Below are 56,434 nucleotides of genomic sequence, written 5' to 3' on the forward strand. Positions count from 1 at the left end.
AATCCGCCGACCCGTCGATCCACTATCACGCCGACCCGTCGTGCCGCCACCGCACAGCGCCCTCCGATCAGATCGCTTCCCGCAGCCGGCTGATTTCCAAAGCGAAATCCCGGAAGAGGCGCGCGGACGGGGACAAGTAGCGCTTCTCTTTCCATTCGATCCCCACTTCGCACACGCAGCCGGGCGTCGAGATTTTGAGCCAACGCGTGCCGTCTAGCATCAGGCCGCGCGATTTGGGCAGCAGCGAGACCCCCAGTCCGGCCGCGACGAAGCCGGCCACGGTCGGCAAATCTTCCGCCGTATACTTGACGCGCGGAACGAACAGGGAAGCGCGGCTGATGGCGTCGATCGTGCCTCTCAAGCCGCAATCCCGGTGGATGCCGATAAACGGTTCGTCCGCCAGTTCCTTCAGGCCGATCGCGGCCTTCTCCGCCAGGCGGTGCGATGCCGGCACGGCGGCGTACAGCTCGGCGACGAACAGCGTCTCCCACGTCAAGCCGTCCGCGCCGCTTCTCGGCGACGTAATGTTCAGGTCGCAGCGGCCTTCCTCGACCAGCTGCTGCGTATACGAGCACGTGCCTTGGAACAGCTCGAAGCGGATATTCGGGTACTTCTCCTGGAACCGGTGAATGAGCTCCGGGATGTAGTGAGTCCCCAGAATGTTGCCGAACGCGAGCGACACGACCCCCGATTCCGGGTTCGTCAGCTCCTCGATCTCTTCTTTGCCTCTGCGAATTTCTCCAAGAGCGCTCGACACTCTCGCGGCGAAGATTTGGCCGTAGCGGTTCAGCTGCACGTTCCGGCCGCTGCGTTCGAACAGCTGCACCCCCAGCTCCTCCTCCAGTTTGGCCAGAGAATGGCTCAGCGCCGGCTGCGTGATCGACAGCGCCTCGGCCGCCCGGGTCACATGCTGAGTCTGGGCCACGGTCAAAAAGTACTCCAACTGATTCCACTCCATCCCGCTCGTCTCCTCTCCGGATGCTTTTCCCCAATATATGCGCGAAATTCATGATTTGTATGAAAATAATAAATTAGACGAAATAAGATGTCAAATTTTACAATGGAGCTGCCGGACGGAACGTTCGCCGGCAATTCGAAGGGGAAGGTTGGATGACGATGGAACAAGGAGCTTCCGGAACCGCTCGCGGACGCGGCTGGTTTATGGCACTCATTTGCTTGGGGGTATTCGTGGTGTATATGGACGCGACGATCGTGAACGTCGCGCTTCCGGAGATGCAGATGAAGCTGGCGGTCGGCCTGAACAGCCTGCAATGGGTCGTCGACGGCTATACGCTGACGTTCGCGTGCCTGCTGCTCATGGCGGGGACCGTCGGGGACATTATCGGGCACAAGCGGGTGTTCGCGATCGGCATGATCGGCTTTACCGCCTTTTCGGCTTGCTGCGCGCTGGCGAACTCGATTGACGAACTCGTCACGTTCCGCTTCCTGCAAGGAGCGTTCGGCGCGCTCATGATTCCCGCTTCGCTGGCGATGATTCGCAACCTGTACGAAGATCCGGCCGCCCGCGCGAAAGCGATCGGCATTTGGGCCGGGCTTGGCGGGCTTGCTTTGGCGGTGGGGCCGCTGGCCGGAGGCTGGCTGGTGGAAGGGGCCGGCTGGAAGAGCATCTTCTGGATCAACGTTCCGATCGGCATCGTCGTCTTCGCGATTCTTCTGGCGGTCAAACGGGAGACCGTTCGGAACCGGGACCGCAGCCTGGACGTTCCGGGGCAGGCGCTGTTCATTCTGGCGGTCGGCGCGCTGACGTACGCCTTGATCGAAGGACATTCGCTCGGCTGGGGATCCGCGCGCATCATGGGCAGCTTTATCGCCGCCGGGGTGCTGTTGGCCGCCTTCCTGCTGCGGGAATCGCTGGCCAGGGAACCGCTGCTGCCGCTCGGCTTGTTCCGCAATCCCGTGTTTACCGCCGCCTGCTTCGTCAACTTTTTCGGCTTCTTCGGCTTGTATGCCATCGTCTTCCTGATGACGCTGTACTTCCAGAACGTCGAGGGGTGGTCTCCGACCGGGGCGGGCGTCCGCTTCCTATCCTTGAACGTGAGCATCATGATCGCCTCCTTCGCGTGGAGCTCGATCGCCGCCCGCGTCTCGCCGACCGTTCTGATTCCCGCCGGTATGCTCGCGATGGGGGGCAGCCTGATGGCGCTCACCGCCGTGGAGCCGGGAAGCGCCTATGCGGATTACGCGTGGGCGCTGGCCGGCATCGGGATCGGCGTCTCGTTCGCCGGCTCGTCCGCGACCGTCGCGCTCATGGCGTCCGTACCGCTGCATAGAGCCGGTACGGCTTCCGGCGTGGCCAACACGTTCCGTCAGCTGAGCGCCGTGTTCGGCGTCGCCCTGTCGGGAACGCTCGTCTCCGCCCGCCTTCCCGACTCGTCCTCCGCATCGCTGCTGTCGATCGGCGGAGGCGATGCCGCGACGCGGTTCGCGGACGGCATGCACGACGCGTTTCTCCTCTCCGCGGCGGGCTGCTTCTTCGCCGCCGTCGCGGCCGTCGGCCTTCTCGCGGCGGTCGCTCGCCGAAGAACGGTCGCGCCGAACGGATAAATCGGGTTTTCGCCGGCCGCTGCGGCTCATATCCTTTTCCTAGGGACGTAATAAGCCGAAAGAGGGGAACGCGCATGCCTGGATGGCTTCAGTGGAAAATGATCAGCGTCGCGATCGAACGGCGGCCGGAGGAAGTGTACGATTATGCGGCGAACCCGGAGCACTTTCCCGAATGGGCCACGTCGTTCTGCCGGTCGGTCCGGCGCAGCGGGGACGAATGGGAGATCGAGACGGCGCAGGGGACGATGAGCCTGCGGTTTGCCGAACGGAACCCGTACGGCATTCTGGATCATTACGTGAGAGGCGAGTCGGGGCCGGAACTGCTGAATCCCGCGCGCGTCGTCGCCGACGGTCCGGGCAGCCGCGTCATCTTCACGGTCATCCAGCCGAGCGACCGGCCGGATGCGGCCTACGCGATGGACTTCCGGGACGCGGAGCAGGATCTGCAGACGCTCAAGCGCGTGCTGGAACGGCTCTAAGCCGTCCTATCGGACGATTCGGTTGCGGATCGCGAAGTCCCGCTCCGGATCAATCTTCCTTTCGCCGGGGTCGATCCGCGGATGGATTTCCGGATCCTATCCGTACGAGTCAGGCCTGCCCGCTGCGCCAAGCGCCCGGGGTCATGCCGGTCTTTTTCCGGAACGCCTTGGAAAAATGGTGGATATCGCTAAACCCGCAAAAATCGGCGATATCCTCCTGCGTGAAGCTCGTCCTCCTCAGCAGCTCCTGCGCGTGGCGAATCCGCATCTCCAGCAAATAACGATGCGGCGACGCGCCGTACCTTCGCTTGAATTCGCTGCTGAACCAGGAGGGCGACAGATGCGCCCGTTCCGCCAGCATCCCGACGGATAACGGTTCCCGCAGGTGCAAGGAGAAGTAGGAAGGAACCCACTCCAGGTCTCTCTGTTCTTCCCGGCCGTGCAGCTGATAATGGTCCGTCAGGATGGACACGATGAGCTCGGTTCCGAGCTGCTGCGTCATCCATTGAGACGAGGGATCCTTCAACGGCCATTGATCGACGAGCTTCAGGAAAATCTCGAGAAACCGCGCCGGTTTTCCGGGCTTCAGAAGGACGGGAACGTGAATGCCGGCGTAGTCGTTGATTCTCGGCTGCAGGTAAGCCAGATACGGCGTCAGGTCGATCTGTCCCGGCCGGGTAGGGAAGCTGAGCTCCCTCCCGGGTTGATAGAACATGTCGAAGTGGAGAAACGGCGTCGCCGTATCCGTCAATCCTTCGAGATCCACGAGACTTCCCGGCTGGACGAGGCAGAAATCGCCCGCCTTGGGCAGGTACGCTTGCTCGTCGACCGTAAAGCGGCATTTGCCCTTCTCGACGTAGATCAGGCAGTAATCGAGAAGCCTCCGTTCGGGGGATCTCCACGGCTTGCGAACCGCCCGGTCGCCTTGGCGGAAATAGGGGACGATCGGCTTGGCGGCGGTCAGCTCCGTAATCGAAGGCGGGATCATCGGCCTCGCTCCTTTCCGGCTCTTCCGAGAAAAATCGTTTTTGACAAACGATCAAGCGATTTCAAACAAAGACTAATGCAATCATACCAAATATGATGAAGGAGAAACAGAGTCGGCGATTCGATGAACCGTAATCGCCGGAGAAGAGGATTGAACAATATTTTATTCGGAAAGAGGAGAGACGGAATGGCCGATGCGCAAACGCTGCCTTCGCTGGACGACGAACGGGAGCTGACCTCGGAACAAGTAGACCATTATCGCAGGAAAGGACATGTGCTCCTTCGGAACGTGGCGTCTTCGCTGGAGATCGAAGCGTTCGAGCCGCTCATCAGCGAAGAAGTGAGAAGGCGCAACAACCAAGACAAGCCGCTGGAAGAGCGGGACACGTACGGGAAAGCGTTCATTCAGATCGGGAATTTGTGGCAGAGCAGCCCGCAGGTCGCCCGGTTTACGCTGGCCAGAAGATTCGCCAAGATAGCGGCCGATCTGATGGGCGTGGACGGCGTGCGGATTTATCACGACCAGGCTTTGTACAAGGAGCCGGGCGGCGGCCATACGCCTTGGCATCAGGATCAGATCTACTGGCCGCTGGATACCGATAAGACGATCACGATGTGGATGCCGCTCGTGCCCGTCTCGGAAGAGATCGGTTCCATGACGTTCGCCTCCGAATCCCATCTCCTGGGGTATATCAGCAAGATGGTCATCTCGGACGAATCGCATCGGACGCTGGGCGAATTCGTCAAGGGGAGAGGGATGGAAGAAGTCAATTACGGCGCTCTGGCCGCCGGCGATGCGACCTTCCATGCGGGCTGGACGCTGCACAGCGCGCCCGGCAATCCGACGGATCGGATGCGGAAGGTGATGACGGTCATCTATATCGCGGACGGTCTTCGGATCGCCGAGCCCGACAGCAACGCGCGCCGCAACGATCTGAAGGGGTGGTTTCCCGGTCTGAACCCCGGGGACCTCGCCGCCAGCCCGCTCAATCCGCTCGTTTACTCTTCGAAATGACAGAGAGGCCCGAACCCCTTCGCCGACCGGCGGTCGGCGAGAGGAGAGGTCGGCGAGTCTAGCGAAATGCCAGCGCTTCGCGCAGGAACCGCCCGGTATGGGAGCGATAGGAGGCGGCGACCGCTTCCGGCGTGCCCGCGGCGACGACCTCGCCGCCCTCGCTGCCGCCCTCGGGGCCGATGTCGACGACCCAGTCGCAGGCGCGGATGACGTCAAGGTTGTGCTCCACGACAATGACGGAATGGCCGGCGTCGACGAGCCGGTTCAGCAGGACGAGCAGCTGCCGGGTATCCCGCGGATGGAGCCCGGTCGTCGGCTCGTCCAGCAAGTAGAGCGTGCGGCTTCTCGCCTTGCCGCTCAGCTCCTTGGCCAGCCGGAGCCGCTGGCCTTCCCCGCCCGACAGCGTCCGGACCGATTGGCCCCATTGAAGGTAGCCGAGTCCCACCTCGGCGAGCAGGGCGATCGGGTCGGCGATTTTGGCATGTCCTCGCAGTAGGGGCAAACTTTCCTGCACGGTCAGATCCAGCAAGTCGGAGATCGACAGTCCGTTGTAGGCGACGCGCAGCACCTCGTCCTTGAACCGCCTGCCCCGGCAAACCGGACAGCGGGCTTCCAGGCCGGGGAGGAAGAACATGTCCACCGGCACGGTGCCGAGGCCCTGGCAATGCTCGCATCGCCCGCCCGGCGTGTTGAACGAGAAGTCCTTCGCGGTCAGCCCGGTACGCTTCGCTTCCGGCAATCGGGCGTACAGGTTGCGTACGGCGGTGAAGACGTCGGTATAGGTGGCGACGTTGGAACGGCTCATCCGTCCGATCGGCGATTGATCGACCGTGACGATCTCGCCGACGGCGTCGAAGCCGGCAATGCCGAGGCAGCCGTTGCGAAGCTGATCGTCCCGGCCCCCCGCGGCGACGAGATCGAACAGCAGCGTCGATTTGCCGGAGCCGGACACGCCGGTGACGGCGGCCAGACAGCCGAGCGGGAACGACACGTCGATATGCTTCAAGTTCCGTTCATAAGCGCCGCGAACGGTCAGTTCCCGGCCATTGCCGGACCTCCGCTTCCACGGTCCGGCTCGTTCGCTTTCTTCGCGCAGGAACGTTCCCGTCACCGAATCCGGGTTGTCCATCAGCTCCCTGAGCGTTCCTTCGCCGACGACTCGGCCGCCGAGGCTGCCGGCGCCGGGGCCCATATCGACGACGTGATCGGCCGCGCGCATCATCTCCACGTCATGCTCGATGACGAGCACCGTATTGCCCAAGTCGCGAAGCTGCTTCAGCACCCGGATGAGACCCGCCGTATCGCGCGGGTGAAGACCGGCCGTCGGCTCGTCGAGAATGTACAGCACTCCGGTCAGGCCGGAGCCGAGAACGGAAGCGAGCCGGAGCCGCTGCGCTTCCCCTCCGGAAAGCGAGACTGTCTGCCGGTTCAGCGTCAGGTAGCCCAAGCCGACGTCGACGATTCGCCGCGTCCGGGCCGTCAGATCGTGCAGCAGCGACTCGATCTGCTCCTTGTCCTCCGGCCGCAGACGCGCCATCAGCCGTTCCAGCCAAGTGACCGCCTCCTGCAGCGACCACCCGGAGACGGCGGCGATGGAGGCGCCTCCGACCGTCACGGCGCGAATCTCTTCCTTCAGCCTTTCGCCCCGGCAGGAGGAGCAGGTCTCCTCCAGGAACAGCGCCGCTTCGCCGGACTCTCCGCCTTTCTCCTTATAGCGTCGCCAAATGCCGGTCACGACGCCCTCGTACCTGCCCGAGCTCACCGATTTGGGCGGCTTGACGCCGGGAACGTGCCGGGCGAACGCTTCGCTCTCCACGCCGTAATACAGCAGGTCCCGCAGGGCGTCGCCATAAAGCTTGATCGGCTGACCGGGATCGAACGGGAGGCCGTAATGGCGGGCCGCAGCCGTCAGGATGGAAAGGTGGTACTGGGCGATCGCGCCGTACCAGATCGTAACGCCGCCGTCCCGCAAGCTTCGCTCCGGGTCGAACACCGCATCCGCGTTCAGCCGGACCGTATGGCCAAGCCCGTCGCACGTCCCGCAGGCGCCCTCCGGCGTATTGAACGAGAAGTGCCGGCGCGTCCATCGCTCCGCCGCTTCGCCGCAATGCGGGCACCGCACCGCGGACGACGGCCCTGCTTCCTCCGGGTCGCCGAAGTCCGCTCCGGCGTCCGGCGCAGGCACGAAGCGCGTTCCGCAGCGCGGACACGGCCGTTCGCCCAGCTTCTCGTAAATGACGCGCAAATACGTGTAAATATCCGTGACCGTGCCGACGGTCGAACGCGGGTTGCGGTTCGTCACGTGCTGGCCGACGCTGATCGAAGGGGACAGGCCGACGATCGCGTCGACCTTCGGCTTGGCGACGGTGTCCGCGGTCATTCCCATCGACTCCATGTACTGGCGCTGGCATTCCCGCTGCAGCGTGTCGAGGGCCAGCGTCGACTTGCCGGAACCGGAAGGGCCGGTCAGGACGACCAGCTTGCTTTTGGGAATGCGCAGCGTGACGTTCCGAAGGTTGTTTTCCCGAGCGCCCCGGATTTCGATCGCATCGTTCATCGGCTTTCCTCCGTTTCCATGCGTATTCTCGCCATGCCGTACAGGTCGGGATATATCAGTCTGAACCCGTGCTTCTGATAAAAAGGAATCGAGACAACGTCCGCCAGAACCGTCAGCTCCGCATCCGGGGGAACGGTCCGGCCGAGGAAGGAGAGAAGTTCCTTCAACACCGTCTCCTCCAAGCCTTCGCCTCGCTGTGAAGGCAGCGCCCCCACATCGACGATCCGGTTGTACAAACTTCCATCGCCGACGATACGCCCCATTCCGATCAGCCGTCCGTCTTCGTCCCTCGCCGTGACCGCGAATAGGGAGCGGGCCAGGGCCTCGCCCGCCGCCGCCTCGCTTGTCGTCCCGAGGCCCGCGGCGGTTCTCCACTCCGCGAATTCCCGTGCGCCGGGCATCTCGTGCTTCATTTCCATTCGTTCCATCTCCTCCTTCCGATGCTGGAAAGCGATCGTACATCCCTTATCCTACAACACGGATGCAAGTGATAAGGCGGACGGAATTTCGGACGGTGGGATCAGGCCTTCGATCGGATAAACCTTAGCACGTGCACTTCAATCTTTTTCTCGAGTGTTTGCAACGGAAGAGAACGTCTGTTATCGTAAGAGCGGATCTCGGGGTCAAAAGGAGGGCGGAAGCATGCGTTACTACAAGCCGATCGAGATCGCACGGGAGCTCGGCGTCAGTACGAGCGCGCTGCGGCATTATGAAGCCTGGGGCGTCGTTCCGGCGCCGGAGCGTTCCGCGAGCGGGTACCGCCAGTACACGCACGTGCACTTCGCTTATTTCCGCTGCCTGCGCTCGCTGTTCGCCGGCTTCGGCGTCTCGGTCGCCTGCCAGGCTCTCCGCCACATGAGCGGCGGAGATCCGGACGCCGCGTTCTGGCTGATCGGCCGGGAGCAGGCTCAACTGCAGCAGGAGAGGGCTGCCGCCGATCAGACGGTCGCGCTGCTCAGCGACCCGCAGCTTCCGCTCGCGCCCAGCCGCAAGCTGAAAGCCCGCATGACGATCGGCGAGGCTGCCGAGCTGACCAACGTCCGCACGTCGGCGATCCGGCACTGGGAACGGGAAGGGCTGCTCATTCCGGAGCGGGATCCCGAGAACGGGTACCGGCTGTTCACGCCGACGCATATCCGGCAAATCCTGCTCATCCGTACCCTTCGCAGAACGGTGTATTTTCTGGATCATATAAAGGATCTTGTCCGGTCGCTGGAGCATCAGAACGTGGAGCAGGCGAGGAAAGTGGCGAAAGACGCCCTGCGGAGAATCAACGAGCGCAACCGCATGCAGTTCGAAGGCGTCTATGAGCTGGTTGCGCTGAGCCATGTGCTGGAGCGCCCGTAGGCGTCGTCCGGCGTTCGCGGAACGGACCGAAGTAGGACTGCGGAGCGGACGCCGGACGCAAAAAAAGCCGCGCCGGCGCGGCTTTCTTTGCGGCAGGGGAATCCTCATTGCAGGGGGGTTCGATTCGGCAGCCCGACGACGCGGTCCGGCACCGGGACGGAGGTCAGCTTGTCGGGATTGCGGATCGCGTCGATGGCGGCAATTCGACCGCCGTCCACGGTGAAGGAGATTACGGTCAGCACGTCGTCGGGATCGTTCAGCACGAGGCCCGGCGCGCCGTTGACGATCGCGATGCGGCCGCCGCGGAACGCCCTTTGCGAGAATCCGAGCAGCGCGCGGGCGACCGTCTCCGAGCCTTGAAGCGTCCGGGCCAGCGCCGGTACCTTGCCGCCGCCGTCGCCGCGCCAGACGACTTCGGGGTCGAGCAGCGAGACGAGCTTCTCCAGATCGCCTTCCTGACAGGCGGCCGCAAAGGCCGTCACCAGCTCGCGCTGCTCGGCATGCGTCGGCGCAAACCGCGGCCTTCCTTCCTCCACATGGGTACGGGCTCTGGAAGCCAGCTTGCGGACGGCGGCGGGCGAGCGGTTGACGACGCTTGCGACCTCGTCGAAAGACAGGCCGAACACGTCATGCAGCAGGAACGCGGTCCGCTCCGCCGCGGAGAGCCGCTCCAGCACGACCAGGAGCGCCATGCTCACCGATTCGTCGAGCGCGATCCGCTCGGCCGGATCGCCGGCGTCCCATTCTTCCACGAGCGGCTCGGGCAGCCACGTTCCGACGTACTGCTCCCGCCGGACGCGGGCGCTGCCCAGGGCGTCCAGCGCCAGGCGGCCGACCGTCGTCGTCAGGAACGCCGCCAGATCGCGGATCTCAGCGGGATCTTTCACCCGCTGCAGCCGCAGCCACGCTTCCTGCACGCAATCCTCCGCTTCGGCGTGAGAGCCGACGATCGCATATGCCACCCTTTGCAGGCGCGGCCGCTGTTCCTCGAACAGGCGAAGCAAGTCGCCTTCCTTCATTAATGGCTTCCCGCGCTCCGCCGAATCGAATTCGCTTCCCATGTTATCTTCCCTCCGCTTTGAGCCAGGCTTCGAACCGGGTCGATCCCGTGATATGAGGCTGCCGCTGCGTCGCGGCGCCCGATCGCAGCGCCTGGCCGAGCTTGCCGGGCAGGGGCACGGGAAGCAGCAGCGCGCGCCGGCCGGTCACCCGGCGCCAGATGCGGGCGAGCTCTCCGGCGCCGATGATCTCGGGTCCGGCGATTTCGAGGCGTCCCGCGAGCGGTCCGCCTTCCACGACATCCGCAACCGCCCGGGCGACTTCGGCGACTGCGACCGTCTGCAGCGGCGCGTCCAGCTTCGGCACCACTTTCCAGCGTCCGGCCTGCTCGAAGAGCGCCCGTACATATTCATGGAACTGGGTAGCGCGCACGATGCTCCACGGAACCGGACCCCCCTCCACCTCGCGCTCTTGATCCGCCTTGGCCTTGAAGTAGCCGAACGGCACCCGCTCGCAGCCGACGATCGATACGCAGACGTGATGACCGATTCCCGCCGACCGCTCCGCCGCGAGCAGATGGCGCGTCCCTTCCACCAGCACGGTCGCGGCTTTCGACGTCGCGTTGTTGCTGGCGTCCACGACGGCGTCGCAGCCGCCGAGCGCGGCTTCCAGCCCTTCGCCCGTCGTCAGATCGACCGGATATTCCTCAGAGCTGCGGCTAAGCGCCCGCGCCTCGTGCCCCCGCGCTCGCAGCTCCCGGCTCACGTGGCGCCCGAGCATCCCGGTACCTCCGACAATCGCCACTTTCATCCGTCATTCCTCCTCATGAGCTTATCACTTGAAGGACGGCGCTGCAGGCGAAAGTGTGACATGGGATGTATATGGCAGCGATCGGGGTCATAAAAGCGGACATCAGAGAGAAGTCACTTCCCGATAGATATGAGATATTCGAGATCCGACTTTCGATATGGAAAATTTCCGTTTTACTGTTGCAGCGCCGAATTTTCCGAGCACTCGGGCTTGAGCCGGATGATGTAATATTCTTTTGAGATCCGTTGAAAGTCTTCTGACCGAGATTGGGACAAAAGCTCCGTGATCGCCGAAGTGACATTGAATGCTTCTCGTGATATTTCGAGGACGCATGATTCCGCAATATCCCGCAATACCCGCAGCGACAACCGGCCGGCCGCATCCCATCGCTTCGAGTGCGACCCGGCCTGTTCCCACTATAACATCCGCTGCGTAATAAGCATGCTGGATATTGGTCAGTGGCGGACGGATCCATACAACATGTCTGCCAAGGCGACGGTTAACTTGAGCCGCCAGTCGAAGAAGCCTCGGCTGTCGGGATCTGGGTCCATACAGTACCACGATAAAGTTCGGGGAACTCGCGGCAACATGCTTCGCCGCTAATATCACTTTTTTTGCGATCGAGTATTTGTCGGGAGAAAATCTGCCGGCATAAACAACAATTTGAGCATGTCGCGGCAGATGCAGCGCTTTTCTGTATTTGTATTTGTATTTGTTTGATGCAGGGTGGAAAATTTTCGTGTCAATGCCGTTTGGAATCATTCGGATTTTCTTTGCCGGAATACGAAGCTTGACGAGCCAGTTTTTCAGCCTGGGTGAAACCGCGATTAATCGATTCGAAGTTCTCGCCACCTTAAGCAATGTGGAACGTTTATGATAGATACCATGAACACTTGCAATCAATGGAACTTTGGTATGGCTGGATAAGGTGGCTGCTTGAAGAAACGATGACGAATCATGCGCATGTACGGCATTGTACTTCCCTTTGGCAATGATCGACGATAGGGTCGATACTCGATTCATCAATGTTTTTTTCCTCGAGGAAAGATAATGAACGGTAATTCCCGCTCTTTTAAACGAGCTTGCGAGAGGACCTCTCTTGGCTGCAACGCCAACCGGAATTCCTTTTGATATTATATTTCGGGATAGGGTAAGGATGTATTTTTCGGTACCCCCTATACTCAGTCGTCTCACCAACATGAGGATTCTCATACTTACCTCCGGGCTCTTCCTAGGCTGTTGAGCTATTCCTTTTGGCGTAGTTGTTCATTTTCTTCAAAAAAGGACCGATTCTTCTTTCGGATTTAAGCGCCCATTGCAACCAACTTTTTGTTAAGGGGAATCTTTTGAAAGGGGATAATACTAAATAGGTTGTGAGCGGGAAGCGCAACCAGACCTCAATAAGTCTGTAATCGCTCCTTTTCAGTCTCGAAACCTGACGATAACCGTCCAGAATCGCCTTCGCGATCGAAAAATCCCATTGATAATCTTTGCATGAATTATAAATGACCCTGTACAAATCGTATGCCCGCAAATCGACATGCAAAGTCTCGAAATCGATCAGGTACGTGCCTTTTTTATTTAGAATGAAATTGCTGGGACCGCCATCCCCATGACATAATACCGCTGTTTTACGCGGATTTCGGCGGTAGGATTGATATCCGCTGGTTCCTAGCAAACTTTTCGCCATGCTTGCATAGCGTAAAATTTCCGGTCCGTTTTGCTGGAGAAACCGGCTAATCGGCAAACGAAATCCGTTTCTTTTGGCTTTTACAATCTTCTTTTTAATGAATCGTTCTCGGGTTCGTAAGGTTGAGGGCCAAGTTCCAATCGCACTATAAGCAAATTTCCCTTTTAGACCTGCACGGCCAGCCTTATGAAAGCGCGCTAACGCGATGCCGCATGCTCGCATATCGATCAAAGAACGGGGGGATGGCTTTCTCCCTGAGATCCAAGGCGTTAAGACGAAGAGCTCTCCCTTGGGCGAAACGGCGTATGGTTTTCGTCCCTCTGGTGTTTGTGGATCACGCCAGGCCACAAGTAAACCTTTTTGCCGAACTTTCAACAAGACTCGGTCTATCCACCGTAATCGAGTAACTCGCTTGGGCATTCGCTTTAAACTATATGTTTTACCATTCGCGGCTGCAATTCGATAAATTCCTTTGCGGATTTTTTTTTGCTTGCTTGCGTTCATCCCGAATCGCTTTACAATAGCGGGCACATTCATTGTACGGTCTCCTTTTTAAGATGCCTAAACAATGATTGATATCGGGCGGCAATAGCAGGCCACTTATACTGAGCGGCAGTAGATCGGGCGTTGATAACACGCTTTCTTGTTTGGGAAGGATTGTTCCAAAATTGTTTGATCGCTTGGGCGATTCCTTTACTGCTGACGGTACGAATGATTTGCGCATTTCTTATGCTTACGAATTCCTGTAACCCTCCTGATCTTGTAGAAACAAGCGGCACGCCGTTTGCCATTGCTTCCAAGGCGACTAAGCAGAACGATTCTGTTTTGCTTGGTACAATAACGGCCCCGTAAGAAGCATACATCCGTTGTATCTTGTTATGCGGTCTGCTTTTGATCCAACGAATTCGCTTTGCAATGCCAAGTTGACTTGCAAGGGTTCGCAGTTTTTTTTGATAGCTTTTTTTACCGCTACCCATAATCGTTAAACGAACGCGATCCTGATTTCGAGATAAGAGCGCAATCGCTTTAAGCAAAGACTCGACCCCTTTTGAGGGGATTAATCTACCCACATAAAGTAAATTTGTCCGAGCGCCGTGCGACTTCTTCGATACTGATTTTACGCCGTGAGGAATGACAGCTATTTTTGCTTTGGCGAGTTTAGGGTAACGTTTCTTAGTCGCCTTTGCCAGCCAGTTGCTAGGCACCACGATTCGTCTTGAGATCCGAAACAATTTGGTTTGATTTTTCCCCCATGGAGAATAGATGCCCTGAGATACCATGGAGTGGCATGTATAGACAATTGGAATGCGGAATTGATCTCCGGCTAGTTTCGCGGTGTCGGCAAATTCCGTGCTATGCACATGAATGACATTCGGTTTCATGCAGCCCATTCTAGATGCCAATCGCAGGATGGATGAAGCTTTAAAGCTTTGTTTGGTTCGACTAAAGTATCGTGAATTTTTGGGAAGCCTTAGAATGCTTAAATTGCTATTCGGATTCGTTTTCGTTAATTGATTGGAACTCCCGGCGCATAGCACCGTGACTTTCCCGCCTGCTTTACTCAGCGCTTTCGTTAAGCGAGTGGCAACGATCCCTAATCCGCCGATTATTCTGGGTTGATACTCATAAGACAGGACCCATGCTTTTAGTTGTCTTTTTTCTTCCATGGATTCCCTCCTCGATCTCCTCCGAGAAATCAATTTCTGAATACTGTTATCATCTTGGCTCAATATCTCCGAAATCGAGCGGGTCGATCTTTTGCAACCCGTGAAACCTGGATTTATGTTCGACTCATGTAAAATTATTCAATCTGTCCATCCTTGCAACGGCAAATGACCATTAAAAATCAGGCATTTTCTCCGTGAAAATAAGCAAAAAAATGGACAGTAAAAACAATGTCACCACATCCGTAGGGGGTGAACAGTTTAGCTCGCGGGGTCTAAACGTCCGATCCCCGGAGCTTGCTTGGGCCCCGAACGGATCGGCGGGGAGGTCACGAAACCCAATTAGCCGCGCAATAGAAAAGAGCCGGCTTCCAGAGCCGACTCCAGGCGGTGCGCGTTCATCCGCCGGCCGATCCGGATACGGCGAGCGCATTCGTATACTCTTCCAGGGTGACATCCTTGTCGTGCATTTCCTTGGCCGCGTCCAGTCCGACGTAGCGGAGGTGCCACGGCTCGTATTTGTAGCCGGTAATGTCTTCCTTGCCCTCCGGATAGCGAATGATAAATCCGTATTCGTAAGAGTGCTCGGCGAGCCATTTCGCTTCCTTCGTGCCGGCGAAGCAGTCGGTGGCGGCGCATTTCCCGTCGGAGCCGGAGACGTCGATCGCAAGGCCGGTCTCATGCTCGCTCGTTCCGGGGTATGCGCTGTAGGTGCGGGCTTTCTCCAGGCCGTCTTTTTTGACGTATGCTTCAAAAAGCGACTTCTGCCGGGCGAACGAACGGTACGCGGAGACGCCGGCAAGCGGAACGTCGTCCTTGTCGGCGGCTGCGAACAGCTTCTCCAGCGCGTCGGCGGCTACCTTGCGCATCTCGCGCTTCTCGATCTTCTCCGTGAACGTGAAGCGGACGTCGGGGTAGACGAGGTCGCTCGGATCGTAGTCATCGGGCAGCTTGTTTTGCTTATTGACCAGCACGGTGACGGACTCCGGCTCGGCGACGGTGGCGATATCGGCGGGATCGTCGCCGGACGAATCGGAGCTCTTGCCCGGGACGTCGGTCTTCGTGCCGGAGCTGCCGCTGCTTGCGGACGGTGCCGAAGCCGAAGGCTCGTCCGAAGCGGGCGGACTTGCGTCCGACGCAGGCGGGCTGGCCTCTTCGGAACCGGAAGGGCTGGCTGCGCCGGACGAAGACGGGCTTGCCGCCGCGCTTTCGCTCGGCGCTCCGGACGATGCCGCGCCTCCGTTATCGTTCGCGCCGCATGCCGTCAAGGCGACGACGGACGCTGCCAGCATGAGGGACAACAGCTTGTTTCGCATAACGTTCTCCTTTTCGATAAATCCGTTTCTACCTTAGACGGAATAAGTTCAATGGAGGTTGCGAGTCATTTTGCCTCCGGCTCCATTGTAACCCGGATCGATTCGATAAGGAACCAAACTCTTCGTTCCCTCCGTCCGGACCGCGCGTATCCAAGCTCAGCGGGCTTTCAGCGGAACAGAGGAAGCGCCGCGGGCGGCGGTCCGGCGGGCCTTCGCGATCGTGAGCTGGACGGCCGTCATCAGCAGCGTGATCGCGATTAGTCCGGCGACGAGCGCGGACGAGCCTCCTCCGGCGGCATCGTGCAGCCACCCGAGCGCGATCGGGCCGATCGCGCCGATGACGTAGCCGACGGATTGCGTCATCGCCGACCAGGCCGCGGCTTGGTCGGCGTCGGCCGCCTCGTCGAGAGGGAGCAGCAGATTGAGCGGGAACAGGATGCCCGGTCCGATGCCGATCAGTACGGCGGCAAGCCAGGGAACGGCGGCGAACGCGGTCATCAGAAAGCCGGCGAGCAGGAACGCGGAGCCGAGGAGCAGCCACGGCAGGCGCGACGGGAATCGCTTCAGCAGGAAAGGGAGCGCGAGACCGACCGGAATTTGCGTCACCGAGAAGATCGTCAGCGTGCCGGCGGCGTAAGCTTTGCCGTAGCCCATATCTTGAACGAGCGGCGGCAGCCAGGCGGTGACCGAATAGAACAGCATGCCGAGCAGGCCGAACGACAGCGTCAGCTTCCACGCTTTGCGGCTCCGCCAGGGAAGACCCGACCGGCGAGGGGAACCCGTCTTCGCGGCTGTGTTCGGGACGGCCGCGGCAGAGGCGGTTTTGCGCGAGACGGCCAGCCGCCAGATGGGCAGCGCCAGCGCCGCCAGGACGGCCCAGACGGCAAGGGAGATTTGCCAGGAGTGGAAGCGCGACTGCAGCGGCACGGACAAACCGGACGCCAGCGTCGCTCCGACCGCCAGCGCGATCGTATACAGCGAGATCATCATCGGAACGCGAGCGGGAAAACGCTGCTTGATAAATCCGGAAAGCAGCGGCCCGATGGCCGCGATGCCGACGCCGGCGAGCAGCGCGGTCAGCAGCAGGAACAGGGAGGAATGGGCGAACACCCTCAGCGCGTTGCCCAGGGCGATGACGCCGAGCGACCAGCCGATAACGCGCTCGATGCCCCGTTTCCGGCCGACGGCGACGGCAAGCGGCGAGAAGACGCCCATGCACAGCACGGGAATCGACGTGAGCAGGCTGGCCATGGAGGCGCTCATGCCGAGATCGCCCCGGATGGCTTGCAGCACGGGCGAAACGGCGTTGATGGCGGGACGGAGATTAAGCGAAGCTAGAAATAGGGCCAGACCCATCCAGAATGCGGTTTTTTTGCTCATGATTATCCTCTCCTTCGTGGATGCCGATCTCAATGAACTCATCATAAAGGGAGAGGGTTTATTGATCAATTCAATGAAATAAATTATGATCATTTAAAAAACAAATAAGAGAGGCGTTCCCGATGCGGTTGGAAATCAGACAGCTGGAATACTTCTCGGCGGTATGCGAGGAGCTCCATTTCTCCCGGGCCGCCGAGAAGCTCGGCATTTCCCAGCCCAATCTAAGCTTGCAGATCAAGGCGCTCGAACAGGAGATCGGCGCGCCTCTGTTCGACCGGCTCGGGAAGCGGATCGCGCTCACATCCGCGGGGGAGCTGCTGCGCAAGCACTGCTGCAACTTATTTACCGATTTGGACAATGCTTATGAGGAGATCCGGGACCTGTGCGAGCACCAGACGGGAAATCTGGCGATCGGCATGATCCCTTCGGAGCTGGATTACCGGCTGACGCCGATTCTGATCGACTTCCACCACCGGCATCCGAACACCCGCTTGCGGATTTACTCCTCGGTCGACGTTGCCAAGCTGGTGCTGGAGACGGAGGTCGACATCGGCATCTCGCTCATCCCCGATCCGGACGAGCGCCTCACGGTCGTCCCGTTGGGGCGGCAGGAATACGGCCTGGTCGTGTCCGCGGCCCATGAGCTGGCCGATCGGGAGTCGATTCTGCTGGAGGAACTGAAGGGATATCCGATCATTATGTATCCCAAAGGGTTCTGGGGCAGGGAGCTGGTGGAGAAGGAGTGCGCGAAGATCGGCTTTCGCTTGAACACCGTCGTCGAGACGACGTCCAATCCTTCGTTGTTCCGGTTCGTGGCGGAGAACGTCGGAGCGACGGTCCAGACCGCGACGCTGACGAAGGCGGTCGGGGACCCGAAGCTGCGCTTCATTCCGATCCGGGACCGCCCTCCGGCGAGGGAGACGTGCATCCTGCATCGCTCGGACAAATATTTGAATCGGGCTGCCCGCGCGTTTATCGAGACGATGGAGGAGCAATTGAAGGAGCGGAGCCAGAGATGAGGCTTCAGGAAGACACCTCATCCGTTACCGCGCCTGACGGCCGCAGCTTGCGAAGCCGTTCGGCCGCTCGGGCGACCGCAAGCGGCAGCTTCAGCTCCCGCCCCAGCTTCAATGCCTGCTCGTAATCGTCGATCGCCTGCCGCGTTTCCCCCCGGGCGGCGCGCAAATCCCCGAGGAGGAGCAGGGAGGAAGAAGCCGCCCGCTTGATCCCCAGCCGCTCGGCAAGCTCGTAAGCTTCGTTCGCGTGATTCCAGGCTTCCTCCGTTCGATCCAGCCGCATGAAGATTTCGCTTGCCAGCAGGTGGTCGAGCGGCAGGTGCGGCCGGAAACCGGACTCTTCTCGCAGGGCCAAAGCCTTCAGGGCGAACGGGAGCGCCCGCTCGAGATCCCCTTCGATCAGGCAATGAAAGGCCATGTGCCGGGTCGGCTCGGCTTTCTCCCGGATGAAAGCTCCCCGGTCGGCGATCCGGTAAGCCTCTTCGTAGCGTTCCATGGCTTCGTCGTGCCGCTGCCGGCGTTCGTATACCGTGCCGATCAGAAACTGCGATTCGCTCGTTCCTCTGGCGTCCCCGAGTTCCTCGCGCAGACTCAGCGCCCGCTGCTGCAGATCGAGCGACTCCGCGAAGGAATCGTCGGCGAATTGAATGGACTCGGCCGCGTTCAATTCCGCGAAATAATGGGCTTGCCCGAGGAGGCTCAGCGCATCGGCCAGGCTCGCCCGGTCCCCGAGCCGCTCGGCCAGCTGCCGGGCTTCGCCAAGCAAAGCCAGCAGCGGGGCGGGATCGGCGTTGCGGTTGACCGTGTCGAGGGTGCGGATGCGGCCTTCCGCGAGCAGCAGAGCGAGAAGCGGGGCACCGTCTTCGGCGCGTGGCCGGGCTTCGTGCAGCAGGTCCAGCGCTTCGCGGGTTCGGCCCAGGGCATGCAAAGCTTCGGCGTCGCGGCAGATCAAGTCGATTTTCATAAAGGGTCCCCTTTCGAAACCGGGTGAATTGGACTACGATAGGAGAGTAAACCGGAACGGGCGGCTCGGACAATCGTCAATCGCGCCGCCGTGTTCAAAAAACGACAGTCGCAAGAAATTGTCGCGTTAAGCTGGAGGAGGAGAACCGGATGGCCGAAGATCGGACGCGGGAGGACCGGCGCGTTCGCCGGACGCGCCAACTGCTGCGGGACGGATTCGTCGATGCGATGCGGGAGAAAGGGTTCGCCGCGGTCAGCGTGCAGGATATCGCCGATCGGGCGAACGTCCATCGGGGAACGTTCTATATTCATTACGCGGACAAGTACATGCTGCTGGACGAGGTCGTCCGCGAGAACTTCAGGCGGCATTTGGCCGCTTCCTTGCCGCCGGACGCAGGCTGGAGCCGGGAAGCGGTACGCCGGCTCGCGCTGGCGGTTCTCGCCGGTCTCGAGAGCAAGTACCGGCACCGCGGACCTCCTTCGCGCTTGCCGGTGGCGGAGCTGGAACTGGCGATGCGGGAGGAGCTGTTCGCTTTTTTGCGCGAATGGATGGAGCGGGAACCGGCGTGCGGGAATGCCGGCGTCCCCGTCGGGGATGCGGCGAACGTCGCCGGCTGGGCGATCTTCGGGGCGGCGCTGCAGTGGAGCCGCGAGCCTCGGCGGACGCCCGCGGAACAAGCGGCGGAAGCGATCGCGGCCGTGGTGACGGAAGGAATCGGACAAGCCCGATGATTCGACGAAAGCCGTCCGGCATGGTATACTGTGTATGTAATAAACAATTTTAAGCGAAAACGATGTCGGATTATCGGCGGGAACGCAGGCGGGAGGACGATCGCGATGCCGGATAACGGTCATTTGGATGACGAGGTTTTGAAAAGCCTGCCGAACGGCGTGGCGCTCAGCTGGGGGCTGGGCAAGAAGTCGACGAGAGGACCGAAAGGCGAGCTCAGCATTCCGAAGATCGTCGACGCGGCGATCCGGATCGCCGACGAGGAAGGGCTGGCCGCGGTGTCCATGAACCGGGTGGCGTCTTCGCTCGGCTTCACGACGATGTCGCTTTATCGATACGTCAACAGCAAGGACGACCTGATTCTGCTCATGCAGAACGCCGTTTGTTACGCCCCGATTCCCCCGGAGCAGCCGGACTGGCGCGAAGAGATGCGGTCGTACGTGCGGGTGTGCATTCAGGTGTTCCGCGACCACCCTTGGTTCGGGGACGTCCCGATTACGAGCGTTCCGCTGACGCCCGGCAACCTGAGAATCGTCGACTGGGGGCTGCGCTCGATGCGCGATTTTCCTCTGACCGATTACGAGAAAATGTCGATCGTGCTGCTGCTGAGCGGCTATTCGCGATCGTGCGGGATGATCATGAGGGATATGGACAAGGCGATTCAGGCGGGGGCCCGTCCCGAGACGATTAAAGGCATGGATTACAGCGCGGCGCTGAAGCGGCTTGTGAAGCGGGACGAATACCCGCACTTTTATCCCGTCTTGATATCGGGAGCTTATACCGAAGATAACCCGGAGGACAATGGGGTCATCGACGATTTCGACTTCGGCTTGGAGCGAATCCTCGACGGAATCCAAGTCTATCTGGACCGCAAGGGCGTCAAAGCCTGAACGAAGTAAAAACCAACCCGCGGACGCGTCCGCGGGTTGGTTTAATAATCAGCGTCTTCCCGCTTTGCGGCCGAACGTCCAGACGGACCAGACGAGCGCGACCGCAAGAAGAAGGAGGCACCAGCCGACGGCCAGCCAGCCTTGATGGTGAAGGGGCGCATCGGTAAGCAGGCCGCGAATCGTCTCGATGATCGGGGTGAACGGCTGGTTGTCCGCGACCCCTTGCAGCCACTTCGGCATCGTATCGGTCTCGACGAAGGCGCTGGAGAGATAAGGAAGGAACAGGAGGATGAAGCCGTAGCTGCCTGCGGCGGTCGGGCTGCCGGCCACCAGACCGATCGCGGCGAACAGCCAGGTGATCGTGAAGATGAACAGCGCGATCAGGCCGATCGCCTCGAGCCATTGGAGAGGCCCTGCGCTCGGATGGAAGCCGACGAGCATCGCGACGCCGAACACGATTCCTGTCGTGATCAGATTGCGGAGCAAGCTGGCGACGACGTGGCCGGTGACGACGCTCATGCTGCGGATCGGCATCGTGCGGAACCGGTCGATGATGCCGCCCGTCATGTCGAGGGCTACGTCCGCGGCGGTGGAGGACGATCCGAAGCCTGCGCACAGCAGGATAATGCCGGGCACGACGTAGTCCACGTAGTTCCCGCTCGGGTCGAGGGCGCCGCCGAACACGTACGTGAACAACAGCATGAGCATGACCGGCAGCGCGATGGCCATGATCATGGCATCCGCGTTGCGAAGGCTGAGGCGGACGCTTCGTCCGATAAAGACGGCGTTCGTCGCGCCGAATGATGCGGTTCGGTCTTGGGATGCGAGGGATGAGGACGATGCGGTCGTGATCATAAGGTTGCCTCCTCCTTAGGATTGGCGGTAAGAGCCAGGAAAACGTCATCCAGGCTCGGCTTACGAATGCCGATCTTGGTATCCTGCGGAACCGTCAAGGCGACCTCGCCCAGAAGGTGACGAATATCCTGAATGCCGCCCGAGGTCGGCAGCGTGCGGATCACTTCGTCCGCGGCGTTTCGCAGCTCGATCACCTCGCCGCCGATGCGCGCCTTCAGCTCCTGGGCCGTGCCGAGCGCCACGATGCGTCCGCCGCCCATCACCGCGATCGTGTCGGCGAGCTGGTCGGCTTCCTCCAGATACTGCGTGGTAAGGAAGATGGTCATCCCTTGCTCGCGAAGCTTCAAGATCATTTCCCACAACGCGCGCCTGCTGATCGTATCCAGTCCGGTCGTCGGTTCGTCCAGGAAGAGCACCGGCTTCGGAACGACCAGGCTGATGGCCAGATCCAGCCGGCGGCGCATGCCTCCCGAGAACGTCTTGACTTTCTTGCGGGCGGATTCGACCAGATCGAACTGCCGGAGCAGCTCCCGAGCCCTTGCGGACGCTTCCGCGGCCGTCAGGCCGGACAATCTCCCCATCATGCGAAGGTTTTCTTCCGGGGTCAGCATCTCGTCAACGGCCGCGAACTGTCCGGTGAGGCTGATGGACTTTTTCACGCCGTTTTTGTCCGATACGATATCGCGGCCCGCTACTTTCGCGACTCCTTCGTCCGGCGCCGTCAGCGTGGAGAGGATGTTGATCAGCGTTGTTTTGCCCGCACCGTTCGGGCCCAGCAGCGCGAAGATGGTGCCTGCCGGCACTTTCAGGTTGACGCCTTTCAGGACGGCTTGACTGCCGAATCGCTTCTGCAAGCCCGTCACTTCGATAGCCGGTTGGGACATGTCGTCAGCTCCTTGTTTTTTCGAACTGTTGATGATGTAAACAGTATATTGTGTATACAATAAAATTGCAACCCTCTTTTTGCGTGCCTCTCTCCGCCGCGGTCCTTGACGAACGGAAACGCGGTTCTTTAAGATGGGAGTAAGCGAAAGCGGCCGCCATCCGCCGGATCGCGCCATTATCGGAAAGGGGAGGCGTCATGGAAGTCAGCGAACCGAGAGATCACCCGACATCGCTAAGCGAGCATATTTATCTATCCCTCAAAAGGAAGATTATGAAGGGAGAGCTTCCGCCGGGCCACCGGCTCCTCGTGCTGGACATCGCCAAGACGTTCGAGGTCAGCCAGGCGCCCGTTCGGGAAGCGCTGGAGCGCCTGAAGCAGGAGGGGCTGATCGTCGGCCGGATGAACAAGGGATCGGCCGTATCCGAGATCACGACGGGCGAGATCCGCGATATTTACGAGCTTCGGCTGATGATCGAGGGGCAGGCGCTGCGGGCGATGATGCTCTCGCAGACGCCGGAGGACATCGCGTATTTGGAGCAAATTCTCGAGCGGATGAAGCAGGCGATCGACGAGAACGATTCGTACCGGCTGGTCGACCTGGACATGCAGTTTCACGGCTATTTTTACCGGCGATCCGGCAACGCGCTTCTGCTGGACATCTGGAACGGGATCAAGTCGAAGATCATGCGGTTCATCACCGTGACGAACCGGGACCATCCGGGGTACAGCATTCCGAATTCGCACGCCGAATTGCTGGCCATCATTCGCTCGGGCGACATCGACCGCGCGGTGGATAAGCTGCTGAGGGGCTTCAAGTTTTATAAAAATTATACGTGACTTCGCATTTCGGCATATTCAAAACGAGCCGGAACCCGTATAATAAAAATGAAAATTATCGATAATCGATAATCTGCCGGTATCGATCCGAGAGACGGCTCTCCTCGGGACGGAAGGAGCGCCGCGTTTCCTGCGAAGGGGGAATGAGCGTGCATGTAAGCGAAAGGCTGTACCCGGACGAGGTGTTGCTTGAGCTGGCGCGAGACCGTTTGTTCCGGGAGTTGCTGACGAGCGAGGAGCCGGGCTGGCCGGAGCGGCTGTTCGGGATGAAGCTGTGGAAATCGTTCGCTTTTCCGACTTTGGCGGTAATGGAACCCGCGGGGGTTGCGGGGGAGGAGGGCGAGCGTAGACGATACGCCGCGAAGATCGGCGAGGAGCTTCGGAAGTACGCGGAGGAGAGCGGCGCGGTCTTCCTGGACGAGGAAGGGCGGGTCGGCCTGCTGTTCTCGTGGGTATCCAAGGAGGCGCTGGAGGAGCTGCACGGCCGGATGAGCTGCCGGTTCGCGCATCCGATCAACCTTGGCGTCGGCCTTCCGTGCAACAGGCTGTCGGAGCTGCACCACTCTTACCGCCAGGCGGTTCGCGCGCTCGACGATATTTTTTACCGCGGCGCGGGCCGGGTCGTTTATTTTAACGAATTGGGCAGCTATCGGCGGATCGGCGAATATCCTTATGCGCAAGAGCGGGAGCTGTTCGAGCGGGCGAGGGCGGAGGAAGGGGACGCGGAAAAGGCGGTGGACGATTTTTACGCGTCCCTGCTGGAAGCGGGGCCGCTCGACCGATCGAACGTCGACGAGCTGACTATTCGTCTGCTGGTCGGATTGGAGCAGCGGGCGCATGCCGAAGCCGAAGGAGAAGGCGTGCTTCGCAGCCTACCGAGCTGCGACCTGCTGTCGATCGCGCGAATGGAAACGCTTCAGGACATCAAAAAGTACGTAACCGGGCTGCTTCGGACCTGGCTGGAGGGATCGTCCTTCGGCCCTCGCGACCGCCAGAGCGTCGTGATCAAGCAGACGATCGAATATATGAAGCGGGATTTTGAAGGGGCTACGCTTCATAACACGGCGGAGAAGGTTCATATGACGCCGACTTACTTAAGCGCGTTGTTCAAGAGCAGCACCGGCAAGACGTTCATCGAGCAGCTGACCGACATTCGGATCGAGAAGGCGAAGCAGATGCTGAAGGGGACCTGCCTGAAAAACTACGAAGTCGCGGAAAAAGTCGGCTATAAGGATCCGCGTTACTTCAGTCAGATTTTCAAAAAGAAAGTCGGATTGTCGCCAAGCGAATACCGCGAATCGGCGGCGATCTGACGGAAGACGCGCCAGAATCGGAACGGAGGGGCTGTCCGGAATCTTATGCGGACAGACCTCTTTTTTTTCGGTTGACAGGAAGCCCGCCATCCTTTATTCTTTTCGTGTAATCGATTACGTAAACGTTTACATAATCTTTTCGATAATCGCGCCGATAATTCCGGCAGTTACGAAATTCACTTGATATGCAATCGATTGCAGAAAAATACGTTGAGGAGTTGACGTCTTGAACCAGCTGCCGCTTTCTTTTTCCCCGGCCGAACGGTTTATCCGAAAGATTGCCGCCAATTCGCTGGGAGCTTGCCCGCCGACGGCGGAAGTTCACGCCGTGGACGACCATACGGTCCGATATACGATCGCCTTTTCGCTGTCCGAAGAGGTCAGGCAGGACGATTGGCAACTGCGGATCGAGCCATCGTTCGAGCCGAGCTTCCATTGGGCCCCGCACCTGACGCCGACGGACCGCCACGTGATCGATCAGCACGTTTTCCGCTCGCCCGCCTTGATCGTTCACGACGGACGGCGAATGCTGGCGCTGGTTCCGGATTTGGACCTGCTGACGGCCGGCTCGCCGGTTCGCTGGTACTTGGATCTGGACGCCGAGCGCAACCGGCTGACGCTGGGCATGAGCCGCAGCGAAGTGACGGAGCACGTGCTGTTCGAGCGGGCTCCGGGGGCGGTTTACCCGGCCGGAACGGTCCGGATCGGCTTCTACCTGATGGCGTTCGAGGACGAGCGGGCGCTTCGCGATCCGTGGCGTCCGGTTCTGGCGTTCTTGTGGTCCAGCTGGGGAACGAAGCGGTTCCGCCAAGGGGCGCCCGAGATCGGGCCGATGAGCCGATACGTTCGGCATACGTACGATTGGGCGTTTAAGCACTGGGAGGATATCGTCTGGCAGGAGTTCGAGCTGAACGGCCGAAAGGTGGGAGCGCCGGCATTTATCGTCGACGTGAGCCAAAGTCCCAACTACCCCGGCATCGCGAGCGAGCGGGAAAGCCGTTCGATCTGGAACCAGGCGTGGTTCAGCTCGCTTCGATCGGCAATCGGATTGTACCGTTTCGGCCGGTCGACAGGCGACGAGGACCTGGTCCGGAGGGCGCTGCTGACGAAAGAGCTGGCTCTTGCCGCTCCGATGGACGGAGGTTTTTTCCCGACGGTGATCGCGACGGAGATGGAGGAGGCAACCGTGGACGGCCAATCCATCAACCGCTCCAAAGGATGGAAAACCGCGTTTTGGGGCAACTCGAACCGCAATCCCGTGCTCCCGTGGGGGTCCATCGGGCAAGCCCCCTATCATGTGCTCGATATGAGCTGGACTTGTCTTCTCATGCTCCGCTGGTACGAGGAGTTGGAGCCGGATCCTCGGCTTTTGGCTTATGCGGAGCATTACGCGGAAGCGCTGATGTCCCTGCAGGACGAAGACGGCTTTTTCCCCGCTTGGCTGGAGCGGGAGGGGATGCAGCCGATCGAAGTTTTGGCGCAGTCGCCGGAGACGTCGCTGTCGGTCACTTTTCTGCTCAAGCTGCACGAGCTGCATCCGGACGGAGATTATTTGACGCCGGCCCTGAAGGCGATGGATGCCGTGCTGGAGCACATCGTGCCGGTCGGCCGCTGGGAGGATTTCGAGACGTACTGGTCCTGTTGCGGTTACGGCCGGCCGGATCTGGTCGGCAGAAAAGTTGCGCGCAACGATATGTTCAAGCAATGCAATTTCTCGACGTTCTGGACGGCGGAGGCGCTTCTGGGCTGTTACAAGGCGACCGGCGAGGAGCGCTATCTGGCCGCGGGACGGACCTGCCTGGACGAGATGCTCATGACGCAGGCGTCCTGGCAGCCGCCGTACATCCCGATCGAAGCGCTCGGAGGCTTCGGCGTCATGAACGCGGACGGAGAATGGAACGACGCGCGTCAGAGCCTGTTCGCCGAACTGATTCTGGAGTACGGGATGGAGCTGGATCAGCCCGAATACATCGAGCGGGGGATCGCCGCATTGCGCGCGTCCTTCGTCATGATGTACTGTCCCGAGAACGTCAAAACCCGGGAGCAGTGGGAGAAGGCGTATCCTTTTTTCAACGAGAAGGATTACGGCTTCATGATGGAAAATTACGGCCACGGCGGCGAAGTCAACGCGGAAGGGCTCGGCATGGGCACGTTCACGATCTACGACTGGGGCAACGGCGCCACCGCGGAAGCTTATCTTCGCATTCTCGAGCATCACGGGGAAATTTTGCGGGAGCGTTACGGCTGGGAGATCTGACCGGCCGCCGGAAGCGGGAACCGAGAGGAGGTGGGAGGCAGGAGACGCGGAAGGAGTTTGCGGCAGCCATTTTGACTCGAACCTTGGAGGGATGACATGAGAACCTTTCACCCGATCAAAACGATGACGACGGCTTTGCTTGCCATATCTGTCCTTGCGATTTCCGCGGTTCCCGTGTCCGCCGAAGCGGGCGCCACGGACGGTTCCGCTTTTGAGCTGATCGGGACGAAAGCGACCAAGGTCGCCAGAGTGACCGGAGCTACGCCCGCGGGGGAAAATTTGCCGAACCCGAACGAGACCGCCAGCCGCTATGCGCTGGGCGGGACGGACCTGGGCATCGTTTGGGACGCCACGACCGATCCGGACAAACCGAAGGTGATGGCGGCTTTCGGGGATTCGTTCGACGGATGGGGCGGCAACGGAGGCGGTGGGACCGGCTGGAGAGGGAACGTCCTGGCTCTGTCGGAAGACCAGGACCTTTCGGACGGCCTTAGCTTCGACAAGATGATTACGGACCCTGCGACGCCGGGATACGCCAAGGAAATCATCCATTCCGACCATAACACGAGCGGAAGCGGCGATTATACGGCTATTCCGACGGCGGGGATTACGGTCGGCAGCCGGCATTACATTCACTACATGCAGATCCGAAGCTGGGGCGCGGCCGGCAGATGGAACATCAACTTCAGCGAATTCGCCTACTCCGACGACGATGGCCAGACTTGGACGAAATCCGGCGTGAAATGGGGCCCGGACAGCAAATTCGGGCAAGCGGCTTTGCTCAAGGACGGCGGCTATGTGTACATGTATGGGACGCCTGCGGGCCGGTTCGACGGCGTCTATCTGGCCCGGGTGCCGGAAGCCGACGTTCTGACGAAGGAGAAGTACGAGTACTGGAACGGCAGCGGCTGGACCCCGAACGACGAATCCGCCGCGGCGAAGATCATCGACGAGCCCGTGGGCGAATTGTCGGTCGCCTATAACGATTATTACGGCAAGTATATCATGACGTACTTGAACGAGGACCGCGCGGCGATCGCGCTTCGCAGCTCCTCCGAGCTGACGGGCGGCTGGTCGGGGGAGTCGGAGATCGCCACGGGGGACGAGTATCCCGCGCTGTACGGCGCGTTCATCCATCCCTGGAGCCTGCATGGCAAAGATCTTTATTTTCTCATGTCGCAGTGGGGCCCTTATAACGTCTTCCTCATGCATTCTACGCTAGAGATCGGCCACCCGGCGAAAAACGAAATCGCGGACCCCTCCTTCGAGCTGCAGCCGGCCGCCGCGATTGCCGCTCCCTGGGTGTTGGAGAGCGGAAATGGCGGGATCGATCGGAACCATAGCTTCTCGAGAGGCGGCGCCAACAATGCGTATTTGCGGAACGATACGGGCTGGAACGGATTGACGCAGACCGTGCAGGTCGTTCCGAACACCGAGTATGAGCTGGATGGGTTTATCCGCACTTCGCAAAACAACAACGCAGGCTATTTCGGCGTTCGCGCGCCTGACGGGAGCATTTTGAAGGAGCTTCCCTTCGGAAGATTCGACGACTACGCGAAGCAGTCGATCCGGTTCAATTCCGGGGACAACACGTCCGTCACCGTCTTTACCGGATTCTGGGCCAACGGGGACACCTGGATACAACTGGACGACTACAGCCTGCTGGCCGTCGATTCCGTTCCGCCGGTCCTCACGCTGAAGGGCGAAGCGTCCATGGAAATCCCGCAGGGAGGGATGTTCGAGGATCCGGGAGCTTCTGCAGCCGACGATCTGGACGGAGACATCTCCCGGAAAATCGTCGTGGACGGAGCCGTCGACCCGGCGCTTGTCGGGACATATACGTTGACCTATCATGTTTCGGACTCCGCAGGCAACGAGGCCGTGCCGGTTACGAGGACGGTTCAGGTCACCGGTCCGGCATACGCCATTCAGAATGCCGTGTTCAAGGATTCGTCGGGCCAAACGCTGAGCAAGCTTCCCAAGAAAGGGATGGTCATTGCCAGCGCCGACGTACGGAGCTTTACGTCTTCCGCAACTCCCGTCACGCTCGTTCTGGTCCTGTACGACAAGAAAGGCGAGATCCAGAACGTCTCGGGCGTGACGCAAGCGATCGGCCCGGGCGCGACAATCTCGGTCAGCGCCGGCTTCCGGATGACGGGCAACAACTCCGGCTACGAGGCGAAGCTGTTCGTCGCCGACTCGCTGTCCGGTCTTCAGCCTCTGTCCAATATCGCATCGCTGCAGCAGAAATAGCAGACCTCAAAGCCCCTCTCCCTGGATAAGGAAGAGGGGCTTTGAGCCTGACGGTTGACCGTCGCTGCCGGACTTACAGCCGGACGTCGCCGCCCGGGCCGCCCGGGCCGCCCGGGAGCTTGCGGGCTTCCTCCAGTTCGCGTTCCCAGGTCAGATGGCGGTACTCGGCCGCTTCGTCCGCGCCGTTGAACCAGCGGAGGAAATCTTCCCAGAGCTCAACGTTCCAGGCGGCGTCGATCTGCGCGGTCGTGTAGACGCCTTCCTTCAGGCGAATGAAGCCGAAGACGTCGCGCACTTGCGACTTTTCCGCCTGCACGACGGTCAGTTCGGCAAGGTGCGGCGGGATGAAGATGACGCCGGTCGGCGAACCGAGCACGATGTCGCCCGGCAGGCAGACGGCTTTCCCGATCCGCGCGGGTACGTTCATGCCGGTCATCGTGCAGTCGGCGATCGCCGTCGGGTCGCTGCCGCGGTAGTAAACGTTGATTCCGTCGATGTGGACGACCTGCTGGTAATCGCGGATGCCGCCCCAGATGACCGCGCCGCCTTGCTTCGTCCGGGCGGCGATCGCGGTGGAGAGGTTGCCGCCGACGTAGGTGCCTTGATAGATTTTGTCGTACAAGTCGACGACGACAACGTCGTCTTCGCCTATCGAGTCGATCACCCACTGATTGAAGAACCCTCTGCGTCCTTCCTGTTCATGGCCGTACTTCATCAGCGCATCGTGAAGGTCCGGCCGTTTCGGCACCATGACGGCGGTAACGGCGCGCCCGACCATGACCCGATCCGGGTGCACGATCTTGAGATCGCCTTCGAACTGATTCGTGTAGCCCCGGTTCCAGAGCGGACCCCACGCTTCCTCCAGCGTAATCTTGCGCATCCGCCGCAGAATGTCCGACGGCACTTTGGGCCGCCCGTTCGGGAAACGTTCGCCTTCCCACAGCGGCGTCAACTGGATGATATCTTCCGGATTATCGAATTTCATCGGTAACACTCCTTATCTTTCAATTTGGGCCGGATGGCGGTCCGGCGTGCGGAAGTTAGTCTGAGATCAGACCAACTTCGGCGAATAGCGGTATGACGTGCGCGAGTTAGTTTGAAATCAGACCAATTCCGGCGAAAAGCGGTACGACATGCGCGAGTTAGTTTGAAATCAGACCAACTCCGACGAATATCGGACCGTCAAGTGCGAGTTAGTCTGAGATCAGACCAACTTCGGCGAATAACGGTACGACATGCGCGAGTTAGTCTGAAATCAGATCAATTCCGGCGAATAACGGTACGACATGCGCGAGTTAGTCTGAAATCAGATCAAATTCGGCGAATGACGGTCCGGCGTGCGGAAGTTAGTCTGAGATCAGACCAACTTCGGCGAATAACGGTACGACATGCGCGAGTTAGTTTGAAATCAGACCAACTCCGACGAATATCGGACCGTCAAGTGCGAGTTAGTCTGAAATCAGACCAAATTCGGCGAATAGCGGTATGACGTGCGGAAGTTAGTCTGAGATCAGACCAAATTCGGCGAATAACGGTACGGCGCTTGAAAGTTAGTCTGAAATCAAATTAGCTCCACAGCCGGTCGTGGCCCCAGTAGTCGTTCCAGCTGTCGGTCGCTTCCCACAAGCCGGGGATGCTCGGGTGCAGGTGCTGAGAGATCACCTCGTCGTTCAGCTCCTCGATGCCGAGGCCCGGCGCGTCCGGCACTGTGATATAGCCGTTCTGCACGAGCGGCTTCGGCAGCTTGCTCACGATCAGGTCGTCCCACCAATCCACGTCGACGGAATGGTACTCCAGCGCCAGGAAGTTCTCCGTCGCGGCGGCGGCGTGAACGGCCGCCAGGCAGGCGATCGGGCTCTCCGCCATATGGATGGCCATGGCCACGCCGTATTCCTGCGCCATGTCGCCGATCTTCTTCGTCTCGAGAATGCCGCCCGTGGACAACACGTCCGGATGGATAACCGAGACGCCGCCGGATTCCAGCAGAGGCTTGAAATTCTCCTTCAGGTAGATATCCTCGCCAGTGCAGATCGGCGTCGTCACCGCGCGCGACAGCCGGACGTATTGCTCCGTGTACTGCCAAGGAATCATGTCTTCCATCCAGGCCAGGTTGAACTTCTCGATCCGGCGTCCGAGCTTGATGCAGTCTTCGACGCCGATGTGGCCGAAGTGGTCGATGGCGAGCGGCACTTCGTAGCCGATGACGTCGCGTACCTCCGCGACATACTGCTCCAGCAGATCGAGCCCCTTTTCCGTCACGTGAATGCCCGTAAAAGGATGGGCGATATTGTACACGTCATAATGCCGGTTGCGCGCATGCCGAAGCTCGCTCTCCGTCATCTTGCCTTCCTTGCGGCCCCGATGGTAAGCTTCCGACAGCGACCGCATCTCCTCGAGAAAACCGAGCGGGGCGCTGAGCGTTCCCGGCTCATGCGCAAGCTGGCCGATGCCAAGGTCCATCTTCAGGAAGGTGAAGCCTTTGTTCATCCGCTCCTTCAGCGCCTGGCCCATGCGGGCTCCCGTATCTTTGCCGCCGACGTCGGTATCGCAGTACATCCGAATGCGGTCGCGGAATTTGCCGCCGAGCATCTGATAGATCGGGACGCCGTAAGCCTTCCCGGCCAGGTCCCATAATGCGATCTCCAGCCCGCTGACGCCGCCGCCCTGACGGGCGTGGCCGCCGAACTGCTTGATGCGCCGGAACAGCTTGTCGATCTGGCACGGATTCTCGCCGAGCAGACGGCTTTTGAGCATGAGGGCGTACATTTTGTCCGCGGCGTCGCGCACCTCGCCGAAGCCGACGAGCCCCTGGTTCGTGTACACTTTGATCAGGCTGCAGTGCATGGGCGCGCCGGCGATGTCCGCGAAGCGGATGTCGGTAATTCGCAGCTCCGACGGACGGGAGGCGGTGTTTACGTGGGCAAGCGTGCTTTCATACGTTTCTTGGGTGGACATGGGCAGAAAACTCCTCTCGTTAAAGAAGCATACTGGCGCCGTCGAGCCGGATAGAGGCGCCGGTCATAAATTCCGACTCGTCCGAGGCGATATAACAGACCAGGCTGGCGACGTCGGACGGAAGACCCATCCGGCCGAGCGGAAATTTCTTGCGGATGTTCGGCCTTTCGCTCTTCAGCTTCTCGACCAGCTCCGCGCCGTTCGCCGGTACGAACGGCTTCTCCTGAGGCTTCATGAGCCGTTCGACCAGAACGGCGCCGGGTTCGATGGTATTGACGGTGATGCCGTACGGCGCCAATTCGATCGCGCTTTCCCGGGCGAGCATTTTGATGCCGCCCTTGGACATGGCATAGACGGCGTCGAACTCGCTCGGCCGCTTTCCGTGAACCGAGGAGATGTTGATGATGCGTCCGCCGCCTCTTTCCTTCATGTAAGGAACGACAGCCTGCATGCACTGCCAATAGCCTTTCAGGTTCACGTTCATGATCCGGTCGTAATTGTCGTCGTCATGCTCGAATTGATGGTTCAGCTGCAAGGCCGCGTTGTTCACAAGGACGTCGATGCCCCCGAAACGGTCGGCGACCGCTTGTACCATCGAGCGAATCTCGTCCCGCTCGGCGACGTTCGCCCGCACGACCAAGGCTTCGCCGCCGGCTTCCTCGATCCGCCGCAGCGTCTCCCGGGCTCCCGCGTCGCTGGCGTTATAGGAGATGGCGACTTTCGCGCCGCGGCGGGCGAGCTCGACGGCCACTCCTTGGCCGATGCCCGTTCCGGCTCCGGTGACGATCGCGATTTTGCCGCTTACGCTCATGTCGCATCGCCTCCCGTCGCGGCCGGGCGCTTCATCTTAAAGTCGAGGTAATGCAGCAGGAACCCGCCGTCCATCCGGATGTCCGTCCCGTTCAGGTAGCGCGCCTCGCCGGAAGCGAGAAACAGCGCAAGCTCGGCCAGATCCTCGTGCGTGCCGAGAACCGCGTTCGGCACTTTGTACCGATACGAATCGTAAAGGCCGGACAAGTCGCTGCGGAAAACGTCATCGTCGCCTTCCGCCGGCCCGAGCTCGATCGAGTAGACCTCGATTCCGTGGCGTCCGAGCGTGACGGCCGCCTCTCGTGCGAGCATTTTGACCGCTCCTTTGGAAGCGCTGTAGGCGAACGACATGCCGGTCGGCTTCTCGGCGTGAATGGAGCCTACGAAAATGATTTTGCCGGCTTCCCTGGCCGTCATCTGCTTTCCCGCCTCTTTGGCGCAGACGAAGGCGGATTTGGCGTTCGCGTTCATCACTTCCCGGAACACGTCCTCTTCGCCGTTCTCCACGGAGATCGGCCGTACGAGGTTGCGGTTGTGGATCAGGACGTCTACCGGACCGAGCTCTTTGGCCGCTTCGGCCAGCATCTGCGCGACTTCGGCGCTGCGCCAGTCGTCGATCGTATAGACGAAAGCTTGAGATCCCGCCTGCCGGACCTGCGCCAGCTCGCTTTCCAATTCCCGGCCGCCGGAATCGCTGCCGAGCAGAAGCGACGCTCCTTCGGCGGCCATCCGCAGCAGCAGCGCTTTGCCGCCGGGGCTGTCGGCGTCCGTGATCCAGACGATTTGGCCGGACAGCTTCACGTGTGATTCCTCCTCTCCCTGGCCCCAATCTTCTTCTCTTCACGTTCATCATACAAAGAGCGGACGGACGGCCGCGACGTTGTAAATTTACGATTTCGTTTGATTTTTTCGCGAAAAAAACAAACGGAATCGTAAGATTATCTCCCGAACAGCCGCCTCTCGGAGCTTGTCCGGTCTCTGAAAAGGAATTAAGATCAGTTCATACTGCCAGGGCCGGGAGGAAAATCGAATGAAGTCCCGTTCGACGCCTGAAAAACGGAAAACGCCGCTGTACGCGCAGGTCGCGGAGAAAATCAAGCAGGAAATCAAGCGGAGGAAGCTGAAGCGCCACGACCCCGTTCCTTCCGAGGGCGATTGGGCGGCGCTTTACTCGGTCAGCCGAATGACGGCCAAGCTGGCGCTGGATATCCTGGCGAAGGAAGGCTGGGTTTACCGGCTTGCCCGGAGAGGCACGTTCGCCGCCGCGGGCTGCGAAACCGACGAAACCGGCGAGATCGGCGAGACCGGCGAGGCTGACGAGCGAACGCCGGTCCCCGCAGCGGCAATCCCGCCGATCCGCGCGAAGAAAAGGATCGCGATGGTCTTTCCCAATATGGACGATTACACGGCCAAAATTCTCGAGGCGGCGCAAAAGGAAGCCCGCCGATCGGATTGCCAGGTGCTGATCTGCATCAGTTCGGACAGAGAGGACGAGAGCGCCTGCCTGCAGGAGTTGTACGCGGACGGAGTCGACGGCATCATCCTGTACCCGCGCGGAAGAACGAGATGCAGCGAGAAGGTGCTGGAGCTGAATCTGCAAAATTATCCTCTCGTCATCATCGACCGCATTTTCCGGGAAGTTCAGATCGATTGCGTCTACCATGACCATTACAAGGGGACGTATGAACTGACGGACTACCTGATCCGCCGAGGTCACGCGAGAATCGGCTACCTGTCGGCGCCGTTCGACGGGGTGACGAGCCGGGAGGACCGTTACAAAGGCTACTCCCGGGCGATGCTGGACCGCGGTCTGACGATCGACAGCTCGAATATGCTGCTGGATTGTTCGGAAGCGTACATGAGCAATTTGCGAGCCGTCAACGATCAACTGGAGACGTTCCTGCGGAATAACCCCGCTCTGACCGCGGTCGTATGCATGGACGATTATTTGGCCACGTCGTGCCTATACACGGCTCTGCGGATGAACAAGTCCGTGCCCGAAGAGCTGTCGATCGCCGGCTTCCTGGATATTCAGCTGTCGAGCCTGCTGCCGGTTCCGCTGACGACCGTCCGGCAGACGACGGAGCAGCTCGGCCAGGCCGCGGTTCAACTGCTGCTCAAGCGCTTGAAAAAGTCGCGCGAAGGAGCGATCACGATCAAAGTGAACACTTCGATCGTCGAGCGGGACTCCGTGCGAACGATTCGTTGAAGGCGCGGATTGCCGCCGGCGGGGCTGCCGCCGACTTAAATATCAATTGAATATGTCACTGACATAAACTATTGTGAAAAATAAGCATTCGGCAATGGCGTTCCGGAACGCGCAACGACAGAATAACGGAGGAAAACCGCGAATGACGAGCATCAAACGTGTGCATGTCGTCTTCAAAACGCATTTGGACATCGGCTTCACCCATCTGGCCGGGCACGTCACGAAACAATACATGGAGGAATATATCCCGAAGGCGATCGCCTTGGCAGACAGGATGGAGAAGGAGGGCGGCCCGGAGCGCTTCGTGTGGACGACCGGCTCGTGGCTCATTCGCCATTACCTGGACCGGGCTTCCGAAGAGGGCAAGACGGCGATGGAACGGGCCATCGCCAGAGGCCATATCGCGTGGCACGGCCTTCCGTTCACGACGCATACGGAGCTGCTGGACGCGCCGCTGTTCCGCTACGCTTTATCGATCGGACGCGAGCTGGACGCCCGGTTCGGCAAGACCACGATCGCGGCCAAGATGACCGACGTTCCGGGACATACGCTGGCCATGGTTCCTTACCTGAACGAAGCCGGCATTCGATATTTGCATCTCGGCGTCAATCCGGCTTCGAAGCGTCCGGATGTGCCGCCGCTGTTCCGCTGGCAGGCGGACGACGGGTCGGAGATCATCGTGAATTATGCGGGCAGCTACGGCGAGGAGGTGCGTCTCGAGGGGCTGGAAGACGTTCTCGTCTTCGCGCATACGGGCGACAACTGCGGGCCGCCGGAGGCGGAGGAGATTCGCCGGCAATTCGAGGAATACCGTCTCCGGTACCCGGGCGCGGAAGTGCTCGCTTCGACGCTGGACGCGTTCGCGGCGAGGCTGGCGGAGCACCGCGGCAAGCTTCCCGTTCTGCGGGAGGAGATCGGAGACACCTGGATTCACGGCACCGGTACGGACCCGCTCAAGCTGGCGAAGCTTCGGGCGCTTCAGCGACTGCGCGGCGAATGGTTGGCGCAGGGCCGAATCGAAGAGGGCGGAGCGGAGGACAAGGGAATCTGCGAAGCGATGCTGCTCGTGGCGGAGCACACCTGGGGACTCGACGTCAAGAAATGGCTTCCGGACTTCCGCAACTATGCGAAGGCGGATTTTCAGGCGGCGCGGGCCAAGGACGAAATGGATATCGACGATATTCCGGCGAAGTTCGGTTACATCGGCGCGTTCGCGATGGATGAGTTCGACAAGCAGTCGCAAGGGAAGTTCGAGGCCGAGCGCGGCCGCCGCTTCTATTCGACGATCGAGCGGTCGTGGGCGGAGCAGCGGGAATATCTTGATCAAGCGCTGAAGGTCCTGCCGCCGGAGCTGCGGGAAGAAGCGCTTCGGGCGTTCGCGGAGCTGACGCCGGTTCCCGCGGCTGACAAATGGGAGAGCGGCACGCCGCTGCGTATCCGGGAAAGCTGCCGGAGCGGTCCGTACGAGCTTGTTTTCGCGGAAAACGGGGGTCTCGTCGGGCTGACGGACGGCAACGGCAAGCAATGGATCGAAGAATCCGATCCGTTCGGCGTGTATGCGTACGAGACGTTCGGCACGGAGGATTACGAGCGGTATTTCCGCACCTACATGCAGAACCTGCCCGTCACGCATCCGTGGGCGGACGCGGACTTCGGGAAGCCGGGATTTGAATTCGTGCGGCCGAGGCCGAGCCATCAGGTCTTCCTGCCGATGCTGGACGATCTGAGAGTCTTCCGCGGCGAAGCCTCCGACCGGTACAGACTCCGGCTGCGGATGCCGGCGGAAGCCCGCGAGCCATTCGGCGCGCCGAAGGAACTGGAGCTCGAATATGAGGTCGGGCTGAGATCGGGCGAGATCGGAATTGCCTTGCAGTGGTTCGGCAAGGAAGCGAATCGCCTGCCCGAAGCGAGCTGGTTCCGCTGCGGCCTTCGGACGGACAATCCGAACCTGTGGACGATGGAGAAGCTGGGCATGCCTTTGTCTCCTCTGCGCGTCGCGAAGGGCGGCAACCGGAATCTTCACGCTCTCGGCGGCGGCGTTCGCTACGAGGGAGCCGACGGCTGCGCGGAGATCGTAACGCTGGACGCGGCGCTGGCCGCGCCGGGCTGCGGAAGACTGCTGCAGTTCGACGGCACATTCGCCTCGCTGGCTTCGGGATGGCACTTTAATTTGCACAACAACATTTGGGGAACGAACTTCCCGATGTGGTACGGAGAGGACGCGAGGTTTCGCTTCCGGCTTCGTTTGGCGTCGAATCGGAGATAGGCTTTCTTCAGAACCGTTCGGAATTTCTCGGACGGTTTTTCTCGTCGTTTTTTCGGAATATCGCAGCGGTAAAATTTCGAAATCTTGCGATTCTATCGTCAAAATGCGGACGCGGGCGGATCGGAAGGGTATACTCGAAGCAGGAGGCGAGGAGATGAAGGAGCGGGAATTCAACGGAGCCGAACCGGATACGGTGCCGGATGACGAGCAATGGCGGGCCATCGTCTCGAACGACGAGTCTTGCAACGGGAAGTTTTTTTACGCGGTAAAAACGACGGGCATCTTCTGCCGGCCTTCGTGCAAATCCAAGGAGCCCCGGAGGGAAAATGTCGTTCTGTTCGACCGGACCGAACAAGCGCTGGCGGGAGGATTTCGCCCTTGCAAGCGGTGCAAGCCGACCGGGGAGACGCTGCCGGACGCGGAGTGGGTGACGCAGATGACGTCCTATATCGACCGCCATTATGCGGAACCGATCACGCTGCAGAGTCTGGCCGACCAGTTCCACGGCAGTCCGTACCATCTCCAGCGCATTTTCAAAAAGGTTCAGGGGGCGACGCCGGTTGCGTACGTTCAGCGAACGCGCGCCGCGCGTGCCGCCGAGCTGCTGAGCCGGACGGACCGGCCGATCGCGCAGATCGGAGCGGAGGTCGGCATCTCCAGCGCGCCTTATTTCATTACGCTGTTCAAAAGCGTTCACGGCTGTACGCCCGCGGCCTACCGGCGGCGCTTCGACCGGCCGCATAACGAGGAGGAGATCAACCATGCCAGCGCAAGAAGCGACGATCTATTGGGATAAGCTCGTTTATGACGCTTGGGAGCTTCATTTGGCCGCGACGGACAAGGGGCTTGTCTTTATCGGTTCGCAAGGCGCGCCGCTTGCGGAAGCGGAGGCTTGGGCGAACCGCCGGATGCCCGGGTCCGTTCTGGTTCGGGACGCCGAACGGCTGGCGCCGTATGCGCGCGAGCTAACCGAATATTTCCGGGGAGAGCGCGACAGCTTCGAACTTCCGTCCGACCTGCGGGGTACGCCGTTCCAGCAGGCGGTCTGGAGCGCATTGCGGGAAATTCCGTACGGAAGGACGACTTCGTACTCGGACATCGCCGGCGCGATCGGCAAGCCGGCGGCCGTCCGGGCGGTCGGGAGCGCGATCGGCGCCAATCCGGTGCTCGTCCATGTGCCGTGCCATCGGGTCGTCGGCAAGAACGGCGCGCTGACCGGTTTCCGCGGCGGATTGGCGATGAAGGAGCGGCTTCTGGAGCTGGAGCGGGAGGAAACGTCCGGCTGAGTGCCGGATCTCCGGCCTTAATACAGATGCCGCCACAGATAGAAGGTGGCGTAAGCTTCCCAACCCGCCCAGCCGGCAGCCATCGCGAGCAGCTCGGCCCGCGTCGGCTTGCGGTCCATGCCCGCCGCATGGCGGATCGCCTGATGCAGGCCGACGTCGTCGATCGGGAACGCTTCGGTCATCCGCAGGCAGCGCATCAGTACGTAGTTGGCGGTCCAGGGACCGATGCCGCGGATGCCGACGAGCGCTTTCTCCGCCGCCCGAAGGTTCCCGAGCGCGAGCAGATTCGCTTTGGTCAGCGAGCCTCCGGCGATCAGGCGGGCGACGCCGACGAGGTATTCGTTCTTGCGGGCGGTCATCCGCAGCTCGTCCAGCTCTTCCGGCTCCAGGCGGGCGATCCGCTCGGCCGACGGAAAAAGATAATACGTCTCGCCTTCGCATTCGATGCGGGGGCCGAACGTCTCGACCAGGCGCCGCTTGAGCGTGTAGGCGAACGCAAGATTGATCTGCTGCCCGATGATCCCCCAGCTCATCGCCTCGAACAAATCGGGAATGCCCATGCAGCGGAGCCCGTTGAACAATTCCGCAGCCGGACCGAGCAGCGGGTCGGACGCCGCCAATCGGTAGAACGGAGCGAGGTCGGTATCCAGATCGAACCAGTCCCGGACATAGCGGATCACGGCATCCCGGCCCGCCTGGCCGGACGGTTCCGTATCGCCGAGAAAGCGGATTGTCATCGTGCTTGCGCTGTCGGAACGGATCTCGACGACCGGCGTTTCCCCGCTATCGATCGGAATCGCTTTATACAAGCGATCGCCGTCGATCCGGTAGAGGCACTCGTTCGGAGACCGCGCCAAGTAAACCAGATTTTGCCCGAAATCGAACGGTTCGGGAACGCTCAGCGTGATTTCCCGCCCGTTATCCTTTACAATCGCGTTATCGCTCATTCGATGATCCTCCCGTTTTCCCCCATAATGTCTTCTCTAGTTGTAACACAATCCCGGGCGTTCGCGAACTTCGCGATCTTGCTCTCTTATTATCGAACGGACCACAAGCGCCTTCTCCGAAGGCGGCCCCAAGGAGGAAATGCCGATGTCCCTGTCCGAATTCGCCCCCTTCCTTGACCGACAGGATGAGACCGGGCTGCAGCGGGAACTGGACGAGAGCGGGTTCGCCCGCCTGCCCGGTCTCCTGAACGAGGCTCAGTGCGCCGAACTCGTCGCCCTTTATGAGGACGAATCGCGCTTTCGCCGAACGATCGACATGAACCGGTACCGCTTCGGAAGCGGGGAGTACAAATACTTCGCCGCGCCGCTGCCGGCGCTCGTTCAGCAGCTTCGGGAACGGCTTTATCCGGCGCTCGCGCGGGCGGCCAACCGCTGGGAAGAGCGGCTGGGGCAGGAACCGGCATATCCGGAGGAGCTGTCCGCCTTCCTGGAGCAGTGCCATCGCCACGGCCAGACCCGCCCGACGCCTCTGCTGCTCAAGTACGAAGAAGGGGATTACAACTGCTTGCATCAGGATTTGTACGGCGAGGTGTTTTTTCCGTTCCAGGCCGTCATTGCCCTGAGCCGCCGGGATCTCGACTACGCGGGAGGCGAGTTCCTGCTCGTGGAGCAGCGGCCGCGGGCGCAGAGCCGGGGACACGCCCTCGTTCTGGAGCAAGGAGACGGCCTCGTCTTCCCGACGAACAACCGGCCGGTGGCCGGAGCGCGGGGATACTACCGGACCAAGCTCCGGCACGGGGTCAGCACGGTGCTGTCGGGAAGACGGCATACGCTCGGGGTGATTTTCCATGACGCGCGTTGAGCTGTTCGAGAAGACGCCCAAATCGCTGCTGAACAAGGGCACGGGCTTTCTGACCGACTATACCCACACGCTCAATCCGTATGCGGGCTGCGCGTTCGGCTGCTCTTACTGCTATGTGAGGCGAATGCCCGTGGCAACGTTTCGTCAAAAGGAATGGGGAACGTGGGTGGACCTCAAGCGGGGCGCGGCGGAGCTGCTGCGGCGGGAACTGCGGGCAGCCAGAGCGAAGGGGCGGGTGACAATCTTCATGTCTTCCAGCACGGACCCGTATCAGCCCGCCGAGCATAAGGAACGCATTACGCGATCGCTGCTCGAGGTCATGGCGGAGGAACCGCCCGACTTCCTGCTCGTGCAGACGCGAAGCCCGCTGGTCACGCGCGACATCGATCTTCTCTTGCGGCTTGGGGAGCGGGCGAGAGTCAGCCTGACGGTGGAGACGGACCGCGAGGACGTCCGCAAGCGGTTCGCGCCGGCCGCGCCGCCGATCGCCGCGAGGCTGAACGCGCTGGAGCGGCTTCGCGAAGCCGGGGTGCCGACGCAAGCCGCCGTTGCGCCGTTGCTGCCCAGCAGCGAAGACTTTCCGCGCAAGCTGCTGCCGCTGGCCGATCGCGTCGTCCTCGACGACTATTACCTCGGCGACGGAAGCGGCGGACGAAGGAGCCGCAGCCTCGGAGTGGAGCGGCTCTACGAGGAAGACGAGCGGGCGCAGTGGTATGACCCTTCCGCGATCCGGGCGATTCGCGAGCGGTTCGCGGCAGTCTTCCCCGAGGACCGTCTGTTCGTGAGCCAGGCGGGGTTCGCTCCGGGACCTTAGCGGGTCCATTCGCGCAAGGTTCGGTTTTCTTTATCGTATTCCGGGTCAGGATCGTTTGTCCGGATTCGGAGCGGCCGTCGAACGGCGGACGATCATACCGGTCGGCAGCTTGATCTGACGGGATTCGCCCGGTCCGGCTTCGATCTGGCTCACGATCAGCCTCCCGGCCTCGCGTCCGAGCTCGCGCTCCTGCTGAGCGACGACGGTGGGCGGCACGACCGCGAATTCGGGATCGACCGCATCGTCGAAGACGACGACGGACAGGTCTTCCGGCACCCGGATGCCGAGACGGCGCGCGGTCAGAATGACCTGCGCGCTGTGGTTGCAGGACAGCAGGGCGGTCATGCGCGGATGGGCGAGCAGGAACTGTTCGACAAGGCTGTCGACCTGCTCGGCGCTGTCGTCGAACGTCAGGCGGGTCATCTCCAGGCTGCGGTCGATCAGGATCCGGCGATCCTGCAGCGCTCTCTCATAGCCGGCGATCCGCTCCTCGATCGAGGATGTGCCTTCCGCCTTGGTCGAGACGAACCCGATATGCCGGTGTCCGAGCTCGTACAGATGTTGAACCGCTTCGATGGCGCCGGAGTAATTGTCGGAGCTGACCGAATTCGTCTCGATTCCTTTGAGCAGCCGATCCAGCAGCACCAACGGAAATTTGTCCAGAGTCAGGGAAAGAATCTCGCTGTTGTAATTTTCCCCTTCGACCGGGTAGATGATCAGCCCTTGAACCCCGCTTTGCCGCATCTCGCGGATCTTCCGAATTTCTTCCTCCTGAGAGTCGTTCGTCTTGGCGAAAAACAAAGAGTATCCGTTCTCGGACAACGCGTCCTCGATCCCGCTGAGCAGATGGGCGGTGAACCGGTTGTCGAGCCTAGGCATGAGGAATCCGACCGTTCGTCTGGGCGCGGTTGTCGCCGCGGCTTCTTCGACGCTCGCCAGCCAGTCCTCTTGGCTGTGTTCGGCGACGAACGTTCCTTTGCCCTGCTGCCGGACCACGATGCCCCGATCGACAAGCTCGCCGAGGGCGTTCTTGACGGTGATCCGGCTGACGCCGAATTGCTCCGCCAGCTCATTCTCGGACGGGATGCGGCTGAGCGGTTTCCATTGCCGGTTTTTGATTTGGTCGACGATGTAAGTTTCGATTTTCTTGTATAACGGTTTGTACTTCTTGGCCATCGGGACGTTCTCCAATTCGTCTTATGTTGATTCAACTATATTATAACAATCCAACATATACAAGTGCGTATTCCTCTTGTTTCCTCTCCGACTTGTATGAAAATGATCGCGATATTTCCTTGTGTTATAAAGCATTCCTCGTTAACTTGTATCAAAAAATAAACGTTTACATCAAGATGAATGTTGTTTATATTGTCAATACAAGAAGCCGATCCCGGATCTGCTTCTCAAAAAAAATGAAAAGGTGGTTGTGCATGAAAAGGAAGTCAGGTTGGATGCCCTTAGCGGCGGTGACGATGTTCGCTCTTCTTGTAAGCGGTTGCGGCGGCAATGGCAACAATGCCGGCAACAGCGCTTCTCCAAGCGGCAGCCCGAGCGGAAGTTCCGGCGGGAGCACCGCCAGCAGCACCGCCAGCGCTTCTGCCGCCCCCGGCAGCGCCGTCGACGGCAAGGGCAAGACGCTAACGCTCTGGACGTGGAAGGTGGCGTATACGCCGGGCTTCGAAGCCGCCGCCAAGCTATATCAGGAGAAGACCGGGGCGAAAGTGGAGATTCAGACGTTCACGCCCGACGATACGTACCGGCAGAAGTTCCAGGCGGCCGCCAACTCCGGCAACCTGCCGGACGTCGTCAACTGGTGGGCGACCGCCGGCGATTCCATCGAAGGCTCGATCGTCGATTTGAGCACCGTTTTCGGCGACGATGTGCTGGGCAGCTATTACAAAACCGCCATGGATCCGATCCGCGTCACGCAGCAGCAAGTCGATTCTTGGGCTTCGGACAAGAACGCGACGGAGCTGCAGAAATCGCTCAAAGCCGGCCAGTTCTACGGATTGCCGCTCGACATCGGCGGGTTCTTCACCTTCTACGGCAACAAGCAGCTGATGGAGAAAGCCGGCGTCTCCACCGACGCGCCGAAAACATGGGAAGACTTCATCGCCGAGATGAAGACGATCAAGGAGAAGACCGGTACTCCGGGGCTGGTGCTCGGCGGGCAGGTCGTCGACCTGTGGGAGAACTGGGCCGGGTCGGCGCTCTCGATCATGCTGAACGGCCCGGAAGGGTATAACGCCTTGATGGAACGCAAAGCGAAGATGAGCGACCCGGCCAACCTGCCGATCGTCAAGGCGGCCGAAGCGCTGTCCGACAACGATCTGCTCATGCCAGGCGTGCTGTCCACCAGCATCGACGGCGCCGACCAAGCGTTCGCGGCCGGCAAAGCGGCGTTCGACCTCGGAGGCTCCTTCACGATGTCCTCGCTGCTGGCGATGGGCATGAACCCCGACGACATCGTCTCGTTCCCGGTGCCGCCGATCTCCGGCTCGAAGATTACGCAGTGGACGACCGATCCTTTTACGCTCACCATGCTGTCCGTCAACAAGGATTCCAAGAACAAAGATCTCGCGCTCGACTTCATCAAGTTCGTCACGACGGATCCCGACGCCGCGGTCGCATTTGCCAACGGGGCTTACACGATCCCGGCGCTCAATCTGGAAGGCAAATCGGCGGATCTGCAGCCGACGCTGAAGTCCATCTCCGATTCGTTCGCGACCGAGCCCGGCCCCTATTCGCAATCGCAGGCCGACATCAATACTTACCGCGGCAAGAATAAGGAATGGGAAGTGTACGCCCAAGCCATTCAATCGATGTGGGAGAAGAAGATGGACGCGGCAGCCGTCGCGAAGAAGTTCGACGATACGATGGCCAGCCTCGAGGCGAGCGGCAACTAAGTTCAATTCGCGCGGCCGGCCGAAAGGCGAAGACCTTCGGCCGGCCGTGATCCGGAAGGTGAAGCGACAGTGGCAACATCCAAAAACAAATGGGTTCCGTACCTGTTCCTGATCCCCGGCATCCTGTTGTTCCTGGGCGTTGGATTGTATTCCGTCGGATTCTCGATCGTGCTCAGCTTCTACAATTGGTCCGGCATCGACTTCTCGACGGCCCGGTTCGAAGGGCTGCGCAACTTCCGCCGTTTCCTGCTCGGCGACGATCCGATCGTCACCCAGAACTTCTATCACGCGGTGCTTCATAACGCCGAGATCGCGGTCGTTCAGATCGTCGTCGTCGTGCCGGTGGCGCTGGTGCTGGCGTTCGTCCTGCAGAACACGAAGCTGGCCTCGCTGTACCGGACGGTTTATTTTCTGCCGATGATCGTATCGGGCGTGGCGATGTTCTATGTGTGGAAAGGCTTGTTCGAACCGAGCGGCGCCTACAACTCCCTGTTCCACTGGCTCGGGCTCAACTTTTTGACCGTGCCGAACGGGATGCTGGGAAGCTCCTCGACCTCGCTGATCGGGATCATCCTCACGTTCATCTGGGGCGGATTGCCGGGAACGCTCATCCTCTATTACGCAGGCTTGACCTCGATCGACAGTTCCTTGTACGAAGCCGCAAGCGTGGACGGGGCGACGAAAGCGCAGCAGATTTGGAAGATCACTTGGCCCCTGGTGAAGCCGATCACCTTGATCGCGGTCGTCCAGATGCTCAACGGCTCGTTCCAGGCGTTCGAGAACGTGTACATCATGACCGGAGGCGGTCCGGCCGGCAGCTCGGAAGTCATCGGCACGCTCGTCTACCGCACGGCTTTCCTGAACAACGATTACGGCTTGGCCAGCGCCATCGGCTGGGTATCCTTCGCGATCACGGGAGCGCTCGCCATCTTCAGCTTCCGTTCGTTCAAGATCGATATTTAAGGAGGCTCCCATGATCAAGCCCGTTAAGCACGTCATTCTTGCCGTATATGCCGTCATATGCCTGTATCCGTTCCTGTGGATGATCGGGACCGCTCTCAAAACTTCGCAGGATGCGCTGGCCAACCCGCAATCCCCCCTGCCCAAGGGTGGATCGCTCCATTGGTCCGTGTTCGGCGACGTGTGGAACAAGCTGAATTTTTACCGCTTCTTCCTCAACAGCGCCGCGGTCAGCCTCTTCGTTATTTTCGGCGTTATCCTGATCTATACCTTGATGGCGTTCTCGTTCGCGAAGTTCCGTTTCCGGGGCAAAAAGGCGATCTACTACACGTTCATCGCGCTGCTGCTCGTGCCGGGCGTGACGACGCTGATTCCGCTCTACATCAACATGACGAACCTGGGGCTCGACAACACGTACGTCGGGATCATTCTGCCGATGATCAACGGCGCCGCTCCGTTCTCGATCTTCCTGTTTACGAGCTATTTTCGCACCATTCCGCACGAGCTTTACGAGAGCGCCGTTCTGGACGGCTGCGGCAACTTCAAAATTTATTACCGCATCTTCCTGCCGCTGGCGCTTCCCGCGCTCGGCACGATCGCCATCCTGAACCTGATCGGCAGTTGGAACAACGTGCTGTGGCCGATGATCATCGTGAACGACCAGCACATGTTTACTCTGCCGATGGGGCTGATGTACCTCGATTCCTCTTCCTTCAAGAAGTGGAACGAACTGATGGCGGGGGCGCTCATCACGATCGTTCCGATCCTGGCGACGTTCCCTTTTATGCAGAAAACTTACGTCAAAGGCATGACCGTCGGTTCCGTCAAAATGTAACGGCCGGGCTCGCGCCCGTAAATTATGATGATCATGGGATAGGAATGGAGATCAGATGACAACAAAGACCGCGCACGTCATTGCGCACTCCCACTGGGACAGAGAATGGTACACATCGTTTGAAAGGCATCGTCTGAAGCTGGTTCGGCTGATGGAAGACCTCATCGAGACGTTCGAGCGCGATCCCGAGTTTGCGAGCTTTCATCTGGACGGACAATATATCGTGCTGGAAGATTATTTGGCGGTGATGCCGCATCGCGAGGAGCGGATCCGCCGGCTGGTCGGGGAGGGCAAGCTGGTCGTCGGTCCCTGGTATATCCTCCAGGACGAATTCCTGGTCAGCAGCGAGGCGAACGCGCGCAACCTGCTCATCGGCATCAATGCGTCGAAGCGAATGGGCGGCTATGCCCCCATCGGCTACTTTCCCGATTCGTTCGGGAACATCGGGCAAGCTCCGCAGCTCATCCGGCAGGCCGGGATCGACGTCGCCGTCTATGGCCGCGGGGTCAAGCCGGTCGGCTTCAACAACGAGATTCAGGAAGGCAACGCGCATACGTCGAAATTTTCCGAGATGTATTGGACTTCGCCGGACGGAAGCAAGGTTCTGGCCGTGCTGTTCGCCAACTGGTACAACAACGGCGCGGAGATTCCTGCCGATCCGGAGCAGGCGCAAGCGTATTGGCGGGAGAAGCTGGCCGCCGCGGAGCGGTTCGCTTCGACCCCGGAGCTGCTGTTCATGAACGGGTGCGACCATCAGCCGCTGCAGAAAGACTTGTCGCAGGCGCTTCGGACCGCCGGGAAGCTGATGCCGGACGTTCGGTTCCGCCATTCCAGCTTCCCGGAATATATCGAAGCGCTGCGCAAGCACGGACCGGATCGGCTCGACGAGGTAAAGGGCGAGCTGCGAAGCCAGTGGACGGACGGCTGGATGACGCTCGTTAACACGGCTTCGGCGCGCGTCTATCTGAAGCAGGCGAACGTCGCGGCCCAGACGCTGCTCGAGAAAGCGGCCGAGCCGCTGGCGTCGATGGCATTCGCGGCAGGTTCATCTTATCCGCGCCATGAGCTGCTTCACGCTTGGAAGACGCTGCTGCAGAACCATCCGCACGATAGCATCTGCGGCTGCAGCGTCGACGAAGTGCACCGCGAGATGATGACCCGGTTCGCCAAGTCGCAGGAAACGGCTCAGGCGATCGCCGAACAGAGCGCGGAAGCGCTCGCCTCTCGCGTCGACACCTCCGGCTTCGGCGCCGGAGCGCGCCCGTTCGTCGTGTTCAACACGAGCGGTCATCCGCGAAGCGGCGTCGTGAAGGCGGTGGTCGACGTCGAGCGGCTGTATTTCGCGCCGGGCAAGGAGCCGCACGAGCTGTACCGGGAACTCGCCGCTTCCGCGAAGCCCGAGACGTTCGCCGTCGTCGACAGCGAAGGCCGTTCCGTCCTCGCTTCGGTTCGTCCGCTTCCGATCGGCTTCGGCTACGATCTGCCCGACGACAAGTTCCGGCAGCCTTACTGGGCTCGCCAAGTCGAAGTCGAGCTGTACGCGGAACGCGTTCCCGGGCTCGGCTATCGATCCTATGCGCTCGTCTCCGACCGACAGGGCGAAGGAGCCGGCGGCAAGGGCGGGGACGGCTTTGGGGAAGAGAACGGGAATCCGTTGTCTCCGGAGGATCGGGTGCTGGAGAACGAACTTGTGCGGGTCGAGATTTCCGAGGACGGCACGTTCTCGCTGCTCGACAAGAAGAGCGGCAGGCGCTTGGACGGGCTCGGCGTCTACGAGGACACCGGCGATATCGGCAACGAGTATATGTACAAGCAGCCGGATGGGGAAGAGCCGATCACGACCCGCGGGCTTCCGGCGGACGTTGCATTGGTCGACTGTTCGCCGCTGCAAGCCGTCTATCGGATCGAGCACGGCCTCAAGCTTCCGCTCGGAGCGGACGAGACGCTTGAGGAAGAGGTTCGTTCGATGGTGCCGTTCCGTTACCGCAAGGCGCAGCGGGTGAAGGAGACGGCGGAGGTGAAGGTGGTTACGGAGCTTACGCTGGAGAAAGGCGCCCGTTCGATCGGCATCGCCGTCACGATCGACAATACGGTGAAGGATCATCGCATCCGGATGTTGTTCCCGACCGGCCTGGCGGCGGAGACGGTCACGGCCGATTCGATCTACGAACTGGCGAAGCGCCCGATCCGGCCGGAGGCGGAATGGCGGAATCCGAGCCGCACGCAGCACCAGAACGCATTCGTCAGCATTGACGACGGCGCCTTCGGCCTGACGGTAGCGAACGTCGGCTTGAACGAGTACGAAGCGCTCGAGCCGGACGGGACGCTTGCCGTGACGCTGCTGCGCGGCGTGCGCGAGCTCGGCGACTGGGGCGTGTTCCCGACGCCGGAAGCGCAGTGCCTGGGCAAGATGACGCTGCGGCTCAAGCTGATCGCGCACGACGGCGACGTGGCGGAGTCCGGCGCTTATGTCGAAGCGTACCAATTCCCGGTCCCGTGGACGGTTCGCCAGACGGGCGTTCATCCCGGCAGCCTGCCGGCCGATCACGAGATCGTCCGCTGGCAGGGGGAACGGCTGGCGTTCAGCGCCTTGAAGGTCGGCGAGGAGAACGACGATCTGTTCCTGCGCCTGTTCAACGTCTCGACTGCCGCCGCTTCGCTGGAAGTGCAGCCAAGCTTCGGGGCGGCGGAAGCCTACGAGAGCACCATTATCGAGACGCCGGGCCCCGTTTTGCCGCTCGGGGGGAACGGCACGTACCGCCTTCCGGTGGGGCCGGCGAAGATCGTCACGGTCGGCATCAAACGGTCCTGAAGCGCCCGTTAACGGAAATCGATCCCGACCCGCTCCGCCTTCGGAAGCTTGGCCCGCACGAGCTGGTACGAGTCCCGAAGCATCTGCTCGATGACGTCGTTCGGCACGCTTCCGTTCAGAATGACGGTGTTCCAGTGCTTCTTGTTCATGTGGTACCCGGGAAGCACGGAGCCGGGATACGTCTCCCGCAGCAGCCAGGCTTCCTCCGGCGGCGTCTTCAGGTTCACGCTTTCCTTCCCGTCCGACCGGCCCAGCAGCGCGAACAATCGGCTGCCGACGAACAGTACCGGCATCGCCGGGTCGAACGGGTATTTCAGGCTTGTCCCGGGCAGGCCCAGACCGAGCTCGATCAATTGCTTATGGTTCATCCGACGACTCCTCGCTTTCATCGCCTTGTCCGGCGTTGCATGGGTTCATCATAGCAGAAGCCGGGCGCGGGACAAACAATTTTTTGCCAGCGACGCATTGACATCCCCATTGGAGCGCAGTATAATGACCAACAACCAAATAACCAAATGTAGTGATTAGAAATAGTAGGAACAAAGGGACCTTTCAGAGAGCCGTTGGGTGGTGCGAAACGGCAGCGTCGCTCGTTCCGAACTCGTCTATGAACAGCTGCCCGACAAGGTAGGGTAAGACGGAATTCCACCGTTACAGGGATAGATGGTGATGGCCATCGAAATGAGCTCATTCCCTATGGAATGAATTAGAGTGGTACCGCGGGTTCAACCTCGTCTCTATTGCAGAGACGGGGTTTTTTTGTTGGCTGAAGTCCGGGTTCGGCCAACCCCGCTTCACATACATGGCAATTCCAATCCACCATTCCGGGAGGAGAACGACCATGGCGGACAGCCGCAAAATCATCGTGCTCGACACGACGCTGCGCGACGGCGAACAAGTGCCGGGCGCCAAGTTGAACGTTCATCAGAAGTTGGAGGTCGCTCAGCAGCTGAAGCGGCTTAACGTAGATATCATCGAAGCGGGCTTCTCGGCTTCGTCGGCGGGAGATTTCCAGGCGGTCCGGCAGATCGCCCGCACGGTAGGCGACAGCGTGACGATTACGGCGCTTGCCCGCGCGGTGAAAAGCGACATCGAGGCGGTGTACGAGAGCATCAAGGACGCGCAGGATCCGCTCATCCATATCGTGCTGGGAACGTCCAACATCCATGTGGAGAAAAAGTTCAGCCGTTCCAAGGAAGCCGTGCTGCAGATGGGAGTCGACGCCGTCCGTTACGCCAAAACGCTGCTGCCGAACGTCCAATATTCCACCGAGGACGCCTCGCGCTCCGACTTCGAATATTTGTGGCAGACGGTCGAAGCGGTCGTCAAGGCCGGAGCGACGATGATCAACATTCCCGACACGGTCGGCTTCGCCGTGCCCGAGGAGTTCGGCGAGCTCATCCGGCGCATCAACGACCGCCTCAAAAACCTGAACGACCAGGTCGTCCTCAGCGTTCACTGCCACAACGATCTCGGCCTGGCGACCGCCAACACGCTCGCCGCCGTCCGTAACGGAGCCGACAAGGTCGAGTGCACGATCAACGGCTTGGGCGAGCGGGCCGGCAACGCCTCGCTGGAGGAAGTCGTCATGGCGCTTAAAGTACGGGAGGCGCATTTCGGCTGCCATACCGGCATCAACACGAAGGAGCTGCACAAGACTTCCCGCCTGGTCAGCCTGCTGACCGGCCTGGACGTGCAGGTGAACAAGGCGATCACGGGCGAGAACGCCTTCGCCCATTCGTCGGGCATTCACCAGGACGGCTTGCTCAAGGATAAGCAAGTGTACGAGATCATGTCGCCGGAAGATGTGGGCGCGGAGAGCATGGAGCTGATCCTGACCGCCCGCTCGGGCCGCCATGCCTTCAAGAACGCCGTGGAGAAGATGGGCTTCGAGGCGGGGGACGCCGAAGACTTCGAGCGGCTGTTCCAGAAGTTCCTCGCGCTGGCCGACGCGAAAAAGGAAGTGTACGACCACGACGTGTTCTATCTGGCGACGAGCCACCGGACGAACGAGCGGGCCGGCACGGAGCTGTTCGAGCTGGACTCGTTCCAGGTGGTCAGCAGCGACGAGCACCCGACCGCTTCGGTTCGCCTGAAAAAAGGCTCCGAGATCGTGAAGGGAAGCTCGATCGGAGACGGTCCGATCGATGCGCTGTACGGCGCCATCAAGGCGCTGGCGGGCTTGGATGTCGAGCTCAAGGACTACAAGATCAACAGCCTGTCGCGGGGCAAGGAAGCGGTCGGCCGGGTGAACATCCGTCTCGAATGCCAAGGCAAGCCATATTCCGGCCGGGCGATGGATACCGATATCATCAAGGCCAGCGCGCTCGCTTTCCTGAACGGCATCAACGCGGCGCTGCTGGATACGGCGAACGGTTAACCGAGCCGCGGATGGCAGGGAGGAAAGGAGAAGGATCATGAACGGATCGTCCGCATTGAAAGAAAGTGCGCAGCGCGTGCAAAGTTTGCTCAAGGAATGGGGCTACCCGAATCAGGTCGCGGAGCTGCCGGACAGCGCGAGAACGGCCCAGGAGGCCGCAGATGCGATCGGCTGCGAAGTCGCCCAGATCGCGAAATCGATTATCTTCCGTCTCCGCCACTCGGGAGAGCCGCTGTTGGTCGTCGCCAGCGGCGTCAACCGCATCGACGAGAAAGCCGTCTCCGCTTTGGTGGGCGACAAGCTGGCGAAAGCGGACGCGGACTTTGTGCGGGAACGGACCGGCTTCGTCATCGGAGGAGTGCCGCCCATCGGGCACGCTTCGCCGATCCGAACGGTCCTCGACGAGGACCTGTTCCGGTATGGAACCGTCTGGGCGGCGGCCGGGCATCCCAAAGCGGTGTTCGAGCTGACGCCCGCCCAGCTTGCGGAGATGACTCAGGGACAGGTGGCGCCCGTCAAGGCCTAGCCGCCGTCTTCCGGCGCGCATAGCGCATCGGAGCCCGGGACAATCTATCCTTTGGCAAAACAAACCTGTCAAGGAGGTAATCGTCCCATGGCTTTGGTTCCCTACGAACCGTTCCGCCACCTGAATCATATGCGCCGGGAGATGGACCAGTTCTTCAACCGCGATTTTCCGTTCTGGAGCAATGACTGGCCCCAGTCGTTCGGCCACCTCTCCATCGACGTTCACGAGACCGATCGAGAGGTGATCGCCACCTGCAACATTCCGGGCCTGGAGAAGAAAGAAGACGTGGACATCGACATCGAGCGCCAGATGCTGAAGATCAGCGGCACGCTAAACCGGACGCACGAAGTGAAGGAAGAGCAGATGCATCGCCAGGAGCGGTTCCACGGGCGGTTTCAGCGCTCGATCAGCCTGCCGGCGCCCGTCTCTTCCGAGGGCGTCACCGCCTCTTACAAGAACGGCGTGCTCGAAATCCGGATGCCGAAGGCAAACGGGGACTCGAGGCGCAAGATCGACGTCCAGTTTCACTGACGTAGTCTGCGCCGGCGCCCCGCCGAACCTCGACAAGCCCCCACGCGCAGCAATGCGGCGGCGGGGGCTTGTTGCCGTTATCGACGAAACTTCGTTTATTTACTAACATTCAGGTCACTAGATAAACAATTTTTCATTTCTTCTATTCTTGCCCATCCTTTTCTATAATGGAAGTGTTGTCGCTAAGCATTCCCATCGATAAGGAGGGTATCAACATTATGGAATACCGGTACTTGGGAAAAAGCGGGCTGAAGGTAAGCAGGCTCTGTCTGGGCACGATGAATTTCGGCACGGAGACGGAGGAGAAGGACGCGTTCCGGATCATGGACGCGGCTCTGGATGCGGGCGTCACTTTCTTTGATACGGCGAACGTTTATGGCGGCCCGAACGCGGGCCTTACGGAAGAGATTATCGGCCGCTGGTTCGCGCAAGGCGGCGGGCGGCGCGAGAAAGTCGTGCTGGCCACGAAAGTATACGGGGATATGCGGGACGAATCGGATGGACCGAACGCCGCGCGCGGCTTGTCCGCCTACAAGATTCGCCGTCACCTTGACGCTTCGCTCAAGAGGCTGCAGACGGATCATATCGAGCTGTACCAGATGCACCATGTCGACCGCAACGTGTCTTGGGACGAGCTGTGGGGCGCTTTTCAAGTGGCGGTGAACCAGGGCAAGATCGGCTATGTCGGCGCCAGCAACTTCGCCGGCCGAGACCTGGTCAAGGCACAGTATGAAGCGAAGGCGCACGGCATGCTCGGCCTCGTGTCCGAACAGCACAAGTATAGCCTGCTATGCCGTCTGCCGGAGCTGGAAGTGCTGCCGGCCGCGGAAGAGCACGGCATAGGCGTGATCGCATGGAGCCCGCTGGACGGCGGCCTGCTCAGCGGCCACGCGCTGCGCCCGGAAGCGGGCTCGCGCCGCGCCGCGCGGAACCCGGAACGGGTGGAACGGCATCGCAAGCAGCTGGAAGCGTTCGAAGGGCTGTGCAAGGAGCTTGGGGAATCCGAGGCCAACGTGGCGCTCGCCTGGACGCTGGCGCATCCCGCGATGACCGCTCCGATTATCGGGCCGCGCACGCTGGAGCAGTTCGAGAACAGCCTGCGCGTCGTCGACATCAAGCTCGACGAGCCGACCTTGCAGCGGCTCGACGAGATTTTCCCCGGACCCGGCGGAGACGCGCCTCGCGCTTACGCGTGGTAATCTGCGCTCCGCACGGAACGAATTCGCTCGGGAGTCCGTCTTCGGACGGCTCCCGGGCGTTTTTTTTCTACGGCGGCATAATTAACGAACATGATTCATGTCCATGGTTTTGTCAATGCCCAATAACGGCACAGCGTGCCGCTAAGCCCCTCGGGCTACCGACCGCCGGAGACGATTACGGCACAAAGTTCCGTATGCCATTTGGATGGGGCATGCATGCCCCAAAAGCTTTGTTTGTTAATTGTGCTGTTGGAGGCATCATTGACTAACAAAGTTTTCGCATCAAGAGCCCATTCGCCGGATTTCGACGGCGAGCCGATGCGCTTACGATACAAAATATCGTTAGCTACGAATTCCGAAGCCTGGCACAGTGAGCTAACGATGCAAATCATCGCATCAAGAGCCCATTCGGCGGATTTCGGCGGCATTCCGATGCGCTTACGATACAAAATATCGTTAGCTACGAATTCCGAAGCCTGGCACAGTGCGCTAACGATGCAAATCATCGCATCAAGAGCCCATTGGCCAGACTTCGATGGTGAGCCGATGCGCTTGCGTTACAATATCGCACCGTTCGCGTGGTTGGTGAAGTGATGTTTATGCTGTCGTAGTTTTTCTGGGAGGAGCGAAAAAAATGGAGCGGATTTGAACATATTCGTTTCCTTCTCCTCGAAAAAAACTTAAAATGTTTTCGTCTGCGTGTCGATTCCCGAAGATTCCGTTCGTCGATTGAATAGATGCGGGCGGAAGGCCGGCCCGACGGATCTCAAGCGGCAAGGAGAGAACGATGTTGAAAAAAGTCATCTCCAAAGACGGCACTCCGATCGCCTATGATCAAGTCGGGAGCGGACCGGCGCTTATCCTGGTGGGCGGAGCGCTTAGCTACCGATTATTCCCCGGTTTCGTGCAGCTGGCACAGCTTCTGGCGCCGGACTTCACCGTTATCAATTACGATCGGCGGGGGAGGGGGGACAGCGGCGATTCCCCATCGTATGCCGTTGCCCGCGAAGCGGAAGATCTCGAAGCCGTCATCTCGGATGTCGGCGGTTCGGCCTTCGTATGGGGGATGTCGTCCGGAGCGGCGCTCGCTCTCGAAGCGGCGGCAAGCGGCCTCCCCATGAAAAGACTGGCTCTTTACGAACCGCCTTATATGATGGGCGAGCATCGGTCGAGCGCTCCTCCCACGGATTCGGAAGAACAAGTTCGCCGAATGATCGTTTCCGGACGCCCTGATGCCGCCGTCAAGTTCTTCCTCCGCACGATGGGCGCTCCCGGCTTCGCGGTCGCGATGATGCGCCTTATGCCCTTCTGGGCGAGAATGCGGACGGTCGCGAATTCGCTGCCGTACGATTACGCGGTCATGGGAGACTTTTCCCTGCCCGCGCGGCGTATCGCTTCCGTTTCGGTGCCGACGCTTGTGCTCGGCGGAGCCAAAAGCCCGGCTTCTTTGCGTCAAGCGGTAGGCGACGTCGGAAAATTGCTGCCGAATGGAGAAGCCCGCTTGCTGCCGGGCCAGAATCATAATGTATCGATGAAAGTGCTGGCCCCGGAATTGAAATCTTTTTTCACCAGATAATCTTTAAGAGACAAGGAGCGAATCCCGAATGAATCCGGAAGTAACGACGTTTATGGAAGAGTTGAAGGAACCGTGGCATGCCGCTTACTGCAATCAGCTTCGCGAGCTTGTCCATCGGGCCATTCCCGACGTGCAGGAACGCATCCAGTACCGCAAACCGCATTTTCTGAAAAACGGCAAGTATGCGGCGGTGATCTCGACGGCGAAAGAGGCGGTTAGCTTTACGATCTTTAACGCAACGGGAGTCGACATACCCGAAGGATTCGAAGGCCCGCCCGAGCGCAAGACGGTCAAATTCCGCCAGGGCCAGCCGGTCGACGAGAAGCTTCTTGAGGATCTGCTTGGCCGGGCTTCCGCTTCTCTATAGGCTCCTGAAACGGAAAAGCCGCTGTTCCTGAACCGTATCGGTTGAGGGCGGCGGCTTTCATTTTCATCGCAATTGGAAATAACTAGAATGATTAAAATTTTCCCGACAAGAAAAGACCTTATTTCCTACTTTATCCATGTTGAGTTATACTAAAAAGGCGCATGTAGAAAATGGGTGTCGAGCCGTAGTCGCCACGACGCGAAATTCGATCTTAGATGACTTCTTCCCGAATATAAACCAGACTGTTGATTCCTCTTCTCAGAATCTCGTTGCGAAGAAGATCGACGAAGTCGGGATCGAGCTTTAGATGCTTGGCTTCGGTATAGCTCTCGATCAGATGCTCGTCCTTTAATTGGGCCAAGATATAGTCCATCTTTTTATGAGAGGAACGCTCCGGGCGTTTCCGGATCGCTTCCGAGGCTTCCTTGAAAAGCCGGGCTTCCTGCCGGATCTGGTTGGACAGATCGAGAATGTCGTCGGGATCCAGCGACAATGAATTGCGTTTGCTCCACAGAACGCTTTGCGCAGCCAGGGTCATATAATGTTCGTCGTCCGTACTCATGAGAATCAACTTTCCGCACCTCTTTACAAGATTTAGTTGTCATGAAGTCAGCGCCGAGTTTGTCTAATTTGTCTTCATTTATGTTAAAGTTTTCCTGAGCGAATTTCAGCGCAAGTTTGATGCATCTTGATGCAAGATCGGATGCGTTGTCGGTTATTGCCCAAAAAAAAGAGACCCGTATTAGTCTCCTAATACGAATCTCTTTTTGAAGAAAATTTATAACCAATTGCCCATTTTGATTTTGCCGTCTTCATGATTTCCAGTCACTTTGGCTGAAAATATCTTCTTGACTGCAGATTTTTCTTGCATAGACAGCGGTACAGAATCCATGAAACTAGTGCTCTGCAGCTTAGAATCTTCCAAATTCATTTCTTTGAGGCTTTTGACTGCCTTGCGTAATTCAAGTGAATTCTGAGTCAATTGCATATTCATACCGCCCTTCTTAAATAGTCGTTTTCTCCTGTAGAATACCACAAAATAACAGAGAGTAGGGGAAAAATGTCGATAAAATGGACTATAAGGCTAATTATCTTGTTTTTTATCCCTGTTCAAATTTGGTTCTTATTTATTATGTCTCACTATCCCTACTTCGATTTTAGTGTAGAGAAGATACGTGGCAATTGGATCATAACAGACGTTGATAAGAGAAGTCAGACATCGAATCTTGGTCTGCAGATCGGAGATATCATTCTTAATGTGGATGGAGAGGAAGTTGGAAAGCTTCCTTCTGTTATTAAATGGGGGACCGTAGACCAGTTTGAAAAGATCCAGGCTTCTAGAGATGGTGCTAGCTTTCAAGTGGATGCTTCAAAGCTGGCATCC

51 protein-coding genes and 1 other annotated feature are annotated in these 56,434 nt (G+C 59.9%); of the genes, 28 read left to right on the forward strand and 23 right to left on the reverse strand.

Going from position 1 to position 56,434, the window contains the following annotated elements; translation table 11 throughout:
• Positions 1-67: 67 nt before the first annotated feature.
• Positions 68-958: a LysR family transcriptional regulator gene (locus H7C18_RS32455; RefSeq protein WP_185133288.1), complete on the reverse strand. Its 891-nt coding sequence runs from the start codon at positions 956-958 to the stop codon at positions 68-70.
• Between the two features lie 152 nt (positions 959-1,110).
• Here H7C18_RS32455 and H7C18_RS32460 point away from each other — a divergent pair, with 152 nt between their 5' ends.
• Positions 1,111-2,565: an MFS transporter gene (locus H7C18_RS32460; protein ID WP_185133289.1), complete on the forward strand. Its 1,455-nt coding sequence runs from the start codon at positions 1,111-1,113 to the stop codon at positions 2,563-2,565.
• Positions 2,566-2,639: 74 nt separating this feature from the next.
• The gene (locus H7C18_RS32465) at positions 2,640-3,044 is read left to right on the forward strand and encodes an SRPBCC family protein (RefSeq protein WP_185133290.1); all 405 of its coding nucleotides are present in this window, start codon (positions 2,640-2,642) and stop codon (positions 3,042-3,044) included.
• A gap of 109 nt (positions 3,045-3,153) precedes the next feature.
• Here H7C18_RS32465 and H7C18_RS32470 read toward each other — a convergent pair whose 3' ends face one another.
• Positions 3,154-4,032, reverse strand: a complete 879-nt coding sequence (locus tag H7C18_RS32470) for an AraC family transcriptional regulator (protein WP_185133291.1) — start codon at positions 4,030-4,032, stop codon at positions 3,154-3,156.
• A 186-nt stretch (positions 4,033-4,218) separates the two neighbouring features.
• Here H7C18_RS32470 and H7C18_RS32475 point away from each other — a divergent pair, with 186 nt between their 5' ends.
• The gene (locus H7C18_RS32475; RefSeq protein WP_185133292.1) at positions 4,219-5,046 is read left to right on the forward strand and encodes a phytanoyl-CoA dioxygenase family protein; all 828 of its coding nucleotides are present in this window, start codon (positions 4,219-4,221) and stop codon (positions 5,044-5,046) included.
• Positions 5,047-5,104: 58 nt separating this feature from the next.
• Here H7C18_RS32475 and uvrA read toward each other — a convergent pair whose 3' ends face one another.
• Together uvrA and H7C18_RS32485 are read right to left on the reverse strand one after the other, a co-directional pair.
• Complete coding sequence (gene uvrA / locus H7C18_RS32480; RefSeq protein WP_185133293.1) at positions 5,105-7,603, reverse strand: excinuclease ABC subunit UvrA; 2,499 nt, start codon at positions 7,601-7,603, stop codon at positions 5,105-5,107.
• Positions 7,600-8,022: a GNAT family N-acetyltransferase gene (locus H7C18_RS32485; RefSeq protein WP_185133294.1), complete on the reverse strand. Its 423-nt coding sequence runs from the start codon at positions 8,020-8,022 to the stop codon at positions 7,600-7,602. Before H7C18_RS32485 ends, uvrA begins: the two co-directional genes overlap by 4 nt.
• A 223-nt stretch (positions 8,023-8,245) precedes the next feature.
• Between H7C18_RS32485 and H7C18_RS32490 the strand changes: the two genes are divergently transcribed.
• On the forward strand, positions 8,246-8,950 hold the full coding sequence (locus H7C18_RS32490) for a TioE family transcriptional regulator (protein ID WP_185133295.1): 705 nt from the start codon (positions 8,246-8,248) through the stop codon (positions 8,948-8,950).
• A 104-nt stretch (positions 8,951-9,054) separates the two neighbouring features.
• Here the strand turns inward: H7C18_RS32490 and sigJ are convergent, their stop codons facing one another.
• The 7 genes from sigJ to H7C18_RS32525 all read right to left on the reverse strand — a co-directional run bounded on the left by sigJ (position 9,055) and on the right by H7C18_RS32525 (position 16,809).
• Positions 9,055-10,011, reverse strand: coding sequence for an RNA polymerase sigma factor SigJ (gene sigJ, locus H7C18_RS32495; RefSeq protein WP_185133296.1), 957 nt, complete (start codon positions 10,009-10,011; stop codon positions 9,055-9,057).
• A gap of 1 nt (position 10,012) precedes the next feature.
• Positions 10,013-10,759: an SDR family oxidoreductase gene (locus H7C18_RS32500; RefSeq protein ID WP_185133297.1), complete on the reverse strand. Its 747-nt coding sequence runs from the start codon at positions 10,757-10,759 to the stop codon at positions 10,013-10,015.
• Positions 10,760-10,861: 102 nt separating this feature from the next.
• Positions 10,862-11,971 carry a glycosyltransferase gene (locus tag H7C18_RS32505; RefSeq protein ID WP_185133298.1) on the reverse strand — a complete coding sequence of 370 codons (1,110 nt, stop codon included), beginning with the start codon at positions 11,969-11,971 and terminating at the stop codon, positions 10,862-10,864.
• 19 nt (positions 11,972-11,990) lie between these two features.
• Positions 11,991-12,986, reverse strand: a complete 996-nt coding sequence (locus H7C18_RS32510; RefSeq protein WP_185133299.1) for a phosphotransferase — start codon at positions 12,984-12,986, stop codon at positions 11,991-11,993.
• Positions 12,983-14,116, reverse strand: a complete 1,134-nt coding sequence (locus H7C18_RS32515) for a glycosyltransferase family 4 protein (protein ID WP_185133300.1) — start codon at positions 14,114-14,116, stop codon at positions 12,983-12,985. Before H7C18_RS32515 ends, H7C18_RS32510 begins: the two co-directional genes overlap by 4 nt.
• Before the next feature lie 395 nt (positions 14,117-14,511).
• On the reverse strand, positions 14,512-15,429 hold the full coding sequence (locus tag H7C18_RS32520) for a M15 family metallopeptidase (protein ID WP_238358114.1): 918 nt from the start codon (positions 15,427-15,429) through the stop codon (positions 14,512-14,514).
• Between the two features lie 156 nt (positions 15,430-15,585).
• Entirely contained in the window at positions 15,586-16,809 is a 1,224-nt protein-coding gene (locus H7C18_RS32525; RefSeq protein ID WP_185133301.1) for an MFS transporter, read from the reverse strand.
• A gap of 122 nt (positions 16,810-16,931) precedes the next feature.
• Between H7C18_RS32525 and H7C18_RS32530 the strand changes: the two genes are divergently transcribed.
• A complete protein-coding gene (locus tag H7C18_RS32530) occupies positions 16,932-17,828 on the forward strand; it encodes a LysR family transcriptional regulator (protein ID WP_238358115.1) in 897 nt (298 codons plus the stop codon).
• Positions 17,829-17,832: 4 nt separating this feature from the next.
• On the opposite strand, the gene H7C18_RS32535 is transcribed toward H7C18_RS32530, so the two are convergent.
• Complete coding sequence (locus H7C18_RS32535; RefSeq protein WP_185133302.1) at positions 17,833-18,789, reverse strand: tetratricopeptide repeat protein; 957 nt, start codon at positions 18,787-18,789, stop codon at positions 17,833-17,835.
• 149 nt (positions 18,790-18,938) lie between these two features.
• On the opposite strand from H7C18_RS32535, the gene H7C18_RS32540 reads away from it, so the two are divergent.
• Positions 18,939-19,520: a TetR/AcrR family transcriptional regulator gene (locus H7C18_RS32540; RefSeq protein ID WP_185133303.1), complete on the forward strand. Its 582-nt coding sequence runs from the start codon at positions 18,939-18,941 to the stop codon at positions 19,518-19,520.
• 105 nt (positions 19,521-19,625) lie between these two features.
• A complete protein-coding gene (locus H7C18_RS32545) occupies positions 19,626-20,408 on the forward strand; it encodes a TetR/AcrR family transcriptional regulator (protein WP_185133304.1) in 783 nt (260 codons plus the stop codon).
• Positions 20,409-20,456: 48 nt separating this feature from the next.
• On the opposite strand, the gene H7C18_RS32550 is transcribed toward H7C18_RS32545, so the two are convergent.
• The gene (locus tag H7C18_RS32550; protein WP_185133305.1) at positions 20,457-21,263 is read right to left on the reverse strand and encodes an ABC transporter permease; all 807 of its coding nucleotides are present in this window, start codon (positions 21,261-21,263) and stop codon (positions 20,457-20,459) included.
• The gene (locus tag H7C18_RS32555; RefSeq protein WP_185133306.1) at positions 21,260-22,147 is read right to left on the reverse strand and encodes an ATP-binding cassette domain-containing protein; all 888 of its coding nucleotides are present in this window, start codon (positions 22,145-22,147) and stop codon (positions 21,260-21,262) included. The genes H7C18_RS32550 and H7C18_RS32555 overlap by 4 nt, the downstream gene beginning before the upstream one ends.
• A gap of 197 nt (positions 22,148-22,344) precedes the next feature.
• On the opposite strand from H7C18_RS32555, the gene H7C18_RS32560 reads away from it, so the two are divergent.
• The 4 genes from H7C18_RS32560 (at position 22,345) to H7C18_RS32575 (ending at position 28,809) form a co-directional block, all read left to right on the forward strand.
• A complete protein-coding gene (locus tag H7C18_RS32560; protein WP_185133307.1) occupies positions 22,345-22,986 on the forward strand; it encodes a GntR family transcriptional regulator in 642 nt (213 codons plus the stop codon).
• A 149-nt stretch (positions 22,987-23,135) separates the two neighbouring features.
• Positions 23,136-24,299 (forward strand): helix-turn-helix domain-containing protein, encoded by a 1,164-nt coding sequence (locus tag H7C18_RS32565; RefSeq protein WP_185133308.1) that lies wholly within the window; start codon positions 23,136-23,138, stop codon positions 24,297-24,299.
• Between the two features lie 226 nt (positions 24,300-24,525).
• Positions 24,526-26,556 (forward strand): glycoside hydrolase family protein, encoded by a 2,031-nt coding sequence (locus tag H7C18_RS32570; RefSeq protein WP_185133309.1) that lies wholly within the window; start codon positions 24,526-24,528, stop codon positions 26,554-26,556.
• A gap of 96 nt (positions 26,557-26,652) precedes the next feature.
• Complete coding sequence (locus tag H7C18_RS32575; RefSeq protein WP_185133310.1) at positions 26,653-28,809, forward strand: DUF4185 domain-containing protein; 2,157 nt, start codon at positions 26,653-26,655, stop codon at positions 28,807-28,809.
• A gap of 73 nt (positions 28,810-28,882) precedes the next feature.
• Here the strand turns inward: H7C18_RS32575 and H7C18_RS32580 are convergent, their stop codons facing one another.
• From H7C18_RS32580 to H7C18_RS32595, 4 genes are all read right to left on the reverse strand, one after another.
• Positions 28,883-29,794, reverse strand: a complete 912-nt coding sequence (locus H7C18_RS32580; protein ID WP_185133311.1) for an RraA family protein — start codon at positions 29,792-29,794, stop codon at positions 28,883-28,885.
• A 581-nt stretch (positions 29,795-30,375) separates the two neighbouring features.
• Positions 30,376-31,764, reverse strand: a complete 1,389-nt coding sequence (locus tag H7C18_RS32585; protein ID WP_185133312.1) for a mandelate racemase/muconate lactonizing enzyme family protein — start codon at positions 31,762-31,764, stop codon at positions 30,376-30,378.
• A gap of 19 nt (positions 31,765-31,783) precedes the next feature.
• A complete protein-coding gene (locus H7C18_RS32590) occupies positions 31,784-32,575 on the reverse strand; it encodes an SDR family NAD(P)-dependent oxidoreductase (RefSeq protein ID WP_185133313.1) in 792 nt (263 codons plus the stop codon).
• The gene (locus tag H7C18_RS32595; protein WP_185133314.1) at positions 32,572-33,375 is read right to left on the reverse strand and encodes an SDR family oxidoreductase; all 804 of its coding nucleotides are present in this window, start codon (positions 33,373-33,375) and stop codon (positions 32,572-32,574) included. Before H7C18_RS32595 ends, H7C18_RS32590 begins: the two co-directional genes overlap by 4 nt.
• A gap of 229 nt (positions 33,376-33,604) precedes the next feature.
• Here H7C18_RS32595 and H7C18_RS32600 point away from each other — a divergent pair, with 229 nt between their 5' ends.
• The 4 genes from H7C18_RS32600 to H7C18_RS32615 all read left to right on the forward strand — a co-directional run bounded on the left by H7C18_RS32600 (position 33,605) and on the right by H7C18_RS32615 (position 38,335).
• Positions 33,605-34,783, forward strand: a complete 1,179-nt coding sequence (locus H7C18_RS32600) for a GntR family transcriptional regulator (protein ID WP_185133315.1) — start codon at positions 33,605-33,607, stop codon at positions 34,781-34,783.
• A 142-nt stretch (positions 34,784-34,925) separates the two neighbouring features.
• Positions 34,926-37,049: a DUF5054 domain-containing protein gene (locus tag H7C18_RS32605; RefSeq protein ID WP_185133316.1), complete on the forward strand. Its 2,124-nt coding sequence runs from the start codon at positions 34,926-34,928 to the stop codon at positions 37,047-37,049.
• Positions 37,050-37,203: 154 nt separating this feature from the next.
• Positions 37,204-37,845, forward strand: coding sequence for a bifunctional transcriptional activator/DNA repair enzyme AdaA (locus H7C18_RS32610; protein ID WP_185133317.1), 642 nt, complete (start codon positions 37,204-37,206; stop codon positions 37,843-37,845).
• Complete coding sequence (locus H7C18_RS32615; RefSeq protein WP_185133318.1) at positions 37,811-38,335, forward strand: methylated-DNA--[protein]-cysteine S-methyltransferase; 525 nt, start codon at positions 37,811-37,813, stop codon at positions 38,333-38,335. The genes H7C18_RS32610 and H7C18_RS32615 overlap by 35 nt, the downstream gene beginning before the upstream one ends.
• 17 nt (positions 38,336-38,352) lie before the next feature.
• On the opposite strand, the gene H7C18_RS32620 is transcribed toward H7C18_RS32615, so the two are convergent.
• Positions 38,353-39,282, reverse strand: a complete 930-nt coding sequence (locus tag H7C18_RS32620) for a DNA-3-methyladenine glycosylase 2 (protein ID WP_185133319.1) — start codon at positions 39,280-39,282, stop codon at positions 38,353-38,355.
• A 139-nt stretch (positions 39,283-39,421) separates the two neighbouring features.
• Here H7C18_RS32620 and H7C18_RS32625 point away from each other — a divergent pair, with 139 nt between their 5' ends.
• Positions 39,422-40,144: a 2OG-Fe(II) oxygenase gene (locus tag H7C18_RS32625; protein WP_185133320.1), complete on the forward strand. Its 723-nt coding sequence runs from the start codon at positions 39,422-39,424 to the stop codon at positions 40,142-40,144.
• Complete coding sequence (locus H7C18_RS32630) at positions 40,131-40,958, forward strand: SPL family radical SAM protein (protein ID WP_185133321.1); 828 nt, start codon at positions 40,131-40,133, stop codon at positions 40,956-40,958. The genes H7C18_RS32625 and H7C18_RS32630 overlap by 14 nt, the downstream gene beginning before the upstream one ends.
• Positions 40,959-41,003: 45 nt before the next feature.
• Here the strand turns inward: H7C18_RS32630 and H7C18_RS32635 are convergent, their stop codons facing one another.
• Positions 41,004-42,134: a GntR family transcriptional regulator gene (locus tag H7C18_RS32635; protein ID WP_185133322.1), complete on the reverse strand. Its 1,131-nt coding sequence runs from the start codon at positions 42,132-42,134 to the stop codon at positions 41,004-41,006.
• Between the two features lie 275 nt (positions 42,135-42,409).
• On the opposite strand from H7C18_RS32635, the gene H7C18_RS32640 reads away from it, so the two are divergent.
• From H7C18_RS32640 to H7C18_RS32655, 4 genes are all read left to right on the forward strand, one after another.
• On the forward strand, positions 42,410-43,864 hold the full coding sequence (locus H7C18_RS32640; protein WP_185133323.1) for an ABC transporter substrate-binding protein: 1,455 nt from the start codon (positions 42,410-42,412) through the stop codon (positions 43,862-43,864).
• A gap of 69 nt (positions 43,865-43,933) precedes the next feature.
• Positions 43,934-44,827 carry an ABC transporter permease subunit gene (locus H7C18_RS32645; protein ID WP_185133324.1) on the forward strand — a complete coding sequence of 298 codons (894 nt, stop codon included), beginning with the start codon at positions 43,934-43,936 and terminating at the stop codon, positions 44,825-44,827.
• 10 nt (positions 44,828-44,837) lie between these two features.
• Positions 44,838-45,659 (forward strand): carbohydrate ABC transporter permease, encoded by an 822-nt coding sequence (locus H7C18_RS32650; protein ID WP_185133325.1) that lies wholly within the window; start codon positions 44,838-44,840, stop codon positions 45,657-45,659.
• A 55-nt stretch (positions 45,660-45,714) separates the two neighbouring features.
• Positions 45,715-48,471: an alpha-mannosidase gene (locus H7C18_RS32655; RefSeq protein ID WP_185133326.1), complete on the forward strand. Its 2,757-nt coding sequence runs from the start codon at positions 45,715-45,717 to the stop codon at positions 48,469-48,471.
• An 8-nt stretch (positions 48,472-48,479) separates the two neighbouring features.
• On the opposite strand, the gene H7C18_RS32660 is transcribed toward H7C18_RS32655, so the two are convergent.
• The gene (locus tag H7C18_RS32660) at positions 48,480-48,839 is read right to left on the reverse strand and encodes an MmcQ/YjbR family DNA-binding protein (protein WP_185133327.1); all 360 of its coding nucleotides are present in this window, start codon (positions 48,837-48,839) and stop codon (positions 48,480-48,482) included.
• Between the two features lie 143 nt (positions 48,840-48,982).
• Positions 48,983-49,213 (forward strand) — a binding site (T-box leader).
• A gap of 99 nt (positions 49,214-49,312) precedes the next feature.
• On the opposite strand from H7C18_RS32660, the gene H7C18_RS32665 reads away from it, so the two are divergent.
• The 7 genes from H7C18_RS32665 (at position 49,313) to H7C18_RS32695 (ending at position 55,050) form a co-directional block, all read left to right on the forward strand.
• Positions 49,313-50,851: a 2-isopropylmalate synthase gene (locus H7C18_RS32665; RefSeq protein WP_185133328.1), complete on the forward strand. Its 1,539-nt coding sequence runs from the start codon at positions 49,313-49,315 to the stop codon at positions 50,849-50,851.
• Positions 50,852-50,888: 37 nt separating this feature from the next.
• Positions 50,889-51,377 carry a YbaK/EbsC family protein gene (locus H7C18_RS32670; protein WP_185133329.1) on the forward strand — a complete coding sequence of 163 codons (489 nt, stop codon included), beginning with the start codon at positions 50,889-50,891 and terminating at the stop codon, positions 51,375-51,377.
• Between the two features lie 87 nt (positions 51,378-51,464).
• The gene (locus H7C18_RS32675) at positions 51,465-51,908 is read left to right on the forward strand and encodes an Hsp20/alpha crystallin family protein (protein ID WP_185133330.1); all 444 of its coding nucleotides are present in this window, start codon (positions 51,465-51,467) and stop codon (positions 51,906-51,908) included.
• 218 nt (positions 51,909-52,126) lie between these two features.
• Positions 52,127-53,107 (forward strand): aldo/keto reductase, encoded by a 981-nt coding sequence (locus H7C18_RS32680; RefSeq protein WP_185133331.1) that lies wholly within the window; start codon positions 52,127-52,129, stop codon positions 53,105-53,107.
• A 216-nt stretch (positions 53,108-53,323) separates the two neighbouring features.
• On the forward strand, positions 53,324-53,701 hold the full coding sequence (locus H7C18_RS32685) for a hypothetical protein (RefSeq protein ID WP_185133332.1): 378 nt from the start codon (positions 53,324-53,326) through the stop codon (positions 53,699-53,701).
• A 196-nt stretch (positions 53,702-53,897) separates the two neighbouring features.
• Positions 53,898-54,683, forward strand: coding sequence for an alpha/beta fold hydrolase (locus H7C18_RS32690; RefSeq protein WP_185133333.1), 786 nt, complete (start codon positions 53,898-53,900; stop codon positions 54,681-54,683).
• A 28-nt stretch (positions 54,684-54,711) separates the two neighbouring features.
• A complete protein-coding gene (locus H7C18_RS32695; protein WP_185133334.1) occupies positions 54,712-55,050 on the forward strand; it encodes a DUF1801 domain-containing protein in 339 nt (112 codons plus the stop codon).
• Positions 55,051-55,261: 211 nt separating this feature from the next.
• Here H7C18_RS32695 and sda read toward each other — a convergent pair whose 3' ends face one another.
• Both sda and H7C18_RS32705 read right to left on the reverse strand, forming a co-directional pair.
• Positions 55,262-55,612, reverse strand: a complete 351-nt coding sequence (sda, locus tag H7C18_RS35430) for a sporulation histidine kinase inhibitor Sda (RefSeq protein ID WP_238358119.1) — start codon at positions 55,610-55,612, stop codon at positions 55,262-55,264.
• Positions 55,613-55,828: 216 nt separating this feature from the next.
• A complete protein-coding gene (locus H7C18_RS32705) occupies positions 55,829-56,044 on the reverse strand; it encodes a hypothetical protein (RefSeq protein ID WP_185133335.1) in 216 nt (71 codons plus the stop codon).
• Between the last annotated feature and the right edge of the window lie 390 nt (positions 56,045-56,434).

Origin of the sequence: Cohnella zeiphila (assembly GCF_014212055.1) — a bacterium.
Lineage (GTDB): Bacteria > Bacillota > Bacilli > Paenibacillales > Paenibacillaceae > Cohnella > Cohnella zeiphila.

What these genes read in the sequence shown, in the direction of transcription:
- H7C18_RS32455 (WP_185133288.1), bottom strand. Translation starts at nt 958, where the DNA reads ATGGAGTGGAATCAGTTGGAGTACTTTTTGACCGTGGCCCAGACTCAG.
- H7C18_RS32460 (WP_185133289.1), top strand. Translation starts at nt 1,111, where the DNA reads ATGACGATGGAACAAGGAGCTTCCGGAACCGCTCGCGGACGCGGCTGG.
- H7C18_RS32465 (WP_185133290.1), top strand. Translation starts at nt 2,640, where the DNA reads ATGCCTGGATGGCTTCAGTGGAAAATGATCAGCGTCGCGATCGAACGG.
- H7C18_RS32470 (WP_185133291.1), bottom strand. Translation starts at nt 4,032, where the DNA reads ATGATCCCGCCTTCGATTACGGAGCTGACCGCCGCCAAGCCGATCGTC.
- H7C18_RS32475 (WP_185133292.1), top strand. Translation starts at nt 4,219, where the DNA reads ATGGCCGATGCGCAAACGCTGCCTTCGCTGGACGACGAACGGGAGCTG.
- uvrA (WP_185133293.1), bottom strand. Translation starts at nt 7,603, where the DNA reads ATGAACGATGCGATCGAAATCCGGGGCGCTCGGGAAAACAACCTTCGG.
- H7C18_RS32485 (WP_185133294.1), bottom strand. Translation starts at nt 8,022, where the DNA reads ATGGAAATGAAGCACGAGATGCCCGGCGCACGGGAATTCGCGGAGTGG.
- H7C18_RS32490 (WP_185133295.1), top strand. Translation starts at nt 8,246, where the DNA reads ATGCGTTACTACAAGCCGATCGAGATCGCACGGGAGCTCGGCGTCAGT.
- sigJ (WP_185133296.1), bottom strand. Translation starts at nt 10,011, where the DNA reads ATGGGAAGCGAATTCGATTCGGCGGAGCGCGGGAAGCCATTAATGAAG.
- H7C18_RS32500 (WP_185133297.1), bottom strand. Translation starts at nt 10,759, where the DNA reads ATGAAAGTGGCGATTGTCGGAGGTACCGGGATGCTCGGGCGCCACGTG.
- H7C18_RS32505 (WP_185133298.1), bottom strand. Translation starts at nt 11,971, where the DNA reads ATGAGAATCCTCATGTTGGTGAGACGACTGAGTATAGGGGGTACCGAA.
- H7C18_RS32510 (WP_185133299.1), bottom strand. Translation starts at nt 12,986, where the DNA reads ATGAATGTGCCCGCTATTGTAAAGCGATTCGGGATGAACGCAAGCAAG.
- H7C18_RS32515 (WP_185133300.1), bottom strand. Translation starts at nt 14,116, where the DNA reads ATGGAAGAAAAAAGACAACTAAAAGCATGGGTCCTGTCTTATGAGTAT.
- H7C18_RS32520 (WP_238358114.1), bottom strand. Translation starts at nt 15,429, where the DNA reads ATGCGAAACAAGCTGTTGTCCCTCATGCTGGCAGCGTCCGTCGTCGCC.
- H7C18_RS32525 (WP_185133301.1), bottom strand. Translation starts at nt 16,809, where the DNA reads ATGAGCAAAAAAACCGCATTCTGGATGGGTCTGGCCCTATTTCTAGCT.
- H7C18_RS32530 (WP_238358115.1), top strand. Translation starts at nt 16,932, where the DNA reads ATGCGGTTGGAAATCAGACAGCTGGAATACTTCTCGGCGGTATGCGAG.
- H7C18_RS32535 (WP_185133302.1), bottom strand. Translation starts at nt 18,789, where the DNA reads ATGAAAATCGACTTGATCTGCCGCGACGCCGAAGCTTTGCATGCCCTG.
- H7C18_RS32540 (WP_185133303.1), top strand. Translation starts at nt 18,939, where the DNA reads ATGGCCGAAGATCGGACGCGGGAGGACCGGCGCGTTCGCCGGACGCGC.
- H7C18_RS32545 (WP_185133304.1), top strand. Translation starts at nt 19,626, where the DNA reads ATGCCGGATAACGGTCATTTGGATGACGAGGTTTTGAAAAGCCTGCCG.
- H7C18_RS32550 (WP_185133305.1), bottom strand. Translation starts at nt 21,263, where the DNA reads ATGATCACGACCGCATCGTCCTCATCCCTCGCATCCCAAGACCGAACC.
- H7C18_RS32555 (WP_185133306.1), bottom strand. Translation starts at nt 22,147, where the DNA reads ATGTCCCAACCGGCTATCGAAGTGACGGGCTTGCAGAAGCGATTCGGC.
- H7C18_RS32560 (WP_185133307.1), top strand. Translation starts at nt 22,345, where the DNA reads ATGGAAGTCAGCGAACCGAGAGATCACCCGACATCGCTAAGCGAGCAT.
- H7C18_RS32575 (WP_185133310.1), top strand. Translation starts at nt 26,653, where the DNA reads ATGAGAACCTTTCACCCGATCAAAACGATGACGACGGCTTTGCTTGCC.
- H7C18_RS32580 (WP_185133311.1), bottom strand. Translation starts at nt 29,794, where the DNA reads ATGAAATTCGATAATCCGGAAGATATCATCCAGTTGACGCCGCTGTGG.
- H7C18_RS32585 (WP_185133312.1), bottom strand. Translation starts at nt 31,764, where the DNA reads ATGTCCACCCAAGAAACGTATGAAAGCACGCTTGCCCACGTAAACACC.
- H7C18_RS32590 (WP_185133313.1), bottom strand. Translation starts at nt 32,575, where the DNA reads ATGAGCGTAAGCGGCAAAATCGCGATCGTCACCGGAGCCGGAACGGGC.
- H7C18_RS32600 (WP_185133315.1), top strand. Translation starts at nt 33,605, where the DNA reads ATGAAGTCCCGTTCGACGCCTGAAAAACGGAAAACGCCGCTGTACGCG.
- H7C18_RS32605 (WP_185133316.1), top strand. Translation starts at nt 34,926, where the DNA reads ATGACGAGCATCAAACGTGTGCATGTCGTCTTCAAAACGCATTTGGAC.
- H7C18_RS32610 (WP_185133317.1), top strand. Translation starts at nt 37,204, where the DNA reads ATGAAGGAGCGGGAATTCAACGGAGCCGAACCGGATACGGTGCCGGAT.
- H7C18_RS32615 (WP_185133318.1), top strand. Translation starts at nt 37,811, where the DNA reads ATGCCAGCGCAAGAAGCGACGATCTATTGGGATAAGCTCGTTTATGAC.
- H7C18_RS32620 (WP_185133319.1), bottom strand. Translation starts at nt 39,282, where the DNA reads ATGAGCGATAACGCGATTGTAAAGGATAACGGGCGGGAAATCACGCTG.
- H7C18_RS32625 (WP_185133320.1), top strand. Translation starts at nt 39,422, where the DNA reads ATGCCGATGTCCCTGTCCGAATTCGCCCCCTTCCTTGACCGACAGGAT.
- H7C18_RS32630 (WP_185133321.1), top strand. Translation starts at nt 40,131, where the DNA reads ATGACGCGCGTTGAGCTGTTCGAGAAGACGCCCAAATCGCTGCTGAAC.
- H7C18_RS32635 (WP_185133322.1), bottom strand. Translation starts at nt 42,134, where the DNA reads ATGGCCAAGAAGTACAAACCGTTATACAAGAAAATCGAAACTTACATC.
- H7C18_RS32640 (WP_185133323.1), top strand. Translation starts at nt 42,410, where the DNA reads ATGCCCTTAGCGGCGGTGACGATGTTCGCTCTTCTTGTAAGCGGTTGC.
- H7C18_RS32650 (WP_185133325.1), top strand. Translation starts at nt 44,838, where the DNA reads ATGATCAAGCCCGTTAAGCACGTCATTCTTGCCGTATATGCCGTCATA.
- H7C18_RS32655 (WP_185133326.1), top strand. Translation starts at nt 45,715, where the DNA reads ATGACAACAAAGACCGCGCACGTCATTGCGCACTCCCACTGGGACAGA.
- H7C18_RS32660 (WP_185133327.1), bottom strand. Translation starts at nt 48,839, where the DNA reads ATGAACCATAAGCAATTGATCGAGCTCGGTCTGGGCCTGCCCGGGACA.
- H7C18_RS32665 (WP_185133328.1), top strand. Translation starts at nt 49,313, where the DNA reads ATGGCGGACAGCCGCAAAATCATCGTGCTCGACACGACGCTGCGCGAC.
- H7C18_RS32670 (WP_185133329.1), top strand. Translation starts at nt 50,889, where the DNA reads ATGAACGGATCGTCCGCATTGAAAGAAAGTGCGCAGCGCGTGCAAAGT.
- H7C18_RS32675 (WP_185133330.1), top strand. Translation starts at nt 51,465, where the DNA reads ATGGCTTTGGTTCCCTACGAACCGTTCCGCCACCTGAATCATATGCGC.
- H7C18_RS32680 (WP_185133331.1), top strand. Translation starts at nt 52,127, where the DNA reads ATGGAATACCGGTACTTGGGAAAAAGCGGGCTGAAGGTAAGCAGGCTC.
- H7C18_RS32685 (WP_185133332.1), top strand. Translation starts at nt 53,324, where the DNA reads ATGCCCCAAAAGCTTTGTTTGTTAATTGTGCTGTTGGAGGCATCATTG.
- H7C18_RS32695 (WP_185133334.1), top strand. Translation starts at nt 54,712, where the DNA reads ATGAATCCGGAAGTAACGACGTTTATGGAAGAGTTGAAGGAACCGTGG.
- sda (WP_238358119.1), bottom strand. Translation starts at nt 55,612, where the DNA reads ATGAGTACGGACGACGAACATTATATGACCCTGGCTGCGCAAAGCGTT.
- H7C18_RS32705 (WP_185133335.1), bottom strand. Translation starts at nt 56,044, where the DNA reads ATGAATATGCAATTGACTCAGAATTCACTTGAATTACGCAAGGCAGTC.